Below are 51596 nucleotides of genomic sequence, written 5' to 3' on the forward strand. Positions count from 1 at the left end.
TTCCAGCCCCGCCCAGAACAGCAAGCGGTGGGCGTCGAAGGTGTTGTAGATGCGACTGTTACCATCCGTGCGAAACGCAAACCCGACCTCGGCGCCGCGCGCGCGGATCATCTCGCGATTCTTCTGGGATTGCTCGGGCGTCGAGCCGTACTTCTCGGTGATGTGTTCGGTGATGTTCTGCCCTTCAGGCCCCATCTTCGGGTTCAGTTCGAACGGCTGGAAACGGATCTCGGCCTGCACCTCGTCACCCAGCAAATCCAGGGCCCGGGTCAGGCTATACAGACCAACGACGCACCAGGGGCAGGACACGTCGCTGACGAAATCGATTTTCAGGGGGGGACTCATCACACACCTCACAGACTGGAACGTGCCGGAAAGTTCGAACGATACACCCGACGAGACCGGGGTGGCAGCCGTTCCACTAACCCCTGTGGGAGCGGGCTTGCTCCCACAGTTGGATTTGGGGGTTACAGGAGGTTGTGTTCCGCCACCGGATCAATCTGCGCCCAATGCGAGGTGTCTTCGCGATGGGCCTGCAAATACGGCAACACCGCTGCCAGCAACGGCGCCTTGAACGCTTCCTGGAATCGATGCGCCAGCCCCGGAATCAGCTTCAACTGACTGCCGCGGATATGCGCCGCCAGATGAACGCCGTGCATGACCGGCAGCAACGGATCAGCAGTGCCGTGAACCACCAGCGTCGGTACGCGCAGTTGATTGAGCAGCGCCACACGACTGCGCTCGGCGAGGATCGCCATGATCTGGCGCTTCACGCCTTCGGGGTTGAACGCCCGGTCATAAGACAGTGCCGCCTGATGCAGTAGCACTTGCCGATCATCGCTCACCGTCGGGCTGCCCAGCGCCGCCAGCAAATCGGCTTGCTGCTCCAGTGCCACCTCGCGATTGGGCGCCCCACGACGCGACAATAGTTGCACCAACGCCGCACTCGGCGCCGGCAAGCCTTCAGCTCCGGAGCTGGTCATGATCAGGGTCAGGCTCTCGACCCGTTGCGGCGCCATCGCCGCCATGTGCTGGGCGATCATCCCGCCCATGCTCGCGCCCAGCACGTGGAACTGCTCGACGTGCAACGCATCCATCAAGCCAAAAGCATCGTCTGCCATATCGGTCAGGGTGTACGGCGCCGACACCGGCAAACCCAGTTTGTAGCGCAGCACTTCGAAGGTCAGGTTGGCATCAGGGGGGGCTTGCCGCCAGGTCGAGAGCCCGACATCGCGATTGTCATAGCGAATCACCCGAAAACCCTGCTGACACAGCGCGACCACCACCTCATCCGGCCAGTGAATCAATTGCCCGCCCAGGCCCATCACCAGCAACAACGCAGGGTCCGAGGCACGGCCGATGCTCTGGTACGCCAGGCTCACCTGTGCCAGCTCGACCCGTTCGGTCGGAACATTGATATCGCAACGAGACGCCGCCAAGGACGGCAGGCCGAACAACAGCGCGGCCAGTAAAAACAAAACACGCATGGAAAACACCGAAACGCAGGACTCCAGTAGAGCGCGAGTCTGATGAAGTTTGTTCAAGCGCGCTGCCACAGTTACGTGACAGTTTGATGAAGTTCGCTGAACGGTCAATGCGATAACTATGTACCACCACCGCCCGAGCCCCTTCGCATTCAATGCCTGCCAACCGTCCACTTTGAAGCCAGGCAAACCATGCTCGAACAACATCACAACACTGACCCAATCACCCTCAGCGATTTTGGCCTCGCACTCGCCACCGTCCCGGCGATGCAGAATGAACATTTGTTCCTCCAGGCCTCGCAGCGCTGGCGAGACAGCCAGCAGCAAATGCTCAAGCTCATGGCGACCTCTCCCAGCGTTCACAGCCTGTTGACGCAAACGCTCAAGCAACAACTGGATCTGGATGGCGAGCGGGTCGGCCTGTTTTTTCCGGCCACCGCCGAGCGCTCTTCGCGCCGTTGCAGCCTGACAGAAGCCTGCGCCTTCCTGCTGCAACAACCGGATCTGGACCCGCGGCATCTCCCCACCTGTCGGGTGACGGGGATCAATCGCAGCCATCGACACTTCGCCACCTCTGCCGTCGAGCTGCTCAAACAACTCAAGGCCCTGGGTCTGAAGCAGCGCCTGACGGACGGCTGGAACACGTACTGGAACGGCCGAGCCAATGGCTCGCCATTATCAAGACGGCACCTGGCCGCCCGGTTGTACCGCACACACGTTGACGCTGCAGGCCAGCTGGCCCTCGCCGAGGGTGCGTTAAGTGCCGAGCAGTTAAAGCCGCTGCTGGCGATCCTCGATCCTGTCGACGGAAAATCCGAAGTGGCAGGCCAGCGAGTCATCGCCGAACAGTTGGCCCTGCAACGCGCTGACAATCGTTTCGCCAAACTTCCTGGTGTGCTGGGCATCAGCCTTTACGGGGGACAATCCACCGAGCAGTTGCTGTATTTGCCCACCCACCGGCCAGCGCTGTTGCACTTCAGTCAGCGCAGCGAGCTGGACAGCTGGCTGATCAGGCATCAACACGAAATCCCCTGGAGTGTCACGACTGACGGTCACAGCGTTGTCGATTACAACAACCCGAGTGCCCCGTTGGAGGTCGGTGCAGCCCAATTGCTGGAGCGTTTGCATGCCATTCAACTGGAAAGCGCATGCACCGGCCTGGGCGACGACATTGCCGAACAGGCGGCCTATGCACTGCTCGCTGTCAATCAAGTCGACGCGCAACGCCGCGCAAAAGGAGGCTTTAGCGAAGCGCCGGACCTCCCCGCACCGGTACAAGAGCAGGACGATCAGGCGCTCGTCCCCTCCTTCCCGCTCGGTAATCCGGGGCACGAATTCTCTTTGTTCGTGCGCAAGGCCGCACTCAGGCAGCAATACAGCGCCATCGAAAACATGCTGAAAAAACACGATCAGGAGACGTTCGACAATCCACAGGTGACAGCGCTCAAGGCCCTGTTTGCATCCCTGGACGAGGCCGACCAGGCCGCCATGACCGCGGCATCCGCCCTGCTGGAGCGCGAGCGCGTTTTCGATACGTCGACGATCAACACTCAATACACCGCACTCTATCAGGCGAGACTCAAGGCCCTGCAAGCCGAGGCCAACATCCAACTCAAGCTGGAGCAGATCGATACCGCCGAACACAAGCTGCTTGAAGCCGTGTTGAAAACCCCTGCCAGCGCCGATCGCTCCGATCAGAGCGCCGCTGCCTTCGTGACCTTATCGGTCAGCAAAACCGGCGACATTAAAACCGTTTCGCAGCGTCAGGAGCTGGAGGGGCTGCTGGTTTTCGCCGACACCGCGACGCTGCAAGACCCGTCCTCGACGCAAAGCCTGTTGCTCTACTGCACCGGTGCTGGCGGAGGCTTGCAACGGTTCGCCAATCGCCGGGAAATGGAGCGTTCCCTGTTCAAACTGCATGCCGCCGACGGGCACGCGGCGTTGCAACTGACCCCGATCGCCACCGACCCTTTCGAGTACAGCTTGCATCAACAAGTTGCGACCTTCGAACGCCGCACAGCCGAGATCCGCCAGCAATACCCTATCGCTTCCCAACCTGCACAACACGCGAACGCACTGGGGCAGTTACGCGAGCAGACGCTTGCCGCCCTGCAGGTGCCCAGCCACCAGAACCGCGACCTCGCTTTCGCACAAATCGTCGAGCAAAACCTGAGCGCACGATTGACCCGCCAGTTCCCCCAATGGCTCACCCAGGCGTCACCGGGTGAACGCTCGCAGCTCAATGCATTGATCGAACGCTATGTACCGGCCTTGCAACGCGCCCACGCGTTACACGAGCTCACTTTGCCACTGGTCAGTGACTTCGCCGCCAAACGCATCGATGCCAGGCTGCGCAAGGATTTCTCACTCCAGCACAGCTTCGCCGTGCAATTGGACCTGCCTGATGCAGTGACATCCGAACAACACTTCACCGTGGCCCCAGGCGCACCGGGAACGCCGACCAAAACCGTGTGGGTCGCCAGCCAAAGCCGCAGCAAACTGTCGATCCATGAACTGGCGCTGCTGAACATCGATGACAGCATCAAGCAGCGCTTGAGCTTCATGCGGGTCGAAGTCACCGCCAGCTCCGATACCGAGCGCGATGCGCTGGTCAAAGGCATCACGCTGTCGTACCTGTACGCCCTCGTGCCGGAACTCGATCTGGCGCGGCACTACGAAGAGCTGATACGCAGCACCTACAGCGGACCTGCGACAGCATCGGCGTTCGAACGTGAATACCATCACGAATGCCTGCTCGAACCCTACCGCTTGCAACTCGCCATTCAGGGACGCTTTGCCTTCCTGCGAGGTGCAATCAACGCCACCGAGTGGCAAATCCTCAACGTCGCGATTGAGGCAGCGACGGCACAGGACTGGTCCGCCAATGGCCAGCAGATCGTACTGCTGCCCGTGTTCTTGAGCGCGGGTGGCAAAGATACGGACTACAAGTCAAACACCCTGTCGGGCATTACCTTCATTGAGGAGAAAACCAGCGGTGTTACGCTGCTGTACCTGCCCGACACCCCGGACGGCGTCTTCCTGCGCCGATACAACAGTCTGGAGCAAGCCCGAAAGGCGTTGTTCGATCTGTGCCTTGGCAGTGAAATGGCCAACTATCTGGCAGAGCGCGCCCTTGATGGCCTAAAGGCGAATCACCTGAGCCGCATCACGCAAGCCTTGCTGAAAAACTTCAATGGGATCATCGCCGTCGGGCGCCCGTGGCCCAAAAGCACTTCATTGCCAGCCCATCTACTGCATGCCGAAATGGGCCGCCTGATCGTGGCTCATCGCAACACTTCACGCTCCAACAGCGAACTGTTTCTGGAGCAATACGCGGTCAAGGGCGAGAAGGTGTTCACCTATTTGAAAATGGCCATTAGCGTCTTGCCCATCATCGGTACCGGTGTCGGCCTCTATGATGCCTGGAACAGCGCCAATCAAGCCGTCGCGGCCTTTCGCAAAGGTAATCACGTGCAAGGCATGGCTGAAATAACCATGGTTTTGCAGGCGTTGATCGATGCAGGCATGGACTTTCTTTCGGGTTTCAGCTTGCGGCTCAGCGCGCTCCGCACACGAACGTTTAATCGCCAGTTGAGCAGGATGTTCAGAGGCACTGACGCTTCGTCCACACCGCTGATATCGGCACGAGAGGCCCGGCATATCGCAGCCCGATTCGCCGGTTATCACTACGAAAAACCTGTTTCCCTGGCGGGCCTTCAACCCGGTACGGACGGCGTTTATCGCAATGTCTATCGACACGCCGACGGTGACTTCATTGTCAGGTACGGAATCATTTACAAGGTGGAATTGCATGATGGGGCCTGGCGGCTGAGCGGGACTCATCTCAAAAGCTATAAACAACCCGTAGCCCTCGATGCCAGCGGGCAATGGAACACTCACTTCGCCGTTTACGGGACTGCCTTCAATGGCGGTCTGGCGGGAGGGGGTGGGGTACAAAGTTACCTGGCCAACAGGCTTGATCCGATCTGGCCGACGGTCATCCGCGAGCGACTGCCGCGTTGGTGGGTCGATCGGGTTTTTCGGCGCCAACAAGCACTGACAGCCAGCACCGATGCCAGGATCGAGCAACTCAGCACCCTGAGCAGGCGCACAAATGAGGCGCTGGAGCGCTACAAAAGCAGCCCACCTCAAACCCAAATGGCACAAATCAAGCACCTGGACGCTACTTGCCTTCAAGAAATAGAACTGGCCAAAACCGGTTACCTGGAACTTGATGAACTGTTGCCATTGAGTCATGGCAACAAGCGGGCAGGTATTAACGACATAAAAAGCCGAATGGCCTGGGTGATAGTGGATCGCTCACTGCACCGGTTGAGGTTTGGCGCCAGGCGCATCGCTCAGCACCTGGAGGAACTCGAAGAATTTGCAAACCAGTCGGATATTCTGCCCAACACAGACTTCAAGCCCATATTGAGCCTTCTGCAACAGCGCAAAAATGCACGGGTAGGGATGGTCAAGGAGCTCGAATTGATCGACGCGACCAGCGCACAGATTGATGAATGGAGCAAACGCATCACCAATGACGCTCAACGAAGAATCGTAGCGACAGAAAAAAACAAAATGGCAGCCGCATTGCTGCCAGAGAACCGGCAGTACCTGAAAACGGGTCAATACTTGCAAGTCGTCAGTCGGTTTGATGCGGTTAATGATGTCTCCTGGTTTTATCTGCAAACCCAGATGGCTGACGCACGGGCCAGGATCGATCGGGTCCTGGCTACCCAGCACAGTCTTCACCAAGTGAACGCCCGCCCCGCGGAACGCACCAGGATTCTTGAAGAGTGTCTGGCGGCCTACGATCAATTTCGCAAGGAGCTGACCGCATGGACGGCCAGCTATCCTCAACATTTCGATCTCACCTATGTCCCGCTGCTCCTGGACGGCATAGAAAAAACCGCCGAACGAGCTCGCCAGGCCATCAGGCAAACATCTGTGCCACGGCCGACCGGGCCTATCGTGAAACAGATCTTTGAAACCGAACAAGGTCAATTGTTGATCGGTGACGTGATCAGCGGCCAGGATCGATTCACGCTCAAGGGCATCGATGGCTATACCGAAAACTGGTTGCCAGGGTTACACGGCAAATACCGTCTGCAGGACAATCCCCTGCGGATCAGCCAACAACATGCCCCCACGGATGTCAGGCCTTTGTTGGCGGAGGCAAAGAGTCGCCTGAACACCCAGGCGGCGTACCAGGACAAGGTCGAAGCCTACGCCAGGCAAAAAATGCTGCCCGTCGACCTTGAACACATGATGCTGACTGAAGCCACCGAGCTTCGCCTGCGCGCCAGCCAGATCGAACGCCTCGACCCCCAGGCCCCTCTCATCGGGCAACTGCGAGAAAAGGCTGCCGAACTGACGCGCAAAGGACAAGACTTGCGCATCCGGCACTCCCTCATCAGCCAGACGCCCACAGAAGGGTATCTGGACTATCTGCTCAAACAGGGCGCGGTGCAGATTCGCAAGAGCGGTGAATTGACCGAGCTCGCACGCCTGAAGGATGGGCGCAGGGACTTCCTGCAGGAATACGAAGTGCTCGACCTGACGCAAACTCCGACACAGCCCCTGTGGTATGCCCATTTTCACTACAACAAGCCCCAACCGCGCTTCGACGAGTTCGTCAGAGCTCATCTCAAAACAGCGCAACAACGCCAGCTCGGCCTGCAATGGCAACAAAAGCAGGCGCAAACCGGTGCGCCGGTCGACTCTATCTGGCGTGGTGAAATCGGCAGGCCGTTAGCCTTGCAGCACTTCCAGAACCTCTGACACCCCGTAATGAAACAGGCCTGCTGATGAAGTAACCATTCAGTAGGCCTGTGCCCTGACCTATGCCAACTGCCCCCTCAACTGCCGCGCCGCCGCCACCATGTTCACCAACGCCGCCTCAGTCTCCGGCCAAGCCCGGGTCTTCAGCCCGCAATCGGGGTTCACCCACAACCGCTCAGCCGGAATACGCTTCACGGCTTTGCTCATCAATTTCACCATTTCCGCCGTGTCCGGCACCCGTGGCGAGTGGATGTCATACACGCCCGGCCCGATGTCATTCGGGTAGTCGAAGGCCTCGAAAGCCTCCAGCAATTCCATGTCCGAGCGCGAGGTTTCGATGGTGATCACATCGGCGTCCATCGCCGCGATGGACTGGATCACGTCGTTGAATTCGCTGTAGCACATGTGGGTGTGGATCTGGGTTTCGTCCCGCACACCGGAGGCGCTCAAGCGGAACGCTTCTACCGCCCAGTCAAGGTATTCCTGCCATTGCGCACGGCGCAGCGGCAAGCCTTCACGGAAGGCGGCTTCGTCGATCTGCACGATCTTGATACCGGCAGCTTCCAGATCCACCACTTCGTCACGCAGGGCCAGCGCCAGTTGCTGCGCCTGGATTTTGCGCGAGACGTCTTCACGCGGGAACGACCACATCAGCATGGTCACGGGACCGGTGAGCATGCCTTTCATAACCTTGTCGGTCAGGCTTTGCGCATAGGTGATCCAGTCGACCGTCATAGCGTTCGGCCGACTCAGGTCACCATAGATGATCGCCGGTTTCACACAGCGCGAACCGTAGCTTTGCACCCAGCCAAAACGGGTGAACAGGTAGCCGTCCAGTTGCTCGGCGAAGTACTCGACCATGTCGTTGCGTTCGGCTTCACCGTGAACCAGCACGTCCAGCCCCAGGCGTTCCTGGACTTGCACGGCATGGCGGATTTCGCTGTGCATGGCGTCGGTGTAATCGTTGGCCGACAGCTTGCCTTGCTTGAACGCCTGGCGTGCCAGACGAATCGAACCGGTCTGCGGGAACGAGCCGATGGTGGTGGTCGGGAAGGCCGGCAGTTTCAATCGCGCACGTTGCTGCTCGATGCGTTTGGCGAATGGCGAGTGCCGTTGGCTGTCCTTGTCACTGATGGCGCTTATCCGGGCCTGCACCTCGGCTTTGTGGATACGCGGCGACTCGGCGCGACTGGCCTGAATCGTACGGCTTTCGGCGAGGGCGGCTTGCACCTTGGGTGATTGCGGGTCGTTCAGGGCATCGCGCAGCACGGCGATTTCACCGCACTTCTGCACGGCAAATGCCAGCCAGCTTTTCAGTTCCGGGTCGAGTTTGTCTTCGCGATCCAGATCCACCGGGCTGTGCAGCAGCGAGCAGGAACTGCTGACCCACAGGTTGTCGCCAAAGCGTTCCTGGGCCGGTTGCAGTTGCGCGAGCACTTGCTCCAGTTCGCAGCGCCAGACGTTGCGACCGTTGACCAGGCCCACTGAGAGAATCTTGTAGGTCGGCAGACGGTCCAGCACCTGGCCGAGTTGATCCGGGGCGCGCACGGCATCGATGTGCAGGCCTTGTACTGGCAGGCTGACCGCCAGGCCGAGGTTGTCTTCCAGACCGCTGAAGTAAGTCGCCACCAGTTTTTTCAGCGGCGAATATTGAAGGATGTGATAGGCGCGCTCGAAAGCGTTTTTCCACGCCTGTGGCAGGTCAAGGGTCAGGATCGGCTCGTCGATCTGCACCCATTCCACGCCCTGAGCGGCGAGGCGGCCGAGGATTTCGCCGTAGATCGGCAGCAGGCGTTCCAGCAGGTCGAGTTTGTCGAAGTCATTGCCTTTGGCTTTGCCCAGCCACAGGTAAGTCAGTGGACCGATGATCACCGGCTTGACGTTGTGGCCGAGGGCCTTAGCTTCGTCGACTTCGTCGAACAGCTGTTCCCAGCTCAGTTTGAATTGTTGATCAGCGCTGAACTCCGGGACCAGGTAGTGGTAGTTGGTGTCGAACCATTTGGTCAGTTCCTGGGCGTATTGCGCTTTGCTGTGTTCGCCGCCGCAGCAGGCCGTCGTGGCGCCACGGGCCATGGCGAACAGGGTGTCGAGGGTTGGCAGGCCGCGCGAGTCCCTGGCGCTGGCGAAACGCTCGGGGATCACACCGAAGGTCAAGGAATGGGTCAGGACCTGGTCGTACCAGGCGAAGTCGCCCACGGGCAGCAGGTCGATGCCGGCGTCTTTCTGCAATTGCCAATGGGTGGCGCGCAATTGGCGCCCGACGCTTTTCAGCGCGTCCTGATCCAGATCGCCCTTCCAATAGGATTCGAGGGCTTTTTTCAGTTCGCGGTCAGCGCCGATGCGCGGAAAACCCAGTGTGTGTGCCAAGGCCATGTGAAATTGCTCCCTCTAAAAGTTGCTGTAAAACATGGCGCTATTGTCGACAGCCAACCCAACATGAGACAAACTCAACCTTTTCGTGTTGATCACAAGTTTTCCTCATGGAGCCCCCGGTGCTTGAAATCCGTCACCTGAAGACCCTGCACGCGTTGCGCGAAGCCGATAGCCTGGTGGATGCGGCCGACCGCTTGCACCTGACGCAGTCGGCCCTGTCCCACCAGTTCAAGGAACTGGAGGAGCGCATGGGCATGCCGTTGTTCGTGCGCAAGACCAAACCGGTGCGCTTCACCAGCGCCGGTTTGCGTCTGCTGCAACTGGCCGACGCCACTCTGCCGTTGCTGCGCGGCGCTGAACGCGATATCGCGCGGCTGGCCGGTGGCACTGCCGGGCGTTTGCACATGGCGATCGAGTGCCACAGTTGCTTTCAGTGGCTGATGCCGACCATCGACCAGTTCCGCGATGCCTGGCCGGAAGTCGAGCTGGACCTGGCCTCAGGGTTCTCATTCGCCCCGCTGCCTGCCCTGGCCCGTGGCGATCTGGATTTGGTGGTGACCTCCGACCCGCTGGAACTGGCCGGGATCACTTACGTGCCGTTGTTCACCTATGAAGCGATGCTCGCGGTCGCCAATCAGCACCGTTTGGCGAGCAAGGCCTACATCGTCCCGGAAGATTTGCTCACCGAAACGCTGATCACCTACCCGGTGGAGCGTGATCGGCTGGACATCTTCACCCGTTTCCTCGAACCGGCCGATATCGAACCGGCTCAGGTCCGCACGTCGGAACTGACGGTGATGATGATGCAATTGGTGGCCAGCGGCCGCGGCGTGTGCGGCATGCCCCATTGGGCGCTGCATGAATACAGCTCACGGGGTTATGTGAAGGCCAAGCGGCTGGGCGAGAAAGGTTTGTTTGCGACGCTGTACGCGGGGATTCGCGCCGACATGCTGGATGCGCCGTACATGCGCGACTTCCTGCTGACGGCCAAGGACACGTCGTTCTCGACGCTGGATGGCGTCAGCGCGGTTCGCTAGAGCCTGACGCCGATCAAAATGTGGGAGCGGGCTTGCTCGCGAATACGGTGTATCAGTCAACATTATTGTTGAATTTGACACCGCTTTCGCGAGCAAGCCCGCTCCCACAGGGATTGCGGTGGATTCAGAGTTCGCGCCACATGTGGATTTTGTCGAAGTAGTCTTCGCCAACGCGTACCGCCAAAGGTTCGAGGCCAAACTGGATGAAACCGCAACGCTGGTACAACTTAAACGCGGCCTCATTACCAGCGGTGACGGTCAGCTGGATCAGCCTCAGACCTTTATGGTCCTGCGCTTCAGCCAGGGCAGCCTGCACCAGGTGATAACCGACCCCGCGTTGCCGGACCTTGCCCGATACGTACATGCCAAACAATGTCGCCTTGTGCCGGGCCTTTTCCCGAGGCTCGAAGGCCAGGCCAACGATGCCCGCCAACTCACCGCCTTCGAACGCGCCGAATACCACGTCCAGCTTGCTGCTCAGGCGTGATTCCCACCAACTCAGCGGCATCACGGCGCGTTCGCGCACGCTGGAGGTAAACGCCTGGGGATGCAGGTCATAGGCTTCGAGCATCAGCGCCCGATAATCCAGAGCATGACTGGCATCAAGCCGTTCAATCCACATGTTCAAGCCATCCGTCGTTGTTCCAGCATCAGTCGCACTGCCAGCGCCGACAGCACGAACCCCATGAAATAGCGCTGCACCGCCAGCCAGGACGGGTTGTTGACGAACCAGGAGGCGATGCCCGCGGCGAACAGCGCGATCAGCAGATTGACGCTGAAACTGACGCTGATCTGAGTCAGCCCCAGCGTGATGCTTTGAGTGAACACCGAGCCATGCTCAGGCGTAATGAACTGCGGAAACACCGACAAATAAAACACGGCGATCTTCGGGTTCAGGGCGCTGGTCAGAAAACCCATGGTGATCAGTTTGCGCGACGAGTCCGGCGGCAACTGCTGCGCTTCGAACGGTGAACGCGCACCCGGTTTGACGGCTTGCCACGCCAACCACATCAGGTACAGCGCGCCGGCCCACTTCAGCACTTCGTAGGCCATCGGCACCGCCAGAAACACCGCGGTCAAACCGGCAGCGGCCGCGAACAGGTGCACGAAAAACCCCGCGACCACACCGAGCAACGAGGTCACACCGGCCTTGCGGCCCTGGCAGATCGAACGGGAGATCAGGTAAATCATGTTCGGCCCCGGCGTCAGCACCATCAGCAACGCGGCAGCGGCGAAAATCAGCAAGTCTTGAAGCGGGATCATGGGCAGTCCTTTGTCCGGGAATAATCAGGCAGTTTCGGTTAACAAGGCTCGATAAAACGGCAGGATCAGGTCCCGTGTCAATGGCGCCAGCGTGACATTGCCGTCAGTGGCCGGGTCGATCCAGCGCACCTCTTCGATTTCCGCCGCCGGCGATACGTCTGAATCGATGGTCAGCTGAAAGAGTTCGGCCTGGACGGTAAAACCCGGCTCATTGGCGGCCGGTGCCGAGAATTGCCCGAGATAAGTGGCGTGTGCCGGATCGATGACCAGGCCCAATTCTTCTTCCAGTTCACGGGCCAGCGCCTGGACCGGTTGCTCATGGGCTTCGATCTTGCCCCCCGGCTGCATGAACGCTTCGGTGCTGCGCTTGCGGACCAACAGCGTGCGACCGTCCGGGCCGATCAACAGGGCAGCGGCGATGCGGATGAGGCGGGGTGAAGCAGCGGATGACAGCGTCATGGATCAGGATCGTCCTTGGCAAAAGGCGCAAGGATCACATAGCTCCGCTGCCTCGTCACGCCGAAAACATCTCTGCAGACATCCGCAAATCCCCTGTGGGAGCGGGCTTGCTCGCGAAGGCGGCGGGTCAGTCAACATCAATGTTGAATGAAAAACCGCCTTCGTCGGAACGCCGCCCGGAGCAAACCCGCTCCCACAGGGGGGATTGTGTAGAGTCTGGGAAAACTAACTGGCCTCGAGAACTGCAACGTCTTCCGGCACCTTCACGAAAATGCTGTATTTCGCGCCTTCCATGGCTTCGAAGGCAATCAACTTCTCCACCAGTGGCCCGTTCAACACCTTGCCGGCATTGAGCAGCAGCATGCCGTTGTCGGCATTGAGGTTGCGCGCCAGGATCATGCCCGCCGCCACTTCCCGTGTGGTCAGCACCTTGACCGACGGATCGGCCAACGAGACATCGCTCAGGTAGGCGGCACAGACCTGAATGAAATCCTCCACCAACTCGGGATCGTAGAGTCGCCCGGCATAGCTGCGGATGTAGACCAGTGCTTCATCGCTGTTCATCTGCCGCTCGAGGATCAGCCCGCGCTGCAATTCGATGAAATCCACCGCCAGTTTCAACAGCCGCGACCCAAACGGAATCGCCTCGCCCTTGAGCCGGTCGGGGAAGCCGCTGCCGTCCCAGCGCTCCTGGTGATGAAGAATCAGACGGGCGGCGTCCTTCATCGGATCGAGCGTCATCAACAGCGATTCGCTCTGCTTGGGATAACCGCGATAACGCTCCCGATCGTTGTGGTGCAGCAGGTCCGCGGGCGCGGTCATCATGCTGTCGGTCCAGCTCAGTTTGCCAATGTTGTAAAGCGCCGCGGCCATGGTCAGGTCGCGACTGGTGCCCTCGTCCAGGCCATGAAGTTTGCAGTACACCCGCACCAGTTCGATGATCTGGCGGTTGGTCTGTTTGGCCGGCGGCAGGCGCAGGTTGGCCAGCAGCGAGAACACCTCGGTGCCGGTGACATAGCTGTGCTTGAGCTCTTCGTAGGCCAGGTCGAGCATGTCGGCGGTCTGCTGCAGTTCGGCAGTGCGGGCGGCGACGTGTTTTTCCAGGGTGATGTTGAGCGACTTCAACTGGTCGTTCTGCAACCGGGTCAACTGCTCCAGACGCTGGCGTTCGCGCTCGGAGTATTGATGAGCGAGGGATTGGCGCAAGGTCAGGAGCATTTCCTCGTCGCTCCAGGGTTTGCTGATGTAGCGGTGAATCTTCCCTTCGTTGATCGCTTTGATGATCGTCGGCATGTCCGCGTAGCCGGTGAGCAGAATCCGGGTGGTCGTCGGGTAAAGCTGATGGATGCGGGCCAGCAGCGTGGCGCCGTCCATATTGGGCATGCGTGCGTCGGTCATCACCAGGTCAATGGAGTGTTGCTCCATGATCTCCAGCGCCTGGCCACCGCTGGTGGCCAGCAGCAACTCGTAGGGCTGGCCGCGTAACAGGCGACGCAGGCTGTTGAGGATTGATTCCTCGTCATCGACCAGCAGCACCTTGGGTTTATCGTTCAAAGTCGTGGGGAGTTGCTCTTCCATGGCGTCACCTCAAGAAAAACGGGCACATCGTTGTGGCAGGCCCCGAGGCAAACATCCCCTATTGCCGGAGCCTGACCTACAGGCTAGATGATTTTCAGCCCGCCAACAGAAATGATTCAGCTCATTGAGTTGCGCGAAGTGCTGGACAGGCGACTATGCTGAGCTGACTCGGATCCAAATCTGCACGTCCGGTCAGGTGATTTTGGAAAGGAAGCCCCCATGCGAAAACCGCATCAAGCTGCCGCCGGTACTGGCGTATGTCGATAAATACGCTGCTGGCGCGGACCAACCGACGGATTCTTATCGTCGACGACACAGCCTCGATTCATGCGGACTTCGCCAAGATCCTCAGTCCGCCATCGATCGATGACGACAGCCTGATCAGCGCCGAAAATGCCCTGTTCGGCACTCCTGCGGCGCTATCGCTGCAGAGCTTCGTGCTCGATTCGGCGTTTCAGGGCCTCGAAGCCCTGGACAAGGTCGAGACGGCGCTGGCCAACGACATGCCCTATGCAATGGCCTTCATCGACATGCGCATGCCGCCAGGCTGGGACGGGCTGGAAACCATCGAACGGCTATGGCAGGTCGATCCCAAGCTGCAAGTGGCGCTGTGCACCGCTTATTCCGACTATTCCTGGGAAGACATCGACGAACGCCTGGAACTGGGCGATCGCCTGCTGATTCTGAAAAAACCCTTCGATGCCATCGAAATCCGCCAGATGGCCAGCGCATTGACGGCCAAGTGGCAAATGACCGAAGACGCAGAGCTGAAGATGTCGCTGCTCGAACAGGCGGTCGAAGAACGCACCCGAGAGCTGTCCGACGCCAACATCATCGTGCAGAACAGCCCGACCATTCTGTATCGGTTACGCGGCGAACCGTCGTTTCCGTTGATGTACATCTCGCACAACATCACCAAATACGGTCATGTCGCGGCGAAACTGGTCACCTCGACCAACTGGGCCCAGGAACTGATCCATCCCGATGATCAAACCAAGGTCGACACCGCCATGGCCCGGGTGCTGGACCGTCATGCGGCAGGTGCTTCCATCGAATTCCGGATGCGCACTGGCGAAGGCGCCTGGCGCTGGGTCGAAAACCGCTACATCCCGGTGCGCGACGATGAAGGCCGTTTGCTGGAAGTCGAAGGCATCATCATCGACATCACCGAACGTAAACTGGCCGAAGAGAAAATCGCCCTGCTGGCCCGCACCGACGGGCTGACCGGGTTGGCCAACCGGGCGACGCTGATCGAGCGGTTGCACCAGGCATTCGCCTCGGCGCGTCGGGGGGCGGCACCGTTCGCCATGTTTTACCTGGACCTGGATCACTTCAAACGCATCAACGATACCCTCGGCCATCCGGTGGGCGACCTGTTGCTGCAAGAGGTTGCCCGCCGGATCAAGGACTGTGTGCGCGAAAACGATGTGGTGGCCCGCCTCGGCGGTGACGAGTTCGCGATCTTGCAACTGGACGTCGGCGACCCGACCCAATCCGCAGCCCTGGCCGCCAAGATCCGCGATACGTTGGTACTGCCCTATTCCCTGGCCGGCAATGATGTGCGGGTCTCGGTGAGTATCGGCATCAGCAGCTGTACCCCGGAAAGCACCAGCGCCGACAGCCTGCTGACCCAAGCCGACATGGCGCTGTATCGCTCCAAGGAAAAGGGCCGCAACCAGTACCACTTTCACTCCGAAGAGATCAATCAGGAGGTGGTCGAACGCATGACCATCGCCAGCGACCTGAGAACGGCCATCGAACACGAAGAACTCGAACTGCATTACTGGCCGGAAGTGGACTTGACCAGCGGCAAAATCCTCGGCATGGAAGCGCAAGTCAGCTGGAACCACCCTGAGCGCGGTTTGCTGGAAGCCCCGGCGTTCCTGCCCGCGGCGGAAAAGACCGGCACCATCGTCGCGCTCGGTCACTGGGTGCTGGATCGCGCCTGCCGGCAAATGCGTCAATGGCGCGATGAGGGAATGGCGCCGCCGGTGATTGCGATCAAGCTGTCCCTGGCGCAACTTAAAAGTGGTCCCGAACTGATCTATGACGTGCTGCGCACCACCGCGCGCTGGGAACTCTGCCCCTGGGACCTGCGCTTCGACGTCACGGAAGCGACACTGGCCCAGACCAAATGGACCCACAACGATGTGCTGCCGCGCCTGCGTGAACTGGGGGTGAAGATCGCCATCGACGACTTCGGCACCGAGTACTCCTCGTTCGACTACCTCAAGACCTACCAGGTCAATCACCTGAAACTCGCTCAGGCCTTCATCGACACCGCCGCCCGCGATCCGGCCAGCGCGAACACCTTGCGCGCCATCATCAACTTCGCCCGTGAAGTCGGGATCGGCATCATTGCCGAGGGCGTCGAAACCCAGGAGCAGCGCAGCTCGCTGATGGCCACCGGTTCACCGATGAACGCCCAGGGTTACTTTTTCAGCAAAGCGGTCAGCAGCCAGCAGGCCGCCGAGCTGCTGAAGGCCGGCAGCATCGTGCCCCCGAACCATGACATCGGGCCGATTCTGGAAAACTCGCCGCGCTCCACGGAGGACAAAGGATGAAAACGCCTTTCGTGCGGACTAACCGGCGCATCTTGATCATCGATGACACGCCCTCGATTCATGAGGATTTTCGCAAGATTCTTGGCGCCGAGATCGAAGGAGAAGAGCCCGGAGGCGAACAGACCCTGGCCGGGGCTGAAGAAGCCCTGTTCGGCACCGTGCAGCTTGATCGGCTGACGTTCCAGCTCGACTCGGCCTACCAGGGCCAGGAAGCCCTCGAACTGGTCACGCGCTCACTGGCCGAAGGTCGCCCCTATGCCATGGCGTTCACCGACATGCGCATGCCACCGGGCTGGGACGGCCTGGAAACCATCGAACAACTGTGGAAGGCCGACCCTCACCTGCAAATCGCGTTGTGCACCGCTTTTTCCGATTACACCTGGGAAGACATGGCCGAACGACTGGAATTCGGCGACCAGTTGCTGGTGCTGAAAAAGCCTTTCGACAGCCTGGAAATCCGTCAGATGGCCAGTGCACTGACCTGGAAATGGCAGATGGCGCAAGACGCGGCGATGAAGGTCCTGAGCCTGGAGCAAACCATCGAGGCGCGGGTCCACGAACTGCTCAAGGTGTCGCACCTGTTGCAGTACGACGTACTGACCGAGCTGCCCAACAGCACCTTGCTCGGTGACCGGTTGAACCAGTCCCTGGCCCTGTCCCGGCGCCATGACAAACAACTGGCCGTGATGTTTCTGGGCCTCGATCGCTTCAAGCGCATCAACAATGCCCTGGGTCATCCGGCCGGTGACGAAATGCTTAAACAGGTCGGGCGCAATCTGGTGGCGACGGTGCGCGAGTCCGACTCGGTGTTTCGCTACGGTTCCGATGAATTCGTGGTGATCCTCGCCGACGTCCGCCATCCCCAACAGACCAAGGGCATCGCCGAAAAACTCTTGAACGCCATCCGCGCGCCCCAGCACATTGCCGGCCACGACCTCAGCGTGACCGCCAGCCTGGGCATCAGCATTTACCCGGACGACGGCTTCGATGCCATCGCGCTGATCAAGAAAGCCGAAACCGCGATGCGCAACGTCAAGGAAAGCGGCCCGAACGATTTCAGGTTTTTCATCGACGAGATGAACCAGCGCGCCCGGGATCAGCAAAGCATCGAGAGCGGCATTCGCCTGGCGCTGGAACGCAACGAATTTGTCCTGCATTACCAGCCCAAACTGGACCTGGTCAGTGGCCAGGTGGTCGGTGCCGAGGCGTTGATCCGCTGGCAAAAACCGGGGCACGGTCTGGTCTACCCCTCGGACTTCATCAGTATTGCCGAAGACAGCGGCTTGATCGTGCCGTTGAGCAAATGGGTGCTCGCCGAGGCGTGCCGACAAGCCTGCGCCTGGCAGGCCGCGGGGCTGCCGAAAATCTGTATGTCGGTGAATATGTCGGCCATCGATTTCCGTCAGCGAGACTTTGTCGACGGCATCGAACAGATTCTCAAACAAACAGGTCTGGAACCGGCCTTGCTGGAGCTGGAAATCACCGAAGGCGTGTTGATGCAGAACGTCGAAACCACGGTAAACGCTCTGGCCCGGCTCAAGGTGATGGGCGTACGACTGGCCATCGATGACTTCGGTACCGGTTATTCCAGCCTGAGCTACTTGCGGCGTTTTCCCATCGACGTGCTGAAAATCGACCAGTCGTTCATTCGCGGCTTGAGCCGCGACAGCAGCGACGCCGCGCTGGTCAGCGCCATCATCAGCCTGGGCCGGAGCCTCAAGCTGACCATCATTGCCGAAGGGGTGGAAACCCTCGAACAACTGGACTTCCTCAAGTCACATCAATGTGAAGAGGGTCAAGGTTACTACTTCAGTAAAGCCGTGGCGCCGGACGCCTTCGTCCGGTATCTGGGGTCGGTGAAGCCCTCTTCATCCGCAGCCACGTGAACGATGCGCAGGCCCAAGCCAAGGAATCATCAGATGTCGCCTTCTTTTCACCGTCTGCTATTGGCGCCGTTGTTCGGCCTCTGCCTGAGCGCTGGCGCCGCACCGCTGGATGAACCGCTCAAACCACTGCCGGCGGTGCCCCAGCAAAATCCGCTGCGGATCGAGCTCGGTCGCCAGTTGTTCAACGAGACACGCTTGTCGGTCAACAATTCACTGTCCTGCGCCAGTTGCCATCGACTGGAAAATGGCGGTGCCGACAACAAGGCGTTTTCCCTCGGGTTCAACGGCGTTCCAGTGACGATCAACACCCCCAGCGTGTTCAACGCCAGCCTGAATTTCCGACAATTCTGGAACGGCCGCGCCGACACACTGGAAACCCAGATCCACGGCGTGGTGCAAAGCCCCAGTGAAATGGGCAGTAACTGGGAACATGTGGTGCAGATGCTGACCGCCGATGCGGCTTATCAGACCTCGTTCGCCAACGCCTACCCGGACGGCGTGACCATGAACAATGTGCAGAATGCCCTGGCCACCTATGAACGCACGCTTATCAGCGCCAACTCGCGTTTCGACCAATACCTGCAAGGCGATACCGACATTCTCACCCTCGACGAGAAATACGGTTACCAACGCTTCAAGGACTACGGCTGCATCGCCTGCCACCAGGGCGTCAACATCGGCGGCAACATGTTCCAGAAGTTCGGGGTCATGGGCGACTACTTCAAGACTCGAGGCAACCCCACCGAAGCCGACCTGGGCCGCTATCTGGTCACCAAAGACGAAGAGGACCGCAACGTGTTCAAGGTCCCGAGCCTGCGCAACGTCGCCGTGACCGCGCCATACTTTCACGATGGTTCGGCCAAGACTCTTGAAGAAGCGGTGGATGTGATGTTCAAGTTCCAGCTCGGTCGTATTCCCTCTGCCGACGACAAAACGCTGATCATCAAATTCCTCAAGACCCTGACCGGTGAATGGGGAGGCAAGCCCTTATGAAAACGTCTAACCGCCGCAACCTGGCGTTGCTTGGCGTCGTGGCTCTGATGCTGGCTTCAGTGCTGCTGTTTCTGTACCTCAAATCCAGCTCGAACCAGACGATAACCTACGCCGAATCCCGGGACCTGATCGGCCGGATCAAACAGCTGAACGCACAATGGGAAACCGAGATCCTCAAGGCCAGGATCGCCATCAGTCACAACTACGATCCGTTGGTCTCGCCACTGACCGAGATAACGGACCTTTGGGAGCGGTTCGACACCATGGAGTCGAGCCATGGCCGCAACGACTCGCCCGTCTGGCGCACCAGCCATGATGCGTACCTGAGCGCCATTCAGGAAAAGACCCGCTTGGTGGAGCAGTTCAAGTCTCACAACGCCGTGCTGCGCAACTCACTGGCGTTCCTGCCCACCGCCGAGGACGACATTCAGGAACAGTTGGCCCGGTTGGCGGACGAAGACAAACTGCAACTTCAGAACATCGCCACCGATACGTATGACTTGTTGCTCAGCAGCCTGGAGTTCGCTCAGGTCACCTCCGACGACAAGGCGGCCGACATCCTGTTGGGGCTGAACAAAATGGGGGTGAACAAACAGCGTCTACCTGAACAGTTCCACAGTCCGATCGATATTCTCAACAACCATATTTCACTGATCCTGCGTGAGCAGCCGGTAGTCAATCGCTTACTGGAAAACATCGAAGCCGTTCCCGTGGCCGAACGCCTGGACGACATTACCAATCTGCTGAACACCGACCAGCAGCGGACCGACGCGGCCAATCAGCGTTATCACTTCTACATGCTGGTGTTTTCCGTACTGTTGGTGCTGTTACTGGTGTACCTGGCGATTCACCTGATGCGCAGTTTCACGGTGATCAACCGCGTCAACAAAGCCCTGCAAACCGCCAATGAAGACCTGGAGCTGCGGGTTGAAGAGCGCACCCGCGAACTCAAGGATACCCAGAGCGAACTGCTCGACACCGCGCGCCAGGCCGGCATGGCCGAGATCGCCACCAATGTGCTGCACAACGTCGGCAACGTGCTCAACAGCGTGAACATTTCGGCCGACCTGGTGAGCCGCAAACTGCGCGGCAGCAAGGCGCTGGGCCTGGGCAAGGCCATGCAGCTGATCAACGACCATCAAGGTGACCTCGGCACCTTTCTGACCGACGACCCGAAAGGCAAGTTGCTACCCGGTTACCTGAATCAACTGGTGGACGCGATAGCCCTGGAACAACAAGGCATGACCGACGAACTGGCCCAGTTGACCAAAAGCGTGGACCACATCAAGGACATCGTCGCCACCCAGCAGTCCTATGCAGGCGCCAACAGCCTGATGGAACCGCTGCACATCAGCGAATTGCTGGAGGACGCCCTGCGCATGAACTCCGGCGCCCTGACCCGACACCACGTCACGGTGGTCAAGGAATACGGCGATGTGCCGCAGGTCATGGGTGACAAGCACCGATTGTTGCTGATCCTGATCAACCTGATCAGCAACGCCAAATACGCCATGTCCGACCTCACCAATCGCCCACGACAAATGACCCTGGGGGTCAAAATCGTCGAAGACAAGATCCTGCAAGTCAGCGTCAAGGACGACGGCGAAGGCATCGCCGAGGAAAACATGACGCGCATCTTTTCCCACGGGTTTACTACCCGCAAGGAAGGCCACGGCTTCGGCCTGCACAGCTGCGCCCTGGCCGCCATCGAAATGAACGGCCACCTCACCGCCCACAGCGACGGACCGGGCAAGGGCGCGCTGTTCACGTTGCAGATCCCGCTGAAAACCGTCAAGGAGGAAGCATGAGCGAGCTTTCGAACCGACGCATTCTGCTGATCGATGACACCCCGTCCATTCACGTGGATTTCCGCAAGATTCTCACGCCCATGCCGGAGCAGACCGTCGAACTGGACGAGATGGAGGCCGAGCTGTTTGGCAGCGAAGTGAAATCAACCCGTGCACTGTTCGAGCTCGACTCGGCCTATGGCGGCCAGGAAGGCCTGGGCAAACTCAAATGGGCCTTGCAGGAAAACCGCCCCTACGCCCTGGCCTTTGTCGACATGCGCATGCCCGAGGGCTGGGACGGTGCGCAGACCATCGAACATTTGTGGCAGGCCGACCCACGCCTGCAAGTGGTGGTGTGCACCGCCTATTCCGACTATTCCTGGGATGAACTGCTTGATCGATTGAACGCACATGACCGGCTGCTGATCCTGAAAAAGCCGTTCGACAACATTGAAGTCCAGCAGATGGCCAACACCCTGTTGACCAAATGGGACATGACCGAACGGGCCAGCGTGCAGATGGACCATTTAGGGCAAATGGTCGAACGCCGAACCCGGCAACTGACAGAAACCAGCGTTGAATTGCAGCGGGAAGTCGACGAGCGCAAACAGCTGGAAACCCAATTGGTGCAATCGGAAAAACTCGCTTCATTGGGACAGCTCGCGGCTGGCGTCGCCCATGAAATCAACAACCCCATCGGCTTCATTTCCTCCAACCTCGGCACCCTGGACGGCTACTTCAAACAACTGCAGGAAATGCTCGACGCCTATCGCGATGCGGAAGAAGCGATCGGCTCCAGCGAGCTCATCGAGCGTTTGAACCAACTGCGCGAACGGGTCGAGCTGGAGTTCCTGCGCGAGGACATTCCGCTGCTGATCAAGGAATCCAAGGACGGCATCAACCGGGTCGGGCAGATCGTCAAGGACCTGAAGGACTTCTCCCGGGTGGACTCCAATCAGGAATGGCAGTGGGCCAATCTGCAACAGGGCATCGAATCGACCTTGAACATTGTCGCCAACGAACTCAAGTACAAGGCCGATGTGCTCAAGGAATATCAGACCCTGCCCGACATCGAATGCCTGCCTTCGCAAATCAATCAGGTGATCATGAACCTGATCGTCAACGCCTCTCAGGCCATCGGCCCGGAGCGCGGCACCATCACTTTGCGCACCGGGCTTGAAGCGGAAACGGTGTGGATCGAGGTCGAAGACACCGGCGCCGGCATTGCGCCGGACTGCCTGCAAAAAATCTTCGACCCGTTCTTCACCACCAAACCGGTGGGCCAGGGGACGGGACTGGGGTTGTCCCTGTCCTATGGCATCGTGAAAAAACACCGGGGGGATATTACGGTGCGCAGTGAAGTTGGGGTGGGCACAACCTTCAGGGTCCAGTTGCCCGTGCACCAGACAAAATCAGCCGCCTGAACACCAATCAAAATGTGGCTTCCTGGAAATCCATCTCCGGTGGCTGGCGACGGAAGCCACCGGTCAGCACCGCCAGGTACACCACGCCAATCGCCAGCCAGCTCAACCCCAGATAGATCGCCAGGTGATCGAGGCTGACCATCAGCCACAAATCCGCCGCCAGACCGATAAACGGGAACAGCAGGAACAACACGAATTCACGCAGCCCTTTGTGCTCACCGCCGATCCAGTAGTGAAAGATCACCGACAGGTTCACCAGACTGAACGCCAGGAACGCGCCGAAGTTGATGAACGAGGTCGAGGTGGTGACGTCCAGTTTCAGTGCCAGCAACGCGACCACGGCGCACAGCAGGATGCTGTTGACCGGCGTGCCAAAGCGTTCATGCAAGGTGCCGAAGAACGATTTTGGCAGCACGCCGTCACGACCCATGGCGAACAACAGCCGCGAGCCGCTGGCCTGCGCCGACAGGCCCGACGCAAACTGGCCGACGATCAGGCCGATCAGGAAGATCGACACGAACAGGTCACCACCAATGTTGCGGGCAATTTCATAGGCTGCCGAGTCGACGCTGTCGAACTGGAACGACGGATGCGCGATCTGTACGAAGTACGACACACCGACGAAGATCAACCCGCCGATCAGGGTGATCAGCATGATCGCTCGCGGGATGGTACGGCGCGGGTCGCGGGTTTCTTCGGTCAGGGTGCTGACCGCGTCAAACCCGAGGAATGAATAACAGGCGATGGCTGCACCGCTCATGATCAGCGGCATCTGCATATCACCGTTGAAGAACGGTTTGACCGACCACAACGGCGTGCTCGCATCACCACCGACGTAATGAACGCACAGCGCAACGAAGGCGATCAGCACCAGGAACTGCACCAGCATCAGTAACGCGTTGATGCCGTTGGCCAGTTTCAGACCGACGATGTTGATTGCACTGGTGATGCCGATGAACGCCAGTACCCAGATCCACTGCGGCACGGCCGGGAACGCGGAGTTGAGGTAGGCCGCGCCGATCAGCCAGATCGCCATCGGCAGGAACAGGTAGTCGAGCAGCACGGCCCAACCGGCGATGAAACCGAGTTTCGGGCTGATCGCCTTGCGGACATAGCTATAGGCCGAGCCCGCGACGGGAAACGCCGAGGCCATTCGGCCGTAACTCATGGCGGTGAAAAACATCGCCACCAGCGCCGCCAGGTAAGCGGCCGGGACCATGCCGGCGGTGGATTGAGCGAGGATGCCAAAGGTGCCGAGCACGATGATCGGCGTCATGTAGGCGATGCCGAACAGCACCACCGACCCCAATGACAGGGTGCGTTGCAAATGAGCCATGAGCGACTACTCCGAATTTATTAGATTTATGGCAGAGCCGAGTTCGGCAAAAATTTACGTCTACTTCAAAAGCCACCCCTCACCCCAGCCCTCTCCCCACGGGGGAGAGGGGGAAAGGGGGCAGATCTCCATGCTTTTCAAATCCTGAGTTCGACTCGGTTATTCAGGTCGATGTAGAGCTTCGCATCACCTCGGTCAGTCCCCTCTCCCCACGGGGGAGAGGGGAAAGGGAGCTCGACCTCCATGCTTTTCAAATCCTGAGTTCGACTCGCTCTCGCAGTTCGCAGTCAATCGTCCAGGCACCTCGGTCCGTCCCCTCTCCCTCCGGGAGAGGGTTAGGGTGAGGGCTTGGTTTAACGCTCAGGAATCAATAACTCCCGAACACCGCCGATCTGCTCCACCACTTCCCCCGGCAACCGCAGCCGCTGATCATCCAGATACCGATAATCCTGCCGCGCCGCCGTCAGCTGATTCAGGTCCAGCTCCACTGCAAACTGCCCCTCCTCCCGCCCGGCCTCGAACAACAAAGTACCCAGCGGATCCACCAGCGCACTGCCGCCCGCAAACACCAACCCGCCATCGCCCTCTTCCACCCGGTTGACCATCAGCGCAAACGCCTGGTTTTCCTGGGCGCGGGCCATGATCGCGGTGCGGTGAGTCGGGCCGTAAGGGTCCATGTTGCCGTTGGTGACGATCAACAGTTCGGCCCCCAATTGCGCCAGGGCCCGGGCGGTTTCAGGGAATTCGATGTCGTAGCAAATCAGCAGGCCGACCCGCACACCGTTCCACTCACACGTGGCGTAACGGTCGCCGGGCTCGAACACACCGCGGTCCGACGCCCACAGGTGCGTCTTGCGGTATTTCAGCGCGATACCTTCAGGGGTGATCAGCAGCGTGGTGTTGTAGAAGCGGCCGTTGTCGTTCTCGGCCATGCCGATCACCACGGCGATATGGCGTTCACGGGCCGCAGCCAGCACCGCGCTGACGGTCGGACCGTCCAGCGGTTCGGCGGTTTCGGCCAACGCCTCGAGGGTCGGGAAGCCCATCAGGTGGGTTTCGGGAAACACGATCAGCTGCGTATCGGCAGCACAGGCCGCCATCGCCTTCAGCGCGCGGTCGAGGTTGTAAGCCGTGTCGTTGTCACGGCCCGCCAACTGGGCGAGTTCGACTTTCATAGGTATTCCTTGTTCTTGACCAGGCTGGCAGAAAGATTGCCCGGTCGGTGTCTGTGCGCCAGTATGCGCAGCAAGCCACCGGCCGGGAAATCACGCCGCTGGGGTAACCCGATAGGGGTAGAGGCATGACACTTTCGTTAGACGACATCGCGTGGCACCGCTCGGTCGGGCAACTGATCGACGCCCTGGACAAGCCCAATTTCTGGACGCAGCTGGTACGGTTGCTGGATCAGTACGTGACCTTCGACAGCTGGGTGGCGCTGCTTTTCAGCGCCGATCAGCACCCGCAAGTGTTCGCCGAATGTCCGGGCGCGGACGGCAGTCCCGATCAGTTGTTCCAGGATTATCTGCGCGGTTTGTACCTGCTCGATCCGTTCTACATCGCCTGTCGCGAGCAATCGCGCACCGGGCTTTATCGCCTGTCGGAAGTGGCGCCGGAGCATTTCGAGCTGACCGAGTATTACCAGCGCTACTTTCGTCTGAATGTGGTGGCCGATGAAATCCAGTTCAATTGCCAACTCGAAGGCGACCGCACGCTGTGCCTGTCACTGGGCAGCAAGCAGCGTTTCAGCGGCCAGCAGATCGCCTTGCTGTCGCTGATCCAGCCCTGGGTGCTCGGCCTGTTACGCCAGCGCCTGCCCTACGAAATCAACGAAGTCGTGGCCCTCGCGCCAGCACCACCGCCAGTCGACTGGCGCGTGCAGCTGGAGACGTCAGTGCAGCAACTCAAAGGCGCGCAATTGACCGCCCGGGAACTGGATGTCGGGCGCTTGATGCTCAGCGGTTGCTCCAGTAAAGAAATCGCCCGTAAGCTGGAAATCTCTGTTGAAACCGTGAAAGTCCATAAGAAACACATGTACAGCAAACTGGGGATCAAATCCCAGTCAGAGCTGTTTTCGATTTTTCTCCAGGCACAAAATGCCTGACACAGCCTTGAAATGCTTTCCTGTGTCGATAGATTTCCTGTGGCAAGGGGATTTATCCCCGTTCGACTGCGCAGCAGTCGTAAAACCTATGCATGCGGTCTTTCAGTTAAACCGCGGTGAATAGTTTTGGGGCTGCTTCGCAACCCAACGGGGATAAATCCCCTCGCCACAAAAGCCCATGCCACAGGCTTGCAACCCATTGAGTCCGAACCCAAGGAAACCGTATGAGCCTGTCACTCCTGAGCCGCTACGCCTTCTTTGCCGTCTGTGTGATGTTTACCCTCGCCAGCCTGCCCTTCCTGGAGCACGACTGGCTCTGGCCGATCACCGTCGCCACCGGCATTCTCAGCCTCGTGGGCTTGTTCGATCTGCTGCAAAGCCCTCACGCCGTGCGCCGTAATTACCCGATCCTCGGCAACATCCGCTATCTGGTGGAGGGTATTCGCCCGGAAATCCGCCAGTACCTGCTCGAGTCCGACAGCGACGCCCTGCCCTTCTCCCGGGCTCAGCGTTCGCTGGTCTATTCACGGGCCAAGAACGAAAGCGCCGACAAACCCTTCGGCACCTTGATCGATGTGTATCAGTCGGGTTTCGAATTCATCGGCCACTCCATGCGCCCGGCGCCGTTGAGCGACCCGAGCAGTTTCCGGGTCACGGTCGGCGGCCCGCAGTGCACGCAGCCGTACTCGGCGTCGGTGTTCAACATCTCGGCCATGAGCTTCGGCTCCCTCAGCGCCAACGCCATTCGGGCGTTGAACCAAGGGGCGAAACTCGGCAACTTCGCCCACGACACCGGTGAAGGCAGCATCAGCGCCTATCACCGGGAAAACGGCGGCGACCTGACCTGGGAACTGGGCAGCGGCTACTTCGGCTGTCGCACCGCTGACGGGCGCTTCGACCCGGAACGCTTCGCCGCACAAGCGCAGACGCCGCAAGTGCGGATGATCGAAATCAAGATGAGCCAGGGCGCCAAACCCGGCCACGGAGGGATCCTGCCCAAGCACAAAGTCACCCGGGAAATCGCCGAAACCCGCGGCATCCTGATGGGCGAAGATTGCATCTCGCCGTCGCGGCACAGCGCGTTTTCCACACCGATCGAGTTGATGCATTTCATCCAGCAGTTGCGCGAACTGTCCGGCGGCAAACCGGTGGGCTTCAAGTTTTGCCTGGGTCATCCGTGGGAATTCATGGGCATCGCCAAGGCCATGCTGGAAACCGGCATCCTCCCCGACTTCATCGTGGTCGATGGCAAGGAAGGCGGCACCGGCGCCGCGCCTGTGGAATTCACCGACCACATCGGTGTGCCCATGCGCGAAGGCCTGTTGTTCGTGCACAACACGCTGGTCGGCCTGAACCTGCGGGACAAAATCAAACTCGGCGCCAGCGGCAAGATCGTCAGCGCTTTCGACATCGCCAGCGTCCTGGCCATCGGCGCCGACTGGGCCAACTCGGCACGCGGCTTCATGTTCGCCATCGGCTGCATCCAGTCGCAGAGCTGCCACACCAACAAATGCCCGACCGGTGTCGCCACCCAGGACACCCTGCGCCAACGCGCACTCGTCGTCCCGGACAAGGCCCAACGCGTCTTCAACTTCCACCGCAACACGCTCAAGGCCCTGGCCGAAATGCTCGCCGCTGCCGGGTTGGAACATCCTTCGCAGCTATCGGCCAAGCATCTGGTACGGCGCATGTCGGCGACCGAGATCAAATTGTTCTCGCAGTTGCATGTGTTCTTGAAACCGGGGGAATTGTTGACCGGGGAAGTGAATGGCGAGTTTTACTCGCGGATGTGGCAGATGGCGCGGGCGGACAGTTTTGAGCCGAATGAAGTCGTAGCGGCCTGAACCCGACGGCCCCTGTCATCGCGCTTTACCAGTGCAGCGCCTTAATCGGCGCTGGCTCTTTCATGACAATAAAACCGTAATCGCCAATCAGATAAATCCGGTAGTACTGGCTCTCCACCAGCGGCGCAAAGTGCTGATAACCTACCCGGGTCGCGTTACGTCGCTCCTTCTCCGCAACGACGTTGGTGATCCCCACTTTCGGCAGGTTCTCGGCCAGCATGTAGAAGTCGATGTTCAGCAGATAGTGCAACACCGGCATCTGCTTGAACGAGCCTGCCGCCCCCAGCAACCAGTGATCGGAATAGGTCACTGACATGTAAATGCGCTTGGCTTCGAACAGCTGTCGATTCGACACGATGTCGTGTTGAAGACTCAATAGCGCGCTGGCCGCGAAGGCTTTCTGCACCGTCAGCACGCGCCCGTAGGCATACGACAGCGAAAGCATCGCCAGCAACGGAATCATCAACACCAGCGGCAGCCGCTGGTGGATTCGTGCCAGCGCCAGATGGCTCAAATAGAACAACAGCACCAACAGGACCGCGAAGCCCATCAGGGTCCTGGCGCCTTCATTGAAGTCCCGGAAAAACAGCGCCATACCCGACACCAGTAAGGTCACTACCGGTAATGTCAGCACACAGATCAGGCCGATCAGCATTTTGTTTACTGTGCTGTCCTGACGCGTCACGACGTTGAGCCCCAGGCGAACCGCGCCAGCCATGGCGCACAGCAACAACCCGGCGAACACCCAGGCAAATCCGCCGTGAAACAGCAGCACGACTTTTTCCAGCACCCTGGCGATGTTGACGTGCAGTTGCAGCAACGGCTCCGCGTTCCAGTTCAGCAGCAGGGTGCGATTGTGTTGAGTGAACGGATAAGCACTGACGGCGTAAATCAGACAGCCCAGGAAGGCCTGAGCGATTTTCCAGCCGATCAACCCGCACCATTGCGGCCAGGCCAGTTTGTCATTGGCGCCCCTGAGTACCTCCACGCAACACAACCCGAGAAACACATTGAAGCTCACCTGATACAGCCCTATCGCCAAGGCAACCAGGAAGGACGGCACCAGCCACTGCTGAATGCGCGAGGGGGGCCGAAAGGTGATCGCATAGGTGACCGCCACCACGCTCAACGCCATGGAGGGCCCGTCGTATTGATAAGACAGGTTTTGCAGAAAGAACGGGTTGTACCAGAGCGGTAGCGTCACCAGGCAGCAGGCAATCGTCGGTTGCGGGTAGTAATGAAACGTCAGGCTGGTCAGCGCCGCAGCCATGGCCAGTGTGGCGATCAACAGCGGCAGCGGAAAGATGTTCGGCGCGGCATTGCTGAACGTCAGCAGGTTGTACAACAGCTCGCTGAACAACCGCCCCTGCCCCGTCCAGGCCATACCGGCCGACAACGATCGCCAGTTGTCATCGATATACGGATAGTCCGCGAGGAGCAGCGGCACCACATACACCAAGGTCGCCAACAGAAAAAACAGCCAGACCTGCCGACGCCCGAGTTCCTTGCCGAAAAAGTCGCTGAACCTGCCCATGCTAAAACCCGAGCCGGTCTTTGCCGCCGACGATGTCTTTCACCACGTAACGTGGCCGATGCTTGGCTTCGATGTAGATACGGCCGACGTACTCACCGAGGATGCCGATGCCGATCAGCTGCACGCCGCCGAGAAACAGAATGGCCGTCATCAACGACGGGTAACCGGGGACGCTGTTGCCGAAGAAAATCTTGTCCAGCACCATGTACACCGCGTAGAGCACCGCGAAGATCGAGATTCCGCCACCGACGTACGTCCATAAGCGCAACGGCACCGTACTGAACGAAGTCACGCCTTCCAGCGCCAGGTTCCAGAGCTTCCAGCCATTGAACTTGCTGGTGCCCGCCACTCGCTCGGCGCGCTCGTATTCCACCACCACAGTGTTGAACCCGGCCCATGACAGCACGCCTTTCATGAACAACTGGTGCTCGGGAAGCGCGCGAATCACGTCGACCACCTTGCGATCCATCAGCCGAAAGTCCCCGACGTTTTCTTCGATGCGGGTGTAAGCGATGCGGTTCAGCACACGGTAGAACAGCGAAGCGCTGTGGCGTTTCAGGTAACTGTCGGTGGTGCGATCCCGGCGCTTGGCGAGCACCACATCCGCGCCTTTTTGCCATTCGCCAATCAACCGCGGGATGACGCTGATCGGGTCCTGCAAATCGACATCCATGGGAATCACCGCATCGCCGGTGGCATATTCCAGGCCGGCGAACAACGCCGGTTCCTTGCCGAAGTTGCGCGAGAAGTTGATCAGCAAGACCTGTTCATCGGCCTGCGCCAGGGCCTTGACCTCCTCGGCCGTGCGGTCGGAACTGCCATCGTTGATGAACACGATTTCGACCTCGGCCGGGTCAAGCCTCAACTCGCGACGCACGGCCTGATAAAACAGGCTGATCGCCTGTTCTTCATTGAATACCGGAACGATCAACGAGACTCTCATGCACTGCGCTCGCGAAAGACCACGTACTTTGAAAACAGAAAGCCAAGCACCAGGCTCAATGCCGAAAAGATAAATACCGTCAGCAGGCCATGAAGTCTCCATACGTCACCGGCATGGCCGACGCCCAGGCTCAGCGCCCCCATAGCTCCCAAGAATAGAAGATAACCGCCGACCGACGCCTTGGCTTCGAAGGTATACAGCGCGTTCATGTAGAAGGAAAACGAGGCGGCAACGCAGAAGGCAGCCAGGTTGCTGACCGCCTGACTGAGGCCGGCCCCCACGCTCAGCAGGAAAAAAATTTGCCAGTGGATCAGCGTGTTGGCGACCCCGACTACCGTGTAGCTGGAAAATCCTTTCCACAAAAATCTCATGGCGATTCTCCCGTTTCACGTCATAAAACTTTGAACTTGTCTACTGTCAGAAATCACAGGTGGGCGGACCTTTCAGACCAGCGGTCAAGGCTTGCCTGAATGCCAGGAGACATCCCGTAATATCCCGGTTTTGCAATTGCCCGCGAATCACGCCACCCTGCGCGCCGCCGCCGATGTGCTGCACGCAACGCCTTCGGCTACTCCTTATCCCGACACCCGTTCACGAGCCTGCCGTCATGACGTTTGAGCGCGATCACCGAATCGACTTTTTTCGCGGCCTGGCACTGATCTTCATTTTTTGGGATCACGTGCCTCACAACCCCCTTGGCCAAATCACCCTGCGCAATCTCGGTTTCAGCGATGCCGCAGAAATATTCGTGTTTCTCGCCGGCTACGCAGCCGTTCTGGCCTACGGCAAAATCCTTGCGCGCGAGGGTTACCTGATCGCCTGCGTGAAAATTCTGCGGCGCGCCTGGGTGCTCTACGTGGTCCATATTTTCCTGCTGGCCATGCTGATGGGCATCGTGTTCTTCGCCAACAGCCATGTGGAAACCCGCGATCTGGTGGAGGAGATGGGCCTGCATCACTTCATCACCAACCCCCAGCAAGCGTTGACGGATGAGTTACTGCTGCGCTTCAAGCCGAACCTGATGGACCCGCTGCCGCTGTACATCGTGCTGCTGGCGGGATTGCCACTGGTTCTGCCGTTGCTGGTGCGCGAGCCATGGGCGGTTGTAGCGGTGTCATTGGCGGTGTACTTGTTGGCACCGCGGTTTGGCTGGAATCTGGCGGCCATCAAGGACGGTGTGTGGTATTTCAACCCGGTCACCTGGCAACTGCTGTTTATCCTCGGCGGCTTTATGGTGATTCATGGGCAGCGGACACGGTTGCCCGACACTCGCCCGCTGTTGCGCCAGCCCTTGTTTGTCAGCGCGGCGGTATACGTGGTGGTGGCCGGGGTGATTACCATCTCCTGGCGCTGGCCGCAAATACACGATGCCCTGATGCCCGCCAGCCTGAGCAACTTGCTGTACCCGATCAGCAAGACCGATCTGTCGCCGGTCCGTCTGCTGCACTTCCTGGCGCTGGCCTACGTCACCGCCAGGCTCTTGCCCGGCAACGGCTGGACGCAAAACTGGCTCGCGCAGCAATGCTGCCGCATGGGGCGCTACTCACTGGAAGTTTTCTGCCTCGGCGTGCTGTTGGCGCCCTTGGCGGACATGCTCAACGCCCTGACCGACGATGCGTTTGCCATGCAGGTTTTCACCGCGTTGGTGGGTGCCGGGGTGATGGCGTTGCTGGGGGCGTGGCTGGATTTCAACAAACGCCTGAATCAACCGATTCAGGTCGCCGCCGCCTGATATCGCCAGTGGTGAGGGGAATTTTGTGGTGAGGGGATTTATCCCCGTTGGGCTGCGAAGCGGCCCCAGCATCTTTTCAGACAGACTAAGTTGTCTGGATTACGACTGCTTCGCAGCCGAACGGGGTGGTGCGGCATTCCGATAAATCCCCTCACCACAAAAGCTCGCTCACACATGATTGCCAGCCAATAAAAAGCCCCGATCATCACGACCGGGGCTTTTTCATTTCAGGCGTTACACCTTACGAAGCACGCACCGCCGCCCCCAGCGATACATTGGTCGGTTGCAGCTTGAACATGTAGAACAACACCGTCAGCAGGACCAGGAACGCCGGCCCCACATAGAGCGCCACGCGGGTGTCCGGGAAGTACGCCATCAGGCCGACCACCAGCACCAAAAACGCCAGCGCCAGGTACGAGCTGACCGGATACAGCCACATCTTGTATTTCAGACCGGCACGTTCGCTGGCGCTCAGGCCTTGGCGGAACTTGAGCTGGGCCAGCAGGATCATCACCCAGGTCCAGATCGCGCCGAAGGTGGCAATCGCCGTCACCCAGACAAACACTTTCTCCGGAACCATGTAGTTGAGCAGCACACCCAGTAACAGCACGAAGATCGACAACAGCAACGCGCGACGGGGCACGCCGTTGTTCGAGGTCTTGGCGAAGCCGGCCGGGGCCTGACCGTTCTGCGCCAGGCTGTAGAGCATGCGCCCGGTGCTGAAGATGCCGCCGTTGCAGGATGACAGTGCCGCGGTGATCACCACAAAGTTGATGATGCCGGCGGCGGTCTTGATGCCCAGACGCTCGAAGGTCATCACGAACGGGCTGCCCTGGGTGCCGATTTCGTTCCACGGGTAGATCGACAGGATCACGAACAACGCGCCGACGTAGAACAGCAGAATCCGCCAGAACACCGAGCCGATCGCATTGGGAATGGTCTTCTGCGGGTTCTTCGCTTCACCCGCGGTCAGGCCGATCATCTCGACGCCGAGGTAGGCGAACATCACCATTTGCAGGGACATCAACACGCCTTGCACGCCGTTGGGCATGAAGCCGCCGTGTGCCCAGAGATTGGAAATCCCCAGCGCCACGCCGTCATTGCCAAAGCCGAACGCGATCACGCCGATACCGCCGATGACCATCGCAATGATGGTGACGATCTTGATCAGGGCGAACCAGAATTCGAACTCACCGAAGGCTTTCACCGCGATCAGGTTGATCGAGCCCATGCTGATCAACGCGGCGAGCGCCCAGATCCAGCGCGGTACATCGGGGAACCAGACGCCCATGTACACCGCCACCGCGGTGATTTCCGCAACGCAGGTCACCAGCCACAGGAACCAGTAATTCCAACCGGTCAGGAAGCCCGCCAATGGGCCGAGGTAGTCTTGAGCATACCGGCTGAAGGAGCCGGCGACCGGGTTGTGCACCGCCATCTCGCCGAGGGCGCGCATGATCACCAGGATCGCCAGACCGCCGATGATGTAGGAAAGCATGATTGCCGGACCAGCCATCTCGATGGCTTTGGCCGAACCGAGGAACAGGCCGACGCCGATACAGGCACCGAGCGCCATCAAACGAATATGCCGTTCGCCGAGTTCGCGTTTGAGCGGGCCGCCTTGAGCGGTCTCGCCATTGGACAGGTGATTGCCTGGCATAGGGGTACAACCTCGTCTTGTTATTGGATATGACCACCGAGTGTCGAAGCGCTGACCGGTAAGCCAATGCTTGTCTGAAACCAGGCCTGCTTCGTGGGCAAACCCGTCTTGTAGGACAAAACCTGCAAGATCAGCGGGGCGTGCAGTATAAAAAGCTTCTTACAGGGTTTTTCACTCTATAAACCACAACATTTAGCGAGAACTCTCGGCAAAAGTCCGGTTTACGGAGGGGCATTACCTGCATTACGTAGGATTATTCGCCAATGAAACGGCGCGGAGTATTGCACGGTAATGGTGCATCGTCATGCCCCTGCCTGCGCAGAAGTTACAGCCCGATGGCTCTAGTTCAGGTCTTTCAGACTCCCCAACCTCTGTGGTGAGGGGATTGATGTGGTGAGGGTATTTATGTGGTGGGGGGATTTAATGTGGCGAGGGGATTTATCCCCGTTCGGGTGCGCAGCAGCCGTAAAACCTGTGGATGCGGTATGACTGAAAGAACACAGGGAGCGCTTCGCACTCCAACGGGGATAAATCCCCTCGCCACATTAAATCCCCCTCACCACATCAATCTCCTCACCACAGAGGTGCTCCCACCACTGCTGTAAATCTTTCGTAGCAATCAGAAATTTCACTCAAAAGTCTCAGCGTCGATACAGACCACTGCGTACTAGCCTGAAAGCGTCACTTGACGATCACGTAAGGAAGCAATGGATTGCCTACTCAACCTAACTCTCATCGCCTGCGCTTCGGCCGACATTCCGAAAACGGTCGCGCTTATCTCATCACCGGGGTTATCCATAATCGCCAACCCCTATTTTCTGATTGGCGCTTGGGCCGCCTGCTTGTCGCAGAAATGCGACGGGCTCACGACGCCGGGCTGGTGAATTCAATCGCTTGGGTGGTTATGCCTGATCACTTTCATTGGCTGATGCAATTGCAAGACGACAATTTAGGGAATGTCATTGGTGCTACCAAAGCCCGATGCGCCCAGGCAGTGAACAAAACGACAGGCCGAAGTGGCTCTTTGTGGCAAACCGGCTATCACGACCGGGCAATCCGCGATGGAGAAGAACTCCTGCCGTTCGCTCGATACATCGTTGCAAATCCCTTGAGAGCAGGGCTCGTAGACAAAATCGGCGATTACCCACTCTGGGATGTCTGCTGGTTGTAACGTCACTCCCCTTCTGTGGCTACCGAACTCCCTGTGGTGAGGGGATTTTATGTGGTGAGGGGGATTTATGTGGTGAAGGGGATTTATGTGGTGAGGAGCTTTATGTGGCGAGGGGATTTATCGGAATGCCGCACCACCCCGTTCGGTTGCGCAGCAGCCGTAAAACCTGAGGACGCGGTGTGACTGACAGGACACAAGGGAGCGCTTCGCACTCCAACGGGGATAAATCCCCTCGCCACAAGTCAAAGTGGATCCATGATATTTGTGTATCCACAATTTTTTCACCAACGCCAACCACCGTCTAAGCTTCAGACAAGTCCTCTCAATCTGCGTAAATGGATCAGTCGACTATGGGCGTTTTGTGGCAAACCGATTCGAGTAAAAATGTGGTTCCGACTGGACGTATGGACGAAACGCCTTTACCTGAAAAACCCCGAAGCAGTCGCACAAAGCACGGCTGGTGGGCGTTTTGGTTGTTGTTGCTGATTATCCTGATTGTCCTGGGGTTGGCTGCGGCCAAGGAAATGCGCACGTCGAAGTTTCAATCCCGGGAACTCAGCCAATACGCGGCCACCCTGAGCTACGAGCTCAAACCCGGTCCCAGCGATGCCATTCGCTATCCCGGTGCCGGTCCTTTCGACCTGCGCCTGGGCTACAGCTCTCTGGGTGAGTTCCTGCCGCGTTTGATCAAGCGCGACTACGTTGTGGCGTCACAGACCCGGTTTTCACAAAAGTTGATGGACTACACCGACAAGGGCCTTTTCGTGCCCTATGCGGAGAAAATCCAGGCTGGATTGGTGATCACCGATTGCCGTGCGGCACCGCTTTACCAGTACAAGTACCCACAACAGCTGTATTCAAGCTTTGCGGCGATCCCCCCTGTGGTGGTCAACAGTTTGCTGTTCATCGAAAACCGCTTTCTGCTCGATCCCCATCAGCCCCGGGCCAACCCTGCCGTGGATTGGCCTCGGTTCGGCATGGCAGCGTGGTCCCAGGTCGCCAAGTTAATGCACCTGCCGGGCCAGTCGGCGGGCGGCAGTACCCTGGCAACGCAACTTGAGAAGTACCGGCATTCGCCCGATGGCCTGACCGTGTCGGGCGCGGAAAAAATCCGGCAGATGATTTCTGCCAGTGTGCGCGCCTATCAGGCCGGACCGGAGACCCTCGAAGCCCGGCAGAACGTGATTCGCGATTACCTCAACAGCGTGCCCCTGTCGGCAGTACCGGGTCACGGTGAAGTGCATGGCATGGCCGAAGGTTTGCGCGTCTGGTACGGCGCCGATTTCAACCAGGCCAACGAGCGGCTGGCCAGCAAGGAGACAGATCCGAAAAGCATGTCGGAAAAAGGTCTGGCCCTGCGTGAGATGCTGTCTTTGATGATTGCCCAGCGCCGCCCTTCCCACTACCTGACCAAGGGGCGCGAGGAACTGGCCGACCTCACCGACAGCCACATTCGCCTGCTGGCACAGAATGAGGTGATCGATGCGCCACTCGCGGCAGCGGCATTGGCCAGCAAAGTGACCTATCGCGACTGGCAGACACAGCCAACCATTCAGCCGATCGAAACCAACAAGGGCATCAGCGTGGCACGCAGTCGTCTGGGCGGGTTGCTCAACCGTCCGTTGTACGACCTCGATCGCCTTGATCTTTCCGCCACCAGCACCCTGCAAGGCGAGTTGCAAACCCAGGCTACCGAGTACCTGAAGCATCTGGCCGACCCTGCGTTTGCAGCGCAAATCGGCTTGATGGGCGAACGCCTGCTGACCCCCACCAGTACCGCCCAGGTGCGCTACAGCTTCACGCTGTTCGAACTGACCCCGGACGGCTCGCGGGTGCGGGTGCAGACCGACAGCACCGACCAGCCGTTCGATATCAATGAAGGCAGCAAGCTGGAGCTGGGCTCCACCGCCAAGATGCGTGTGCTGACCACCTATTTGCAGATCATGGCCGAGCTGCACGATAAATACGCAACGATGACCGTCCCGGAACTGAAGAAAGTCGAGGTCCCGGAGCAGGACCATCTGAGTCGCTGGGCCGTCGATTACCTGATCCAGAACAAAGACCGCAACCTGCCAGCCATGCTTGGCGCCGCGCTGGACCGCAAATACTCCGCCAGCCCCGGCGAAGCCTTTTTTACCGGTGGCGGGTTGCATGTGTTCCATAACTTTCGCAAGGAAGACAACGGCCGCATGCCGACGCTTCGCGATGCAATACGTGAGTCGATCAACCTGCCGTTCATTCGGCTGATGCGTGATCTGGTGCGCTATACCACCTATTCAGGCCCCAACAGCAGCGCCGAATTGCTCAAGGACGACCGCGACCCTCGGCGTCAGGAATACCTGGCTTCGTTTGCCGACCGGGAAGGCACATCGTTCCTCCTGAAATTCTGGAAGAAGTACAAGAACAAGGACACCCAGGCGCGGCTCGAAACCTTCCTCGACAGCATGCGCCCAACCCCCATTCGCATGGCCGCGGTGCATCGGTATCTGTTGCCGCAGGCCAGTCAGGAAAGCTTCAACATGTTCGTGCGCTCGCACCTCAAAGGCGCCAAGCTCACCGAAAAGCTGACCGACGAACGTCTCCAACGGCTTTACGAAAGCTACGGCCCTGGGGCCTACGACTTGCCGGACCAGGGCTTCATCGCCAAGGTCCACCCGCTCGATTTGTGGTTGATGGGCTACCTGCTGAACAACCCGGATGCCAAGTTCAGCCAGATCGTCAAAGCCAGCCAGTTCGAACGTCAGGAAGTCTACAGCTGGCTGTTCAAAAGCCGTCACAAGCTTGCCCGCGACAGTCGCATTCGCACCATGCTGGAGATCGAGGCGTTCCTCGACATTCACCAGCGCTGGCAGAAAGTCGGCTATCCGTTCGATCACCTGGTACCGTCGCTGGCCACCGCCATCGGCAGTTCCGGCGATCGTCCGGCAGCCTTGGCGGAGCTGATCGGTACCATCCTCAACGACGGCGTGCGCATGCCGACACTGCGCATCGACAGCCTGCACTTCGCGGCGAACACGCCGTATGAAACCAAACTGATCAATAACCCGGATGTCGGTAAACGGGTGATGCCTTCCGAGGTAGCCACAGCCATGCGCGAAGCGTTGTCGCAAGTGGTGGATGCCGGTACAGCCAAACGTATCTCCGGCAGTTTCGTAACGCCTGATGGCAAACCGTTGGCCATGGGCGGCAAAACCGGTACGGGCGATAACCGCATCGAAGCCTTCGGTTCGGGTGGGCGAATTCTGAGTTCGAAATCCATTAACCGCACCGCGACCTTCGTGTTCTACATCGGCGATCGTCACTTCGGCACGATGACGGCGTTCGTGCCCGGGCAATCGGCCGAAGCGTTCAAGTTCACTTCGGCCCTGCCAGTGCAAGTGCTCAAAGGGATGGCGCCGATTCTGATGCCGTACCTACAACCGGGTAGTAGTGTCGCGTGTGCGCCGGTTCCGACGTCGCGACTGTGAGTTTCAGACATTGAGTTCAATAGTGGCGGCCGATGCGCGAGCGCCTTGAAAACCGAAGCGCCTGCTTGCGCTCACTCCCCCGGGGCCCTGGCGTTGAACAACAACAGTACGTTGCCGTCGTAATCGCCCGGGCGGTATCCCCCGGGCGGCATCACTGGCGCGATCTCCAGCAACACCCGCGTGCCTGCCGCCGCTTCGGCCGCCGACACCACCAGCCGCGCAGAAAGGTCCGGGCTCAACTCCACCCCGTTGAAACTGACCCGCAATGCCATGTTGTCACTCGGCCTGCCGTTCGACAGGTAGGGGGTGGCCTCCAGGCGCGCTTCAATGGCGCTGGTGTCATGCCGCACATCGAAATACTTGCGCACGCTGCTCAGGGTCTTGGTGGAAGGGTTCCAGTTCAACCGCTGCGGTCGGTGAATCCAGTCCGACTCGGCCGGGATTACATAAAACCCAAGGGTCGGAATATCCGCCGACACTTCGAACGTGTGCTCCTCCCGGGCCGCGAAAGCGCAAGCACTTATCAGCGTCAAGGCACCTACGCATCCGGCGACGGTCGCTTGCTTGATCATGTCAGTTATCTGTTGCATCACCGATCACCTCATCATTGCTTGCTGGCGATGCGCAGCGTTTTTTTCGCGTTGCCCTCGACCAGAGTGAAGCGGTACTCGCGACCGGGCTTTTTCTCGAATTCGAACGTCTTGCCCGCAAGGATGTGGTGCTTGGTAGTCGGCTCGCACTCGGTCTCATCCTTCAGCGAGCAGTTGCGAAACTCGTCGACCACCACGACCGTATTGCCGTTATTGCGCAGCGTATAACGCTCGGCTGCGTCATCGATCACGCTGTCGAAACGACTGTCCTTTGGCCGCACGAAGAACACCGTGCCAAACCCGGTCATGACGTTGACCCCCGCCGACAGATTCTTTTTATATTCATCGCGCTCCTCGCTGGACACCGCAAAATCGTCTTCCTTTTCCGGCACCACCGGCACAAAGCGCACGCGAAAATAACGTTCGGTGTCCCGATTGCCCATCAGCAGCAAGCGTGTGCCCTGCATGCCATTGGCCGGCACGATCAAGCGCGCGGGACTGGCCATCAAGCCATCACGGCCACTCTCATCCGCTTGTGTCTTGACTGGCACTTCACGGGACGTGCCATCGTCGTCGTAGATAATCTCCAGGATGTTGACTTTGACGAACGCGGTGCTGTCACCGCGGTTGAACACACGCTTGAGGTAGGTGCTCTTGTCACCATCCAGATAGTCGTAGACCGTTCCGACGTTAATCTGCGGCCCGGCCTGAAGACCCAATGAAAAACCGCTCAAACCCAACAGCAACCACAGACGTTTCATACCCTTGAACCTCATGACATTGAACACAACACGGATGGCACCTGGCGATACGCAGCCCATCAAAGATCCGAATCCCAGATCACCGTGACGTTGCCGGCGTAGTAGCCCGCCTGACCGGGGCTGAGCATGAAACCCATCTGACTGGATGGAATTTCGAAGTGCAGTACGCCGGGACGCCTGTCCACATAAAAGCTCGGTTGAAACTGCTGGGCATTCGCTGCACCGGTACGTAACCGGCGTTGCTTGACCGGTTGGCCGGAGAGGTCGGTCAGGCCATTTGGCAGTGTGGTGCTGACCTGCACCTCAACCGCACGCCCGGTCTTTCGGTCCAGGATCATGCATTCAAAAGGGTTTATGGCGATTTCGCATTCCAGGTGCATTTTGAAACGCGTCGACGCCGAGATATTGAAACTCTGATCCCGGAACAGCCGTACAGGCTTGCGCCCTTCCTGCAACCAGCTTTGCCAGCCACCCGCCGGGGTCAGCCGGATTTTTTCCCCGCCAGGAGGAATATCGACTTTCAGCGTGTGCTGTACATCCAGCACGAAGTCCAGGGTCAGGTTACTGTCGTCCGCATGCATGCTTCCCAAGTCGAAATCAGCGCCTGGGCCGACTCGATAGCTCAGCGATCCGGTATAGAGCCCGGTCGACATTCCCAGCGGGTTAGGCGTGCGCAGTTCATAGGCAATATCCAGCGTGTCGAAGGACATGAGCGGGATAGCGAACTGGTTGATTTTATAGCAGGCCGTCTCTATCGGGGTTTTCCAGAAGAATCGATAGGTACTGGGTGTGTACGCCCCTACGCCGCTGTATTCGCAAGGAGGTGGCGCATATACCCAGCTGCTGCTGTCCCACAGTTTCTGATGTCCTTCGAGTATGTCTGTCACACCGACCAGGCTGGCGGCTGACTGACTCAGCACGTACTCGGAACCTACACCAGTAATGCGCACCTCGACCGTTTCGGTTTCCTGCGTGTCCCTGTTCGTCACCGTCAGTTGTCGCCAATAGGCCGGTACTTTCACAGGGATGTAATCCAGCCGCCCGATGTTTGCCCTCGGCCCGAAGCGAACGGGCAAACGAATGCTGAACATATTGTTTTCCTGGCACACATGCGGGTAAGTCGCGCAATAACCGCTGTTCGGGGTCTTGTTGATGAATACGTTTTTTTGCGGCTGCGAGGGATCGGGGGTGAACAGCGCCCGGATCTCCTGATTCACCGCCCCGACCGATGGAGCCACCAGCGTCATCGCCAGCGCCAGGCCGATAGTAGAGATTTTCATGACTTCAACCTGCCTTCTGGTCAGAGGAACTGGCATCGGCCAGCGTGTCCGGCGTGCACTGCAGATCACCGATCATCAAAACGTTGTTTTCACTGCGATGACGATTGGCATCGAGGCGAAACCGGCACAACAGCTGATTGGCGTAACGCACCTCCAGGGTCGGTGAACCGGCGTTCATTTCCATCGAGAAAAACCCGTCGACTTCAGTCACCCCACGGCTGGCATGGTTGATCACGTGATGCCCCTTGAGCGGCTGTCCTTGTGCATCGAGCAAACGCCCGAGCACGGTCAGGGTTTTCATCACCCGCACCTGGCGATAATCCACGCCGCCCTTGTTGAGGTGATAACGGGTACGGGAAGGTTCGATGCTCGCCGCCGGCACATGGTTGCCTTCGAAATCAAAGCTCACCGAGCTGTTCCTGTAGGCCGTCAACGGAATGAAATTGCGCCCCGGGTGCAACGCCACGCTGCCGCCACTGAGGTCGTCGGCGCGCAGGGCGATGCCGTCGATATCGGACTCGATGTCGACAATCATCCCGGCGCCGCGCCCCTGATGCTGGCTGGTCAGGGCCATGCGCTGACCACCAACGACCACCGTGCTGTCGAGGTTTACGCCGCCAGTGAAGTTGCCATTGAAGGATGAACGCTGAACAAAACCGTCGCCGTTGATCGCATCGGTGCGAAAGTTCGTCAGGCTCGACAAGCCGACGCCATAGGTGTCGGTGAGCGCGGTTACCGAGACACTTTGCAGCACATGGTCTTGCAGGTCTTTGCGGTAACCGAGTGACGCGTTGTTGTCGCGGCTGCCGTCACGGGCCGTACGCGAGCCGATGCTGCCGGATACTTGCTGGCCAGGTCCGCCCAATGCCATGTTGATGCTTAGATCAACCCCGCGATTACGCGCATCGCCGCTGCTGTAGCTGCCCGGACGATCGAACAGCGACAGTCGCCAGTTGGCATCGCTGCCCAGCAGCGTCATGCGTTGCGTCCAACCCAGGTCCAGGCCGACGCCTTCAACGTTGCCGTCGCTGTGAGACACCCGCGCGTTGAGCGAACTTTTGCGGCTGATCCGGTGGTTCAACGCCAGCGATGAATTGCTGGTTTCGCCGGTGAACACGTTACGTTGGCGCACGCGGGTGCCGTCGGGCAACGTGTCGTAGGTGTTGGTGGTGTCGAGCCAGCTGCGGTTATGGCTCACGACCAGGCTGCCGGAACCATAGTTGTAGAGCGCTTGCAGATCGGCGCCGCTGCCGTGGTCTTCGGTCTGGTACAGATTGGCGTAGAGGTTGATGCTGTTGGCCAGGCTCCAGTCGATGGAACTGCCGTACTGAAGGGTGTTGCGGACCTGACGTGCCGACAACCCTAGAATCGCTCGAGGATGCAGCAGGTAGTTGATCGCAGCTCCCGCCGTCGCATCGCCGTCGTTCTGTTGATCCCAGTTGCTGAGCAGTTTGCTTTCCTGCCCGGCGAACAGGTTATAGCGCCAGCGCTCATCGAGATTGCGCCAGTTGTTCGGTTTGTAGATCAGTTCCTGGGTGGTCGAGGTGGTTTGACCGTCTTCGATCAATCGCACTTCCACTTCGTAAATACCGCCGGGCAATGGCCGGGTGTCGAGGGTTTGCAAACCTGCCGGGACTGACTGGGTGTTGATCAGTAAACCATCGCGAAAAATCTCCACCGAGGCCTGGCGATTGGCGGTGACATAAATCGGATAAACACTGGGTTTCGGGCTCTCGATCGCCAGGCTGTCAGAACTGCCGTACATCACGCCTACGGCGATATCAGGGCTGGTGCCAAACGAGCGCGGCTGACGAGTGAGGCCTTCGGAATTGGGAGTGAAATAACCCAGTCGAAAAAAACTGCCTTGCAGTTCGCGCTGGGTGTAGAGCTCATGCACCGCGTGGTAGGTCTTGGTGTCCGGGCCGCCAAGACGTGCCAGTTGCATGTTGAAGGTCTGGCTCCAGTTGCCAAGGCTACCACTGGCTTCGAGGCCGAAACGCCCGCCCAGATCCTGATCCTGGCCGCCGTTGAGGTTGAGCTGGTTGCGCACCATCAAGCCGCTACTGCCGCCTTCGGGCTGTTCGTAAAAACGCTTGGCTTGAGTGTCGCGCTCGGCATTTTCGGTGACGATCGACAGCAGTGAGCTTTCCAGGTTGTAGTGAACCGCCAGCATCTGTTCCGGGCACTGGCCGGTACAGGCGCCCAGCGCCACGCCGGGCTTGAGAACATCGGCCCAGGTTTGGCGCTCACTGGCGTCAAAACGGCTTTCGCTGGTATCGGTGAAATCGAGCAACGTCACCCGGTCGTCGCGGGACAACACAATCATCGCCTCGCCGAGGGGCTGTTGATCGAGCTCGACCCGAACGGCCAACGGCACATCGAAGAAATGCTCCTCGAAATCCGCCGGCAGACCCTTGGCCTGGGCCAGCAAACTTCTGGGGGTATTATCAATAGAAGTCGGCGCCGCAAATGCGCTGCTACATAACAGCAACGCAAGCGCTGCCGCGATGGGCGTCATCGGGAACATGAACAAGTACTCTGATTACAAGGAAGTCAAAACCCGGCCGACAAACCGAATGTTTGCCGACCGGTTACGTTACTTTGAATAAGTAAACGTTCTGCCGCGAGTCTTACTTAGACGGAAGGTTCAACTACCAGCAGGACAACGCCGGTGTAATCACCTGCATCAGGCTTGCCGCCTGTTGCACTGATTTTGAACGGTGCGCGATAGCGGACGTTGGACTCGGCTTCGCCTACCACTTCCTGCGAAGTGGTTGTCAGCGTTTTGCCGTTGAGCTCGACTTTCAGGTCGATGGTCTTGTTACCGGCAATCAGCTTCGGCACACCTTCCAGGCGGGCGTGAACCTTGCCGGCGGTGTGCAGCACGTCAAAGTGCCCGTCAACTGTTCTCATGGAGTCGGTAGACGGGTTGTAGCTCATGTCCTGGTCCTTGTTGACCAGGTCCGCATCGACCGGCACCGCGTAGAAATCGTCGGCCGGAACGTGGGCCACAATGTTGATGGAGTGCTTGGCCTCGGTAGCGGCAAACGCCATCGAGGAGCTCAGTGCCAGAACAGCCAAAGGAGCAGCAAACGCGATTTTCTTGAACATTAGTCAGTACCTGTCGTTTTAAAATAATCGATTCGTTGAACGTTACTGGATAAGTGGAACCGTCACGAGCAGCCCCTTTATTCAGATGAACTTTCAACGCCGAAAGATGATCGGCCAATTATTCTGGAAAGTAAGCAGGCAAGTTCCGACAACCGCGTAGCCAGAGTGCATTAGCGAGGAAAGAAAAAACCTGAAATAACATAAAAGTGACTGTCTGGCTGTAAGACACAGACTACAATTCTTGCTCTATCCGCGATAACAACGAGATATTAACCAAGTAACTTCTGTAGGACTAACACTACATACCCAGCAAACATTAGGCACGCACATAACATTAGAGAGTTAACACTAATTTCCGGATTCTCACTGAATTAAAAACCACCATTTTTTTGATATTGCAGGCTTCGACCCGACGCGACGCTCGGGGTGGCCACTGGTCGGGAGTCCTTGCGCTCTCGTTAAGATATATCTTAAGTTGTATCTAAACACGACGAGAGAAAGCAAAAAATGAGAGACCATCATTCCCCCCACCGTGAACACGGTGACAGCCACGACGGCTTCGAGAAACGCCCCGCCCGCGAACGCGGTGGACGCGGCCCCCGGGTGTTCGCCCCCGGTGACCTGAAACTGCTGCTGTTGGCGCTGATCGCCGAACAGCCTTGCCACGGCTACGACCTGATCCGCCAGATCGAAAGCATGTTCGACGGCGCCTACTGCCCCAGCCCCGGTGTGATCTACCCGACCCTGACCTTCCTTGAAGAAAGCGAAATGATCCTGGGCGACGCCGAGGGCGGGAAAAAACGCTACACCATCACTGATGCCGGACGTCTGTCATTAAGCGATCAGGCGATCGCACTGGACGGCGTGCGGATGCGCATCGAAGTCAGCAAGCGCTCATTGCGCGGCCATGATCGCCCCGCCGAGATTCACGAAGCAGTGCACAACTTGCGTCATGCCTTGCAGATGCATCACGGCCGCTGGAGCCCGGAAGAAATCCTGCGGGTGCGCGACCTGCTCAACAACACCGCCAAAGCCATCGTCGATGGCCCTGTCGTTCAACCCGCTCAGGAGCAAGCCGAATGACCGAAGTGATCGTGCAAACCATCCACCGTGTCAGCCACGAGATCAAACGCCGTCGTCTGGAAGTGTTGCGGGTGGTCGACCTGACGCCGCGCATGCGCCGCATCACGCTGGGTGGACCGGAACTCGCGGGCTTCGTCAGCCTCGGCACGGACGACCACGTCAAACTGCTGTTTCCACAAAACGCGGCGGAACAAGCGGCGCTGGAAACCCTGGTGCTCGGTGCCGGCAAAACCGATCAGCCGATGCCGGCGATGCGCGATTACACGCCGCGTCGTTACGACCTGAACACGCTGGAACTGGACATCGATTTCGTTTTGCATGGCGACGGCCCTGCCTCGACCTGGGCCGAGCAAGCCAAACCCGGCCAATTCCTGCACATCGGCGGGCCACGGGGCTCGATGGTCGTGCCGGACATCTTCGACAGCTACTTGCTGATCGGTGACGAAACCGCCCTGCCTGCGATCGCTCGACGCCTGGAAAGCCTGGCGGCCAATCGCCGGGTGCTGGCGGTCATCGAAGTGGAGAACGGTGCCGAGCAACAGAAGCTGGAAAGCGCTGCGCAGGTGAATGTGATCTGGGTCTTGCGCGAAGGCGGGAAGAACAACTTGCTCAACACCGTGAAGGAACTGCAAGTGCCCAGCGGCAACCTGTACGCCTGGGTGGCGACCGAAAGCAAAGTGTCGCGGCAGATCCGCCGGGTGTTGCTCGATGAGCATGGACTGGATGAAAAGTTCGTCAAAGCCGTGGGTTACTGGCGGCTGGATGACAGCGACGAAGAGTGACAACCTCAGCGAAAATCCCCCTGTGGGAGCGGGCTTGCTCGCGAAGGCGGTGTGTCATTCAGCATTGATATGACTGACACACCGCCTTCGCGAGCAAGCCCGCTCCCACAGGGGGATTTTTGGCGTTTATAAAATTGGTTTTCGCCAGCGATCCAGTCCGACCACCAACAAGGCAATCACCACAAACCCCAGCAATAACCCCCCGGCATTCACAAACACCTGTGGATAACCCAGCTTCTCGACATCAATGAATGGATAGGGATAAACCGCCAGCAGATGCCCGCGCCACAACGAATACGCGAAGTACACCACTGGATAGATCACCCACGCAGCGATATGCCGAAGTCGCAACGCGCCTTTCGGCACACAGCACCACCAATACGCCAGAAACAGCAGCGGCATGACGTCATGCATCAGCTCATCGGCCAGCCATTGCCAGCCTTGCGGATGCCATAAATGGCGCAACAACACGTTGTACGCCAGGCCGACCACAGCGATGCTCACGGCAATGCCGCTACTCACCCACGGTTGCAAAAACCAGCGCCGCGTCGCCGACTCGCGGGACGTCAGCTCACACGTCAGCACGGTCGCCACCAGCGTATTGCTCAGCACGGTGAAATAGCTGAAGAAGCTGACCAGCCCACCGAGCAAGCTGGCCGCCAGCGTCCAGCGTGAGTAGAAAATCAGGTACAGCTGAATGCTCAGTCCCGCCCAGCCAAGCACCGCCGCCACGGCCACAAAACGACGCCTCGCGGCAGACCCCGGCGTCGAGAGGCTAACCATGCTCAGACCGGGCGCTTGGTGCGCATCAACTTCACGTACAAGCGCTCGACCTTCTCCCGTGCCCATGGGGTTTTACGCAGGAATGTCAGGCTCGACTTGATGCTCGGATCACTCTTGAAACAGCGGATATCGATGCGCTCGGCCAGCCCCGACCATTCGTAGTGATCAACCAGGGCGTTGAGGATTTGCTCCAGCGTCACGCCGTGCAGCGGGTTGTTGTTCTGTTCGGTCATGCCGGGCCTTTGCGCGAAGAAAGAATAAAGAAGCCGCGCACCTTAGCCGAGGGTGTGGCCGGGTGGAAGCGCTCTGTGTGTTCCTCCATTAAATGTAGGTGAGCTGCAAAAGAACGCACCCGGACCTGTAGGAGCATTACGCACTGTTACCAAATCCGAAACGCTCCATGTCAGTAAAAGCGCTTTCTCTATTTGTAACAGGACATTATCCTTGCGCCCGTCAAGCTGAAACGCTTCCGCTGCCCGCGACATACTGCCGCTTCAGTTCACTTCCCAGAAAAAGACCCAGAATTACTTCCCCTATGCCTTATTTTCAAACTCCGCGAGACAGCGCTGTCTGCACCCCTATTGCCCAGCGAAAGGCCCTGAACCTGATCGGCGGATTCACCGCGTTGGGCCTCGCCACTTGCACCCAGGCCGCTCCGGCTTTCGACAGTGAGTCGCCGTGGATGCTCGGCGACTGGAACGGCACGCGCACCGAACTTTCGGAAAAAGGCTACGACTTCAAAGTCGATTACACCGGCGAAATGGGCAGCAATCTGCACGGCGGTTACGACCATGACCTCACCGCTCGCTACAGCGACCAGTTTGGCCTCGGCACGCACCTGGACCTGCAGAAGATTCTGGGCTGGGACGACGCCGAATTTCAGCTGACCATCACCGAGCGCAACGGCAACAACATCAGCAACGACCGCATCAATGATCCCCGTGTGGGCGGATTCACCTCGGCTCAGGAAGTCTGGGGCCGTGGCCAGACCTGGCGCCTGACGCAGATGTGGTATCAGCAGAAATTCTTCGATCAGAAGCTCGATATCAAAGTCGGCCGTTTCGGCGAAGGCGAAGACTTCAACAGCTTTCCCTGCGACTTCCAGAACCTGGCGTTCTGCGGCTCGCAGGTCGGCAACTGGGTCGGTGGCATCTGGTACAACTGGCCGGTCAGCCAATGGGCGATGCGGGTCAAATATCACCTGACGCCTGAGCTGTACGCGCAGGTCGGCGCCTATGAGCAGAACCCGTCGAACCTTGATCGCGACAATGGTTTCAAGCTCAGCGGCAGTGGCACCCAGGGTGCGATCCTGCCGGTGGAACTGGTCTGGTCGCCGAAGCTCAACGGCCTGCCGGGTGAATACCGCGCCGGCTATTACTACAGCAGTGCCAACGCCACCGACGCTTACAAGGACAGCAACGGTCAGCCGGCCGCCCTGAGTGGCGAGGCTTACCGCAGTGCGTCGAGCAAACATGGCGTGTGGCTCGGTGTGCAGCAGCAATTGACCAGCCGCGCCAGCGACAACTCCCGCGGCCTGAGCGTGTTCGCCAACGGCACGATGCACGACAAGAAGACCAACGCCATCGACAACTATGTCCAGGCAGGCGTCGTCTACAAAGGCTTGTTCGATACACGCGCCAGGGACGACATCGGTTTCGCCCTGGCTCGCGTCCACGTCAACCCGGCCTATCGCAAGAACGCCGAGGCGACCAATCAGGCCCGCGCCGTGTTCGACTACAACGACCCGTCCTTCCTGCCACCGCAGGACACTGAATACAGCGCCGAACTCTATTACGGCGTGCACGTCACGAACTGGCTGACCGTGCGCCCGAACCTGCAATACATCCGCCACCCCGGTGGCGTGGACCAGGTCGATGACGCGCTGATTGGCGGGATCAAGATCCAGTCGTCCTTCTAACCAACACCACAACCCCCTGTGGGAGCGGGCTTGCTCGCGAAAGCGGTCTATCAGGCAACCAGGATGTTGAATGTGATGGCCTCTTCGCGAGCAAGCCCGCTCCCACAGGGTAATGCGTCAACCCAACAGTTTTTATCTGAACCCTGCCCGCACCGGATCATCATCTACAGTGAACTTGCGCGGGACTACTTAAAACGTCACGGAGAACCACACTATGAGCACTGATGGTGCTTTGAGTCGAAGCCGTCTGCTGCCGAGCCTGCTCGGTATCCTGCTTCTGCTAATGGGCCTGGCCATGCTGGCCGGGGGGATCAAGCTGAGCATGCTCGGCGGCTCGCTGTATTACCTGCTGGCCGGTATCGGCCTGGCACTGACCGGCGTGCTGCTGATTGCCGACCGTTATGCAGCGCTGAGTCTGTACGCCGTGGTGTTGTTCGCCAGTACGGTCTGGGCACTGTGGGAAGTCGGCCTGGACTGGTGGCAACTGGTGCCACGTCTGGCGCTGCTCTTTGCCCTCGGGATCGTCATGCTGCTGCCGTGGTTTCGTCGCCCGTTGCGCAGCGGTGAGTTCAATCCGGTCGGCACCGGTGTACTGAGCGCTGCCGTGGTCATCGCCGGTATCGCCGCGCTGGCCAGCCTGTTCACCCACCCGGGTGAAATCAAAGGCCAACTGGACCGCGACAGCGTGCCGGGCATGACCAACACCGCCCCGGCCATGCCCGACGGTGACTGGAACTCCTACGGCCGTAGCGCACACGGCGATCGTTACTCGCCACTGACCCAGATCACCCCGCAGAACGCGAACAAACTCGTTCCGGCCTGGACCTTCCGCACCGGCGACCTGCCAGGGCCGAACGACCCGGGTGAAACCACGGCCGAAAACACCCCGCTGAAAGTCAACGGCATGCTCTATGTCTGCACGCCGCACAGCCAGGTGATCGCGCTGGACCCGGACACTGGCAAGGAAATCTGGCGTTTCGATCCGAAGCTCTCCACGCAAAACGCGGCGAACTTCAAGGGTTGGGCACACATGACCTGCCGTGGCGTGACCTATCACGATGACGCCGTTTATGCGTCCGAACAAAGCCCGACCGGCACCGCCAACCCTGCGCCGGTCAGCAGCGTCTGCCCACGCCGGATCTTCCTGCCGACTGCCGATACCCGCCTGATCGCCCTCGACGCCGACACCGGCAAGATGTGCGAAGACTTCGGCGACAAGGGCCAGGTTGATCTGCGCGCCAACATCGGCGGCTTCACGGCGGGCGGTTACTACTCCACCTCGCCTCCAGCGGTCACTAAAGACCTGGTAGTGATTGGCGGCCACGTCACCGACAACGTCTCCACCGACGAGCCTAGCGGCGTGATCCGCGCGTTCGACGTGCACACCGGCAAACTGGTGTGGAACTGGGACAGCGGCAACCCGGACGACACCACGCCGATTGCCGAAGGCAAGATCTACACCCGCAACTCACCGAACATGTGGTCCATGTTCTCGGTCGACGAAAAACTCGGCATGCTTTACCTGCCGATGGGCAACCAGACCCCGGACCAGTTCGGTGGTGCGCGCACCCCTGAATCGGAATTGCACGCCGCCGGCCTGACCGCCCTCGACATCGCCACCGGTAAAGTGCGCTGGCACTTCCAGTTCACCCACCATGACCTGTGGGACATGGACGTCGGCGGCCAGCCAACCCTGATGGACCTGAAAACCGCTGACGGCGTGAAGCCAGCGGTACTCGCGTCCACCAAGCAAGGCAGCATCTACGTGCTGGACCGCAGCACCGGTAAAGCGATCGTACCGATCAACGAAGTGCCAGTGCCTCAAGGCGCTGTCGAAGGTGATCACACCTCGCCAACCCAACCGAAATCCGACCTGAACCTGATGCCACCGCCGCTGAAAGAACGCGACATGTGGGGCGTGACACCGTTCGACCAACTGATCTGCCGGATCGGCTTCAAATCCATGCGCTACGACGGCCCGTTCACGCCGCCGTCGCTGCAGGGTTCGATCGTGTATCCAGGCAACTTCGGCGTGTTCGACTGGGGCGGTATCTCGGTTGACCCGGTGCGTCAGATCGCTTTCATGAACCCGGACTACATGGCGTTCAAATCGAAATTGATCCCGGCCGCCGAAATCGCTGCCCAAGGCCCGCGTAAAAGCGAAACCGAAGGCGTGCAGCCGAACAAAGGCGCGCCCTACGGCGTCATCCTCGAACCTCTGCTCTCGCCATTGGGCCTGCCGTGCCAGGCACCGGCCTGGGGTTACGTGACAGCGGTCGATCTGACCACCAGCAAAATCATCTGGAAACACAAAAACGGCACCGTGCGCGATAGCTCGCCGGTTCCGATCCCGCTGAGCATGGGCGTGCCTAGCCTGGGCGGCACCTTCACCACTGCCGGTGGCGTGGCCTTCCTGAGCGGCACCCTCGACCAGTACCTGCGCGCCTACGACGTGAAAAACGGCAAGCAACTGTGGGAAGGCCGCCTGCCAGCCGGCGCGCAAACCACGCCGATGACCTACACCGGCAAGGACGGCAAGCAATACGTGCTCGTTGTTGCGGGTGGTCATGGGTCGCTGGGCACCAAGCAAGGTGACTATGTGATTGCGTACAAACTGTCCGAGTAAGTTTTAGCGGCAGCAAAGTAAAAGGCGACTCCTGTTTGGGGAGTCGCCTTTTTTTGCGAATGATTACCTGGCGGAGCCTGCGACTTTTGGGCTTTACGAGTCGATTTGAACACCCGCAGGTCCTTGCCGTTCGTCTGGAAACCACGTCTACCTGTTATTTCTGACAGTAGCCACTTCCCCGCAAAACCTGTGTGATACCTCCATCGCCCGGCAATCGAAGGCCTGCGAAGTCTTTCAACAAT

36 protein-coding genes (1 of these 36 only partly in view) are annotated in these 51596 nt (G+C 59.1%); 16 read left to right on the plus strand and 20 right to left on the minus strand.

The window, feature by feature from the left end:
- Together DFS28_RS25855 and DFS28_RS25860 are read right to left on the minus strand one after the other, a co-directional pair.
- A protein-coding gene (locus tag DFS28_RS25855) for a DsbA family oxidoreductase (RefSeq protein WP_111452004.1) crosses the window boundary here: on the minus strand, positions 1-345 show its 5' portion. The gene continues 321 nt to the left of window position 1, outside the view; 345 of the gene's 666 nt are visible here — the first part of the coding sequence; its start codon is at positions 343-345; its stop codon lies off the left edge, out of view.
- 122 nt (positions 346-467) lie between these two features.
- Entirely contained in the window at positions 468-1487 is a 1020-nt protein-coding gene (locus DFS28_RS25860; protein ID WP_111452005.1) for an alpha/beta fold hydrolase, read from the minus strand.
- Positions 1488-1676: 189 nt separating this feature from the next.
- On the opposite strand from DFS28_RS25860, the gene DFS28_RS25865 reads away from it, so the two are divergent.
- Complete coding sequence (locus DFS28_RS25865) at positions 1677-7268, plus strand: dermonecrotic toxin domain-containing protein (RefSeq protein WP_111452006.1); 5592 nt, start codon at positions 1677-1679, stop codon at positions 7266-7268.
- 60 nt (positions 7269-7328) lie between these two features.
- On the opposite strand, the gene metE is transcribed toward DFS28_RS25865, so the two are convergent.
- Positions 7329-9641, minus strand: coding sequence for a 5-methyltetrahydropteroyltriglutamate--homocysteine S-methyltransferase (gene metE / locus DFS28_RS25870; protein ID WP_111452007.1), 2313 nt, complete (start codon positions 9639-9641; stop codon positions 7329-7331).
- 119 nt (positions 9642-9760) lie between these two features.
- On the opposite strand from metE, the gene metR reads away from it, so the two are divergent.
- Positions 9761-10678: a transcriptional regulator MetR gene (metR, locus tag DFS28_RS25875; protein WP_008155262.1), complete on the plus strand. Its 918-nt coding sequence runs from the start codon at positions 9761-9763 to the stop codon at positions 10676-10678.
- A gap of 124 nt (positions 10679-10802) precedes the next feature.
- On the opposite strand, the gene DFS28_RS25880 is transcribed toward metR, so the two are convergent.
- The 4 genes from DFS28_RS25880 to DFS28_RS25895 all read right to left on the minus strand — a co-directional run bounded on the left by DFS28_RS25880 (position 10803) and on the right by DFS28_RS25895 (position 13978).
- Positions 10803-11300, minus strand: coding sequence for a GNAT family N-acetyltransferase (locus tag DFS28_RS25880; protein ID WP_111452008.1), 498 nt, complete (start codon positions 11298-11300; stop codon positions 10803-10805).
- A gap of 2 nt (positions 11301-11302) precedes the next feature.
- Positions 11303-11941 (minus strand): LysE family translocator, encoded by a 639-nt coding sequence (locus tag DFS28_RS25885; RefSeq protein WP_033057445.1) that lies wholly within the window; start codon positions 11939-11941, stop codon positions 11303-11305.
- A gap of 24 nt (positions 11942-11965) precedes the next feature.
- On the minus strand, positions 11966-12400 hold the full coding sequence (locus DFS28_RS25890) for an NUDIX domain-containing protein (RefSeq protein ID WP_111452009.1): 435 nt from the start codon (positions 12398-12400) through the stop codon (positions 11966-11968).
- A gap of 225 nt (positions 12401-12625) precedes the next feature.
- Positions 12626-13978, minus strand: coding sequence for an HD domain-containing phosphohydrolase (locus DFS28_RS25895; RefSeq protein WP_111452010.1), 1353 nt, complete (start codon positions 13976-13978; stop codon positions 12626-12628).
- 257 nt (positions 13979-14235) lie between these two features.
- Here DFS28_RS25895 and DFS28_RS25900 point away from each other — a divergent pair, with 257 nt between their 5' ends.
- From DFS28_RS25900 to DFS28_RS25920, 5 genes are read left to right on the plus strand one after another with little or no spacing between them, the layout of a single operon-like run.
- The gene (locus DFS28_RS25900) at positions 14236-16542 is read left to right on the plus strand and encodes a bifunctional diguanylate cyclase/phosphodiesterase (RefSeq protein WP_111452011.1); all 2307 of its coding nucleotides are present in this window, start codon (positions 14236-14238) and stop codon (positions 16540-16542) included.
- Entirely contained in the window at positions 16539-18428 is a 1890-nt protein-coding gene (locus tag DFS28_RS25905) for a bifunctional diguanylate cyclase/phosphodiesterase (protein WP_111452012.1), read from the plus strand. The genes DFS28_RS25900 and DFS28_RS25905 overlap by 4 nt, the downstream gene beginning before the upstream one ends.
- Positions 18429-18461: 33 nt before the next feature.
- Positions 18462-19421 carry a cytochrome-c peroxidase gene (locus DFS28_RS25910; RefSeq protein WP_111452013.1) on the plus strand — a complete coding sequence of 320 codons (960 nt, stop codon included), beginning with the start codon at positions 18462-18464 and terminating at the stop codon, positions 19419-19421.
- Complete coding sequence (locus tag DFS28_RS25915) at positions 19418-21229, plus strand: DAHL domain-containing protein (RefSeq protein ID WP_111452014.1); 1812 nt, start codon at positions 19418-19420, stop codon at positions 21227-21229. Before DFS28_RS25910 ends, DFS28_RS25915 begins: the two co-directional genes overlap by 4 nt.
- On the plus strand, positions 21226-22632 hold the full coding sequence (locus DFS28_RS25920; RefSeq protein WP_111452015.1) for an ATP-binding protein: 1407 nt from the start codon (positions 21226-21228) through the stop codon (positions 22630-22632). Before DFS28_RS25915 ends, DFS28_RS25920 begins: the two co-directional genes overlap by 4 nt.
- A gap of 7 nt (positions 22633-22639) precedes the next feature.
- Here the strand turns inward: DFS28_RS25920 and DFS28_RS25925 are convergent, their stop codons facing one another.
- Together DFS28_RS25925 and DFS28_RS25930 are read right to left on the minus strand one after the other, a co-directional pair.
- Complete coding sequence (locus DFS28_RS25925) at positions 22640-23968, minus strand: APC family permease (protein ID WP_111452016.1); 1329 nt, start codon at positions 23966-23968, stop codon at positions 22640-22642.
- 353 nt (positions 23969-24321) lie between these two features.
- Entirely contained in the window at positions 24322-25143 is an 822-nt protein-coding gene (locus DFS28_RS25930; protein WP_111452017.1) for a carbon-nitrogen hydrolase family protein, read from the minus strand.
- A 125-nt stretch (positions 25144-25268) separates the two neighbouring features.
- Between DFS28_RS25930 and DFS28_RS25935 the strand changes: the two genes are divergently transcribed.
- Together DFS28_RS25935 and DFS28_RS25940 are read left to right on the plus strand one after the other, a co-directional pair.
- Positions 25269-26069, plus strand: a complete 801-nt coding sequence (locus tag DFS28_RS25935) for a LuxR C-terminal-related transcriptional regulator (protein ID WP_111452018.1) — start codon at positions 25269-25271, stop codon at positions 26067-26069.
- 224 nt (positions 26070-26293) lie between these two features.
- Entirely contained in the window at positions 26294-27913 is a 1620-nt protein-coding gene (locus tag DFS28_RS25940) for an FMN-binding glutamate synthase family protein (RefSeq protein WP_111452019.1), read from the plus strand.
- 25 nt (positions 27914-27938) lie between these two features.
- Here DFS28_RS25940 and DFS28_RS25945 read toward each other — a convergent pair whose 3' ends face one another.
- The 3 genes from DFS28_RS25945 to DFS28_RS25955 are packed head-to-tail and all read right to left on the minus strand — an operon-like array spanning position 27939 to position 30761.
- Positions 27939-29447 carry a glucosyltransferase domain-containing protein gene (locus DFS28_RS25945; RefSeq protein WP_111452020.1) on the minus strand — a complete coding sequence of 503 codons (1509 nt, stop codon included), beginning with the start codon at positions 29445-29447 and terminating at the stop codon, positions 27939-27941.
- Position 29448: 1 nt separating this feature from the next.
- Positions 29449-30390 carry a glycosyltransferase family 2 protein gene (locus tag DFS28_RS25950; RefSeq protein ID WP_111452021.1) on the minus strand — a complete coding sequence of 314 codons (942 nt, stop codon included), beginning with the start codon at positions 30388-30390 and terminating at the stop codon, positions 29449-29451.
- Positions 30387-30761: a GtrA family protein gene (locus DFS28_RS25955; protein ID WP_111452022.1), complete on the minus strand. Its 375-nt coding sequence runs from the start codon at positions 30759-30761 to the stop codon at positions 30387-30389. Before DFS28_RS25955 ends, DFS28_RS25950 begins: the two co-directional genes overlap by 4 nt.
- A 236-nt stretch (positions 30762-30997) precedes the next feature.
- Between DFS28_RS25955 and DFS28_RS25960 the strand changes: the two genes are divergently transcribed.
- Entirely contained in the window at positions 30998-32122 is a 1125-nt protein-coding gene (locus DFS28_RS25960) for an OpgC family protein (protein ID WP_111452023.1), read from the plus strand.
- Positions 32123-32363: 241 nt separating this feature from the next.
- Here DFS28_RS25960 and DFS28_RS25965 read toward each other — a convergent pair whose 3' ends face one another.
- Entirely contained in the window at positions 32364-33782 is a 1419-nt protein-coding gene (locus tag DFS28_RS25965) for an amino acid permease (protein WP_111452024.1), read from the minus strand.
- A 712-nt stretch (positions 33783-34494) separates the two neighbouring features.
- On the opposite strand from DFS28_RS25965, the gene DFS28_RS25970 reads away from it, so the two are divergent.
- Together DFS28_RS25970 and DFS28_RS25975 are read left to right on the plus strand one after the other, a co-directional pair.
- Positions 34495-34953 (plus strand): transposase, encoded by a 459-nt coding sequence (locus tag DFS28_RS25970; RefSeq protein ID WP_111452025.1) that lies wholly within the window; start codon positions 34495-34497, stop codon positions 34951-34953.
- 350 nt (positions 34954-35303) lie between these two features.
- Entirely contained in the window at positions 35304-38420 is a 3117-nt protein-coding gene (locus DFS28_RS25975) for a transglycosylase domain-containing protein (RefSeq protein ID WP_111452026.1), read from the plus strand.
- A gap of 71 nt (positions 38421-38491) precedes the next feature.
- Here DFS28_RS25975 and DFS28_RS25980 read toward each other — a convergent pair whose 3' ends face one another.
- The 5 genes from DFS28_RS25980 to DFS28_RS26000 form a co-directional block, all read right to left on the minus strand.
- Complete coding sequence (locus DFS28_RS25980; RefSeq protein ID WP_111452039.1) at positions 38492-38992, minus strand: CS1 type fimbrial major subunit; 501 nt, start codon at positions 38990-38992, stop codon at positions 38492-38494.
- A gap of 32 nt (positions 38993-39024) precedes the next feature.
- On the minus strand, positions 39025-39771 hold the full coding sequence (locus DFS28_RS25985) for a molecular chaperone (protein WP_111452027.1): 747 nt from the start codon (positions 39769-39771) through the stop codon (positions 39025-39027).
- 59 nt (positions 39772-39830) lie between these two features.
- On the minus strand, positions 39831-41051 hold the full coding sequence (locus tag DFS28_RS25990) for a hypothetical protein (RefSeq protein ID WP_111452028.1): 1221 nt from the start codon (positions 41049-41051) through the stop codon (positions 39831-39833).
- 4 nt (positions 41052-41055) lie between these two features.
- Positions 41056-43578, minus strand: coding sequence for a CS1-pili formation C-terminal domain-containing protein (locus DFS28_RS25995; RefSeq protein ID WP_111452029.1), 2523 nt, complete (start codon positions 43576-43578; stop codon positions 41056-41058).
- A gap of 107 nt (positions 43579-43685) precedes the next feature.
- Entirely contained in the window at positions 43686-44162 is a 477-nt protein-coding gene (locus DFS28_RS26000) for a CS1 type fimbrial major subunit (RefSeq protein ID WP_111452030.1), read from the minus strand.
- A 507-nt stretch (positions 44163-44669) separates the two neighbouring features.
- Between DFS28_RS26000 and DFS28_RS26005 the strand changes: the two genes are divergently transcribed.
- Together DFS28_RS26005 and DFS28_RS26010 are read left to right on the plus strand one after the other, a co-directional pair.
- Positions 44670-45245, plus strand: coding sequence for a PadR family transcriptional regulator (locus DFS28_RS26005; RefSeq protein ID WP_111452031.1), 576 nt, complete (start codon positions 44670-44672; stop codon positions 45243-45245).
- Complete coding sequence (locus DFS28_RS26010; RefSeq protein WP_111452032.1) at positions 45242-46027, plus strand: siderophore-interacting protein; 786 nt, start codon at positions 45242-45244, stop codon at positions 46025-46027. Before DFS28_RS26005 ends, DFS28_RS26010 begins: the two co-directional genes overlap by 4 nt.
- 126 nt (positions 46028-46153) lie before the next feature.
- Here DFS28_RS26010 and DFS28_RS26015 read toward each other — a convergent pair whose 3' ends face one another.
- The gene (locus tag DFS28_RS26015) at positions 46154-46810 is read right to left on the minus strand and encodes a Pr6Pr family membrane protein (protein WP_111452033.1); all 657 of its coding nucleotides are present in this window, start codon (positions 46808-46810) and stop codon (positions 46154-46156) included.
- Between the two features lie 2 nt (positions 46811-46812).
- Positions 46813-47043, minus strand: a complete 231-nt coding sequence (locus DFS28_RS26020; protein ID WP_111452034.1) for a VF530 family DNA-binding protein — start codon at positions 47041-47043, stop codon at positions 46813-46815.
- 302 nt (positions 47044-47345) lie between these two features.
- On the opposite strand from DFS28_RS26020, the gene DFS28_RS26025 reads away from it, so the two are divergent.
- The gene (locus DFS28_RS26025) at positions 47346-48728 is read left to right on the plus strand and encodes a carbohydrate porin (RefSeq protein WP_111452035.1); all 1383 of its coding nucleotides are present in this window, start codon (positions 47346-47348) and stop codon (positions 48726-48728) included.
- 214 nt (positions 48729-48942) lie between these two features.
- Complete coding sequence (locus DFS28_RS26035; RefSeq protein WP_111452036.1) at positions 48943-51354, plus strand: glucose/quinate/shikimate family membrane-bound PQQ-dependent dehydrogenase; 2412 nt, start codon at positions 48943-48945, stop codon at positions 51352-51354.
- Positions 51355-51596: the final 242 nt, after the last annotated feature.

It is taken from the genome of Pseudomonas sp. 478 (assembly GCF_003254125.1).
GTDB lineage: Bacteria > Pseudomonadota > Gammaproteobacteria > Pseudomonadales > Pseudomonadaceae > Aquipseudomonas.

Coding starts and splice junctions, on each gene's coding strand:
- DFS28_RS25965 (WP_111452024.1), bottom strand. CDS start 33,782: ATGCCAGGCAATCACCTGTCCAATGGCGAGACCGCTCAAGGCGGCCCG.
- DFS28_RS25940 (WP_111452019.1), top strand. CDS start 26,294: ATGAGCCTGTCACTCCTGAGCCGCTACGCCTTCTTTGCCGTCTGTGTG.
- DFS28_RS26035 (WP_111452036.1), top strand. CDS start 48,943: ATGAGCACTGATGGTGCTTTGAGTCGAAGCCGTCTGCTGCCGAGCCTG.
- metE (WP_111452007.1), bottom strand. CDS start 9,641: ATGGCCTTGGCACACACACTGGGTTTTCCGCGCATCGGCGCTGACCGC.
- DFS28_RS26015 (WP_111452033.1), bottom strand. CDS start 46,810: ATGGTTAGCCTCTCGACGCCGGGGTCTGCCGCGAGGCGTCGTTTTGTG.
- DFS28_RS25865 (WP_111452006.1), top strand. CDS start 1,677: ATGCTCGAACAACATCACAACACTGACCCAATCACCCTCAGCGATTTT.
- DFS28_RS25920 (WP_111452015.1), top strand. CDS start 21,226: ATGAGCGAGCTTTCGAACCGACGCATTCTGCTGATCGATGACACCCCG.
- DFS28_RS25995 (WP_111452029.1), bottom strand. CDS start 43,578: ATGTTCCCGATGACGCCCATCGCGGCAGCGCTTGCGTTGCTGTTATGT.
- DFS28_RS25910 (WP_111452013.1), top strand. CDS start 18,462: ATGTCGCCTTCTTTTCACCGTCTGCTATTGGCGCCGTTGTTCGGCCTC.
- DFS28_RS25905 (WP_111452012.1), top strand. CDS start 16,539: ATGAAAACGCCTTTCGTGCGGACTAACCGGCGCATCTTGATCATCGAT.
- DFS28_RS25885 (WP_033057445.1), bottom strand. CDS start 11,941: ATGATCCCGCTTCAAGACTTGCTGATTTTCGCCGCTGCCGCGTTGCTG.
- DFS28_RS26010 (WP_111452032.1), top strand. CDS start 45,242: ATGACCGAAGTGATCGTGCAAACCATCCACCGTGTCAGCCACGAGATC.
- DFS28_RS25985 (WP_111452027.1), bottom strand. CDS start 39,771: ATGAAACGTCTGTGGTTGCTGTTGGGTTTGAGCGGTTTTTCATTGGGT.
- DFS28_RS25955 (WP_111452022.1), bottom strand. CDS start 30,761: ATGAGATTTTTGTGGAAAGGATTTTCCAGCTACACGGTAGTCGGGGTC.
- DFS28_RS25930 (WP_111452017.1), bottom strand. CDS start 25,143: ATGAAAGTCGAACTCGCCCAGTTGGCGGGCCGTGACAACGACACGGCT.
- DFS28_RS25935 (WP_111452018.1), top strand. CDS start 25,269: ATGACACTTTCGTTAGACGACATCGCGTGGCACCGCTCGGTCGGGCAA.
- DFS28_RS25950 (WP_111452021.1), bottom strand. CDS start 30,390: ATGAGAGTCTCGTTGATCGTTCCGGTATTCAATGAAGAACAGGCGATC.
- DFS28_RS26005 (WP_111452031.1), top strand. CDS start 44,670: ATGAGAGACCATCATTCCCCCCACCGTGAACACGGTGACAGCCACGAC.
- DFS28_RS26025 (WP_111452035.1), top strand. CDS start 47,346: ATGCCTTATTTTCAAACTCCGCGAGACAGCGCTGTCTGCACCCCTATT.
- DFS28_RS25990 (WP_111452028.1), bottom strand. CDS start 41,051: ATGAAAATCTCTACTATCGGCCTGGCGCTGGCGATGACGCTGGTGGCT.
- DFS28_RS25880 (WP_111452008.1), bottom strand. CDS start 11,300: ATGTGGATTGAACGGCTTGATGCCAGTCATGCTCTGGATTATCGGGCG.
- DFS28_RS26000 (WP_111452030.1), bottom strand. CDS start 44,162: ATGTTCAAGAAAATCGCGTTTGCTGCTCCTTTGGCTGTTCTGGCACTG.
- DFS28_RS25925 (WP_111452016.1), bottom strand. CDS start 23,968: ATGGCTCATTTGCAACGCACCCTGTCATTGGGGTCGGTGGTGCTGTTC.
- DFS28_RS25900 (WP_111452011.1), top strand. CDS start 14,236: ATGTCGATAAATACGCTGCTGGCGCGGACCAACCGACGGATTCTTATC.
- DFS28_RS26020 (WP_111452034.1), bottom strand. CDS start 47,043: ATGACCGAACAGAACAACAACCCGCTGCACGGCGTGACGCTGGAGCAA.
- DFS28_RS25960 (WP_111452023.1), top strand. CDS start 30,998: ATGACGTTTGAGCGCGATCACCGAATCGACTTTTTTCGCGGCCTGGCA.
- DFS28_RS25860 (WP_111452005.1), bottom strand. CDS start 1,487: ATGCGTGTTTTGTTTTTACTGGCCGCGCTGTTGTTCGGCCTGCCGTCC.
- DFS28_RS25975 (WP_111452026.1), top strand. CDS start 35,304: ATGGGCGTTTTGTGGCAAACCGATTCGAGTAAAAATGTGGTTCCGACT.
- DFS28_RS25915 (WP_111452014.1), top strand. CDS start 19,418: ATGAAAACGTCTAACCGCCGCAACCTGGCGTTGCTTGGCGTCGTGGCT.
- DFS28_RS25890 (WP_111452009.1), bottom strand. CDS start 12,400: ATGACGCTGTCATCCGCTGCTTCACCCCGCCTCATCCGCATCGCCGCT.
- DFS28_RS25945 (WP_111452020.1), bottom strand. CDS start 29,447: ATGGGCAGGTTCAGCGACTTTTTCGGCAAGGAACTCGGGCGTCGGCAG.
- DFS28_RS25980 (WP_111452039.1), bottom strand. CDS start 38,992: ATGATCAAGCAAGCGACCGTCGCCGGATGCGTAGGTGCCTTGACGCTG.
- DFS28_RS25895 (WP_111452010.1), bottom strand. CDS start 13,978: ATGGAAGAGCAACTCCCCACGACTTTGAACGATAAACCCAAGGTGCTG.